Origin of the sequence: Senimuribacter intestinalis (genome assembly GCF_943192965.1) — a bacterium.
Classification (GTDB): domain Bacteria; phylum Bacillota; class Clostridia; order Peptostreptococcales; family Anaerovoracaceae; genus Senimuribacter; species Senimuribacter intestinalis.
Window position 1 is genome coordinate 57,672 of sequence record NZ_CALPCF010000009.1, and the last position, 57,671, is coordinate 115,342.

51 protein-coding genes and 1 tRNA gene (1 of these 52 only partly in view) are annotated in these 57,671 nt (G+C 44.5%); 14 read left to right on the top strand and 38 right to left on the bottom strand.

The genetic code is table 11. The features are described 5' to 3' along the window. Positions 1-347: 347 nt before the first annotated feature. The gene (locus NFR88_RS09240) at positions 348-581 is read left to right on the top strand and encodes a helix-turn-helix domain-containing protein (protein WP_160202346.1); all 234 of its coding nucleotides are present in this window, start codon (positions 348-350) and stop codon (positions 579-581) included. Positions 582-1,086: 505 nt separating this feature from the next. Here the strand turns inward: NFR88_RS09240 and kce are convergent. From kce to NFR88_RS09265, 5 genes are all read right to left on the bottom strand, one after another. After that, positions 1,087-1,917, bottom strand: a complete 831-nt coding sequence (gene kce / locus NFR88_RS09245; protein ID WP_160202345.1) for a 3-keto-5-aminohexanoate cleavage enzyme — start codon at positions 1,915-1,917, stop codon at positions 1,087-1,089. Between the two features lie 185 nt (positions 1,918-2,102). Then, positions 2,103-2,963 (bottom strand): RNase adapter RapZ, encoded by an 861-nt coding sequence (rapZ, locus tag NFR88_RS09250; protein ID WP_160202344.1) that lies wholly within the window; start codon positions 2,961-2,963, stop codon positions 2,103-2,105. Between the two features lie 15 nt (positions 2,964-2,978). Beyond that, the gene (locus tag NFR88_RS09255; protein WP_251615378.1) at positions 2,979-3,725 is read right to left on the bottom strand and encodes a PHP domain-containing protein; all 747 of its coding nucleotides are present in this window, start codon (positions 3,723-3,725) and stop codon (positions 2,979-2,981) included. Then, a complete protein-coding gene (murB, locus tag NFR88_RS09260) occupies positions 3,715-4,590 on the bottom strand; it encodes a UDP-N-acetylmuramate dehydrogenase (RefSeq protein WP_251615380.1) in 876 nt (291 codons plus the stop codon). Before murB ends, NFR88_RS09255 begins: the two co-directional genes overlap by 11 nt. Further along, positions 4,591-5,826 (bottom strand): AI-2E family transporter, encoded by a 1,236-nt coding sequence (locus NFR88_RS09265; protein WP_160202341.1) that lies wholly within the window; start codon positions 5,824-5,826, stop codon positions 4,591-4,593. It abuts the gene before it with no gap. A 217-nt stretch (positions 5,827-6,043) separates the two neighbouring features. Here NFR88_RS09265 and NFR88_RS09270 point away from each other — a divergent pair, with 217 nt between their 5' ends. Further along, a complete protein-coding gene (locus NFR88_RS09270; protein ID WP_160202340.1) occupies positions 6,044-6,283 on the top strand; it encodes a hypothetical protein in 240 nt (79 codons plus the stop codon). Positions 6,284-6,379: 96 nt separating this feature from the next. Here NFR88_RS09270 and NFR88_RS09275 read toward each other — a convergent pair whose 3' ends face one another. Continuing rightward, positions 6,380-7,024 carry a Fic family protein gene (locus NFR88_RS09275; protein WP_160202339.1) on the bottom strand — a complete coding sequence of 215 codons (645 nt, stop codon included), beginning with the start codon at positions 7,022-7,024 and terminating at the stop codon, positions 6,380-6,382. 61 nt (positions 7,025-7,085) lie between these two features. Here NFR88_RS09275 and NFR88_RS09280 point away from each other — a divergent pair, with 61 nt between their 5' ends. Then, entirely contained in the window at positions 7,086-7,685 is a 600-nt protein-coding gene (locus NFR88_RS09280) for a metallophosphoesterase family protein (protein ID WP_160202338.1), read from the top strand. Between the two features lie 15 nt (positions 7,686-7,700). Here NFR88_RS09280 and NFR88_RS09285 read toward each other — a convergent pair whose 3' ends face one another. Further along, positions 7,701-9,005: a D-serine ammonia-lyase gene (locus NFR88_RS09285; protein ID WP_160202337.1), complete on the bottom strand. Its 1,305-nt coding sequence runs from the start codon at positions 9,003-9,005 to the stop codon at positions 7,701-7,703. A gap of 334 nt (positions 9,006-9,339) precedes the next feature. Here NFR88_RS09285 and NFR88_RS09290 point away from each other — a divergent pair, with 334 nt between their 5' ends. Further along, positions 9,340-9,846, top strand: coding sequence for a hypothetical protein (locus NFR88_RS09290; RefSeq protein WP_160202336.1), 507 nt, complete (start codon positions 9,340-9,342; stop codon positions 9,844-9,846). Between the two features lie 61 nt (positions 9,847-9,907). Here the strand turns inward: NFR88_RS09290 and NFR88_RS09295 are convergent, their stop codons facing one another. After that, positions 9,908-11,989, bottom strand: coding sequence for a sigma-54 interaction domain-containing protein (locus tag NFR88_RS09295; protein ID WP_251615382.1), 2,082 nt, complete (start codon positions 11,987-11,989; stop codon positions 9,908-9,910). Positions 11,990-12,269: 280 nt separating this feature from the next. On the opposite strand from NFR88_RS09295, the gene NFR88_RS09300 reads away from it, so the two are divergent. Continuing rightward, positions 12,270-13,778, top strand: coding sequence for a Na+/H+ antiporter NhaC family protein (locus NFR88_RS09300; protein ID WP_160202334.1), 1,509 nt, complete (start codon positions 12,270-12,272; stop codon positions 13,776-13,778). 71 nt (positions 13,779-13,849) lie between these two features. Here NFR88_RS09300 and gap read toward each other — a convergent pair whose 3' ends face one another. The 4 genes from gap to NFR88_RS09320 all read right to left on the bottom strand — a co-directional run bounded on the left by gap (position 13,850) and on the right by NFR88_RS09320 (position 16,453). After that, positions 13,850-14,866, bottom strand: coding sequence for a type I glyceraldehyde-3-phosphate dehydrogenase (gene gap / locus NFR88_RS09305; protein WP_251615386.1), 1,017 nt, complete (start codon positions 14,864-14,866; stop codon positions 13,850-13,852). Positions 14,867-15,063: 197 nt separating this feature from the next. Further along, positions 15,064-15,702, bottom strand: a complete 639-nt coding sequence (pcp, locus tag NFR88_RS09310) for a pyroglutamyl-peptidase I (protein ID WP_161908105.1) — start codon at positions 15,700-15,702, stop codon at positions 15,064-15,066. Positions 15,703-15,951: 249 nt separating this feature from the next. Continuing rightward, on the bottom strand, positions 15,952-16,182 hold the full coding sequence (locus NFR88_RS09315) for a HipA N-terminal domain-containing protein (protein WP_161908106.1): 231 nt from the start codon (positions 16,180-16,182) through the stop codon (positions 15,952-15,954). Next, on the bottom strand, positions 16,169-16,453 hold the full coding sequence (locus tag NFR88_RS09320; protein ID WP_161908107.1) for a helix-turn-helix domain-containing protein: 285 nt from the start codon (positions 16,451-16,453) through the stop codon (positions 16,169-16,171). Before NFR88_RS09320 ends, NFR88_RS09315 begins: the two co-directional genes overlap by 14 nt. 216 nt (positions 16,454-16,669) lie before the next feature. Here NFR88_RS09320 and NFR88_RS09325 point away from each other — a divergent pair, with 216 nt between their 5' ends. Both NFR88_RS09325 and NFR88_RS09330 read left to right on the top strand, forming a co-directional pair. Further along, positions 16,670-17,434 (top strand): DUF2089 domain-containing protein, encoded by a 765-nt coding sequence (locus NFR88_RS09325; RefSeq protein ID WP_251615388.1) that lies wholly within the window; start codon positions 16,670-16,672, stop codon positions 17,432-17,434. 112 nt (positions 17,435-17,546) lie between these two features. Further along, positions 17,547-17,849, top strand: a complete 303-nt coding sequence (locus tag NFR88_RS09330) for a hypothetical protein (RefSeq protein WP_251615391.1) — start codon at positions 17,547-17,549, stop codon at positions 17,847-17,849. Positions 17,850-17,941: 92 nt separating this feature from the next. On the opposite strand, the gene NFR88_RS09335 is transcribed toward NFR88_RS09330, so the two are convergent. The 17 genes from NFR88_RS09335 to NFR88_RS09415 all read right to left on the bottom strand — a co-directional run bounded on the left by NFR88_RS09335 (position 17,942) and on the right by NFR88_RS09415 (position 44,307). Beyond that, a complete protein-coding gene (locus tag NFR88_RS09335; RefSeq protein WP_251615394.1) occupies positions 17,942-18,787 on the bottom strand; it encodes a GIY-YIG nuclease family protein in 846 nt (281 codons plus the stop codon). 63 nt (positions 18,788-18,850) lie between these two features. Continuing rightward, positions 18,851-20,776 carry a methionine--tRNA ligase gene (metG, locus tag NFR88_RS09340; RefSeq protein WP_251615398.1) on the bottom strand — a complete coding sequence of 642 codons (1,926 nt, stop codon included), beginning with the start codon at positions 20,774-20,776 and terminating at the stop codon, positions 18,851-18,853. A 128-nt stretch (positions 20,777-20,904) separates the two neighbouring features. Further along, the gene (locus tag NFR88_RS09345; protein ID WP_160202321.1) at positions 20,905-21,132 is read right to left on the bottom strand and encodes a hypothetical protein; all 228 of its coding nucleotides are present in this window, start codon (positions 21,130-21,132) and stop codon (positions 20,905-20,907) included. Between the two features lie 55 nt (positions 21,133-21,187). Further along, a complete protein-coding gene (locus tag NFR88_RS09350) occupies positions 21,188-21,802 on the bottom strand; it encodes a cytidylate kinase-like family protein (protein ID WP_251615413.1) in 615 nt (204 codons plus the stop codon). A gap of 65 nt (positions 21,803-21,867) precedes the next feature. Continuing rightward, on the bottom strand, positions 21,868-22,929 hold the full coding sequence (locus NFR88_RS09355) for a flavodoxin family protein (protein ID WP_243151072.1): 1,062 nt from the start codon (positions 22,927-22,929) through the stop codon (positions 21,868-21,870). A 25-nt stretch (positions 22,930-22,954) separates the two neighbouring features. Next, positions 22,955-23,938, bottom strand: a complete 984-nt coding sequence (locus NFR88_RS09360) for a lactate/malate family dehydrogenase (RefSeq protein WP_251615417.1) — start codon at positions 23,936-23,938, stop codon at positions 22,955-22,957. 16 nt (positions 23,939-23,954) lie between these two features. Further along, on the bottom strand, positions 23,955-28,724 hold the full coding sequence (locus tag NFR88_RS09365) for a hypothetical protein (protein WP_251615419.1): 4,770 nt from the start codon (positions 28,722-28,724) through the stop codon (positions 23,955-23,957). 621 nt (positions 28,725-29,345) lie between these two features. Next, a complete protein-coding gene (locus NFR88_RS09370) occupies positions 29,346-31,208 on the bottom strand; it encodes an ABC transporter ATP-binding protein (protein ID WP_251615422.1) in 1,863 nt (620 codons plus the stop codon). After that, positions 31,192-33,552, bottom strand: coding sequence for an ABC transporter ATP-binding protein (locus NFR88_RS09375; RefSeq protein ID WP_251615424.1), 2,361 nt, complete (start codon positions 33,550-33,552; stop codon positions 31,192-31,194). The genes NFR88_RS09370 and NFR88_RS09375 overlap by 17 nt, the downstream gene beginning before the upstream one ends. Beyond that, on the bottom strand, positions 33,549-34,028 hold the full coding sequence (locus NFR88_RS09380) for a MarR family winged helix-turn-helix transcriptional regulator (protein WP_160202315.1): 480 nt from the start codon (positions 34,026-34,028) through the stop codon (positions 33,549-33,551). The genes NFR88_RS09375 and NFR88_RS09380 overlap by 4 nt, the downstream gene beginning before the upstream one ends. A gap of 543 nt (positions 34,029-34,571) precedes the next feature. Further along, entirely contained in the window at positions 34,572-35,885 is a 1,314-nt protein-coding gene (locus NFR88_RS09385; RefSeq protein ID WP_251615425.1) for an aspartate kinase, read from the bottom strand. A 115-nt stretch (positions 35,886-36,000) separates the two neighbouring features. Continuing rightward, positions 36,001-36,501 carry an O-acetyl-ADP-ribose deacetylase gene (locus NFR88_RS09390; RefSeq protein ID WP_160202313.1) on the bottom strand — a complete coding sequence of 167 codons (501 nt, stop codon included), beginning with the start codon at positions 36,499-36,501 and terminating at the stop codon, positions 36,001-36,003. Next, entirely contained in the window at positions 36,498-37,175 is a 678-nt protein-coding gene (locus NFR88_RS09395; RefSeq protein WP_160202312.1) for a gamma-glutamyl-gamma-aminobutyrate hydrolase family protein, read from the bottom strand. The genes NFR88_RS09390 and NFR88_RS09395 overlap by 4 nt, the downstream gene beginning before the upstream one ends. A 95-nt stretch (positions 37,176-37,270) precedes the next feature. Next, positions 37,271-38,659 (bottom strand): NADPH-dependent glutamate synthase, encoded by a 1,389-nt coding sequence (gltA, locus tag NFR88_RS09400; RefSeq protein ID WP_251615429.1) that lies wholly within the window; start codon positions 38,657-38,659, stop codon positions 37,271-37,273. Continuing rightward, entirely contained in the window at positions 38,652-39,506 is an 855-nt protein-coding gene (locus NFR88_RS09405) for a sulfide/dihydroorotate dehydrogenase-like FAD/NAD-binding protein (protein WP_338547071.1), read from the bottom strand. The genes gltA and NFR88_RS09405 overlap by 8 nt, the downstream gene beginning before the upstream one ends. Before the next feature lie 17 nt (positions 39,507-39,523). After that, positions 39,524-43,030, bottom strand: a complete 3,507-nt coding sequence (nifJ, locus tag NFR88_RS09410) for a pyruvate:ferredoxin (flavodoxin) oxidoreductase (protein WP_251615472.1) — start codon at positions 43,028-43,030, stop codon at positions 39,524-39,526. A gap of 23 nt (positions 43,031-43,053) precedes the next feature. After that, complete coding sequence (locus tag NFR88_RS09415) at positions 43,054-44,307, bottom strand: 4Fe-4S dicluster domain-containing protein (protein WP_251615430.1); 1,254 nt, start codon at positions 44,305-44,307, stop codon at positions 43,054-43,056. A gap of 770 nt (positions 44,308-45,077) precedes the next feature. Here NFR88_RS09415 and NFR88_RS09420 point away from each other — a divergent pair. Continuing rightward, positions 45,078-46,217, top strand: a complete 1,140-nt coding sequence (locus tag NFR88_RS09420) for an aldo/keto reductase (RefSeq protein ID WP_251615432.1) — start codon at positions 45,078-45,080, stop codon at positions 46,215-46,217. Positions 46,218-46,273: 56 nt separating this feature from the next. Here the strand turns inward: NFR88_RS09420 and NFR88_RS09425 are convergent, their stop codons facing one another. After that, positions 46,274-47,494 carry an LCP family protein gene (locus NFR88_RS09425; RefSeq protein ID WP_251615434.1) on the bottom strand — a complete coding sequence of 407 codons (1,221 nt, stop codon included), beginning with the start codon at positions 47,492-47,494 and terminating at the stop codon, positions 46,274-46,276. A gap of 314 nt (positions 47,495-47,808) precedes the next feature. Here NFR88_RS09425 and NFR88_RS09430 point away from each other — a divergent pair, with 314 nt between their 5' ends. Continuing rightward, entirely contained in the window at positions 47,809-48,132 is a 324-nt protein-coding gene (locus NFR88_RS09430) for a zinc-binding metallopeptidase family protein (RefSeq protein ID WP_202620377.1), read from the top strand. Between the two features lie 104 nt (positions 48,133-48,236). Here the strand turns inward: NFR88_RS09430 and NFR88_RS09435 are convergent. Then, positions 48,237-48,313: transfer RNA gene (locus NFR88_RS09435), tRNA-Arg, on the bottom strand. A 167-nt stretch (positions 48,314-48,480) separates the two neighbouring features. Between NFR88_RS09435 and NFR88_RS09440 the strand changes: the two genes are divergently transcribed. The 3 genes from NFR88_RS09440 (at position 48,481) to NFR88_RS09450 (ending at position 50,762) form a co-directional block, all read left to right on the top strand. Next, entirely contained in the window at positions 48,481-49,224 is a 744-nt protein-coding gene (locus tag NFR88_RS09440) for a MerR family transcriptional regulator (protein WP_161908188.1), read from the top strand. 72 nt (positions 49,225-49,296) lie between these two features. Further along, positions 49,297-50,022, top strand: a complete 726-nt coding sequence (locus NFR88_RS09445; protein ID WP_251615445.1) for an ABC transporter ATP-binding protein — start codon at positions 49,297-49,299, stop codon at positions 50,020-50,022. Then, the gene (locus NFR88_RS09450; RefSeq protein ID WP_251615447.1) at positions 50,019-50,762 is read left to right on the top strand and encodes an ABC transporter permease; all 744 of its coding nucleotides are present in this window, start codon (positions 50,019-50,021) and stop codon (positions 50,760-50,762) included. The genes NFR88_RS09445 and NFR88_RS09450 overlap by 4 nt, the downstream gene beginning before the upstream one ends. Before the next feature lie 148 nt (positions 50,763-50,910). On the opposite strand, the gene NFR88_RS09455 is transcribed toward NFR88_RS09450, so the two are convergent. From NFR88_RS09455 to NFR88_RS09480, 6 genes are all read right to left on the bottom strand, one after another. Beyond that, on the bottom strand, positions 50,911-52,584 hold the full coding sequence (locus NFR88_RS09455; protein WP_251615451.1) for a recombinase family protein: 1,674 nt from the start codon (positions 52,582-52,584) through the stop codon (positions 50,911-50,913). A gap of 104 nt (positions 52,585-52,688) precedes the next feature. Next, complete coding sequence (locus NFR88_RS09460) at positions 52,689-52,955, bottom strand: hypothetical protein (RefSeq protein WP_166542817.1); 267 nt, start codon at positions 52,953-52,955, stop codon at positions 52,689-52,691. Positions 52,956-53,037: 82 nt separating this feature from the next. Then, on the bottom strand, positions 53,038-53,466 hold the full coding sequence (locus NFR88_RS09465; protein WP_166542816.1) for a sigma-70 family RNA polymerase sigma factor: 429 nt from the start codon (positions 53,464-53,466) through the stop codon (positions 53,038-53,040). Between the two features lie 93 nt (positions 53,467-53,559). Next, complete coding sequence (locus tag NFR88_RS09470; protein ID WP_251615453.1) at positions 53,560-54,069, bottom strand: sigma-70 family RNA polymerase sigma factor; 510 nt, start codon at positions 54,067-54,069, stop codon at positions 53,560-53,562. Positions 54,070-54,514: 445 nt separating this feature from the next. Beyond that, complete coding sequence (locus NFR88_RS09475; RefSeq protein ID WP_251615455.1) at positions 54,515-55,396, bottom strand: radical SAM protein; 882 nt, start codon at positions 55,394-55,396, stop codon at positions 54,515-54,517. A gap of 18 nt (positions 55,397-55,414) precedes the next feature. Further along, positions 55,415-56,314 carry a B12-binding domain-containing radical SAM protein gene (locus NFR88_RS09480; protein WP_251615458.1) on the bottom strand — a complete coding sequence of 300 codons (900 nt, stop codon included), beginning with the start codon at positions 56,312-56,314 and terminating at the stop codon, positions 55,415-55,417. Between the two features lie 150 nt (positions 56,315-56,464). Between NFR88_RS09480 and NFR88_RS09485 the strand changes: the two genes are divergently transcribed. Both NFR88_RS09485 and NFR88_RS09490 read left to right on the top strand, forming a co-directional pair. After that, complete coding sequence (locus NFR88_RS09485) at positions 56,465-56,794, top strand: winged helix-turn-helix transcriptional regulator (RefSeq protein WP_251615460.1); 330 nt, start codon at positions 56,465-56,467, stop codon at positions 56,792-56,794. A 49-nt stretch (positions 56,795-56,843) separates the two neighbouring features. Then, a complete protein-coding gene (locus NFR88_RS09490) occupies positions 56,844-57,647 on the top strand; it encodes a helix-turn-helix domain-containing protein (protein ID WP_251615463.1) in 804 nt (267 codons plus the stop codon). Position 57,648: 1 nt separating this feature from the next. Here NFR88_RS09490 and NFR88_RS09495 read toward each other — a convergent pair whose 3' ends face one another. Then, on the bottom strand, positions 57,649-57,671 hold the 3' end of the coding sequence (locus tag NFR88_RS09495) for a cupin domain-containing protein (protein ID WP_166542810.1). It continues 373 nt past the right edge of the window; the window shows 23 of its 396 coding nt (coding positions 374-396); its start codon lies off the right edge, out of view — the gene reads right to left on this strand; the stop codon is at positions 57,649-57,651.

The following is a 57,671-nucleotide window of genomic DNA, read 5'->3' on the forward strand; positions in this document are numbered from 1 at the left end:
TTTTAATCATTTTTACCAGCTGGAAAAGAATATTTGGTTGGAATTCAAATATGTCAGTGTCATATTCAGCTTATCAACCTTCGGGCCAACTTGGCTCGAAGCTGGAGCATGTAATCATTACATTTCAGAAAAATGAAATACCGCTCTTTGGAAGAGCGGTAGAAGTTGTAGGTTGGCAGTCCATTTTTATTGTAATCCTTTGTACACTGAAGCAACCGTTGGTTATGTGAGGAAAACCGTTGCATAGTTTTTAGGTCAATTTGACCTATTCCCCTTTTTACTATTGACATTACTTTACAACTTATGTCATACCAAAACCATCAAGAACGAAAGGAGGTAAATAGGATATGTCATTACAAACATTTGACCAAGTAGCCATGGGTATGCGGATCTGTCTCAGCAGAGAACATGCAGCACTTTCCAGAGAACAGTTAGCTGAATGTCTGGGTATTACGCCAAAATTTCTCGCTAACATTGAGCGCGGCAGCAGAGGACTCTCAATGCAAAAATTCATACTGCTGGTTCAAATCCTGAATGTTTCCGCTGATTATTTAATCTTCGGAAATAATGCTGAAGACTAGCTGATGTAAAGCTGTAAATCTATCAGTTGCCACGCACTGGTAGAAAGACTAAAGACATCGCGAAAGCGGTGTCTTTGTCTACTTCGTTCAATCTCTTCCTGCCTGCACTTCTGAAACAAAGATTCCCTTTGCAGAACTTTACCCTTTGCAGGCGCCAAAAAAGGAAAAAGTATTTATCGTTACAACTCAATTAACGCCTCCACGGCTATTTCGCATTAACTTTTGAACTGAGAAGTATTTCTGTCCAAGAAAATTTGATGAATTTCTTTCTAGTTTCTTTAAACGTTCACCAAATGTCTCACTTTCCATTCTGATTCACTGCGCCATACGAAAATTTTCCTTTTTTTGCACGGATAAAGGGCAAAATTCTGCAAAAGCAAAAAACACTTCGTTTGCTGAACTCCACCATCCTAGAAGTTAACATGACCAGCAGCCATATATATAAGCACAGCAAAAGCCGCCGGTATAATCCCCCAGCGGCTTTAAAGATCTTTGCTTAATATACTTATTTCAGTGGAGCAAGACCCAGAATTTCTCTTGCTTCAGCAGGTGTAGCAACTTCTCTGCCGAGCAGCTTAGCCAGTTCTACAACCTTAGCGACCATCTGTCCATTGGATTCAGCTAAAACGCCTTTTTCCATGTAAAGGTTATCTTCGAAACCTACACGAACGTGTCCGCCTAAGGAAATAGTAGCAGCAGCGATGTGCCAAGCGTTCTTGCCAAGACCTGTTGCAGTCCAGGTGGAACCTTCAGGAATGGATTCTACCATGTAAACCAGGTCTCTGATGGTAGCGCTCATCTGTACGCCCAGTACGAAGTCCCAGTGAATTGGCTTAGGCAGGAAACCCTTCTTGTGTGCAGTCTTCATAGCAATATCAATCATACCCTTGTCGAATACTTCACATTCAGGCTTAATGCCCCTTTCCTGCATGATCTTTGCAAAGTTGACAATTGTGTTGTCAGTGTTTACAAAGATTTCGTCTCCGCCGAAGTTGCAGGTACCACAGTCTAAAGTAGCCATTTCTGGAGTTGGAACTACCTCTGTGGACTGTAATCTTTCCAAATCGGTCATACCAACAGCACCGCCGGTGGAAGGCTGAATGATTGCGTCCGGACATTCTTTTCTGATTGCATCGATACATTCCTGGAATCTGCCCTTATCCTGAGTTGGTGTACCGTCATCCCATCTAACGTGCAGGTGGATTAAGGATGCGCCGGCATCATAAGCAGATTTTGCTTCTCTAACGATTTCTTCTACAGTGTAAGGAACGTTCGGATTCTGTTCCTTGGTTACTTCTGCGCCGCAAATGCAAGCACTGATAATTAATTTGTCCATTGGTCTTCTCCTTTATAAATATATTCTTCTTCACGCAAGATAATCTGCGCAATGCTCCTCTTCAAACTAGCATACATGTAGTATACCATAAATTCCACTTCCTGGGTAGGGGTGAAATTCAGAAATCCCTGCTCCTCTGCCCGATTCTGCGGCAGTGAGTCGACAATGAATCACCTGCCCATCGCTTACAAATCCCTATGCCGCAGCGTAACACGGTAACCTTTTTCACGAAAAACCTCCGCCATATGATTTGCCATGGTAACAGACCGGTGCTGACCGCCTGTGCAGCCGAAAGCAACGTTCAGATGGTACTTGCCTTCTTTTATATAGCATGGAATAACAGTGTCCATCATAACAGTAAGCTGCGCTGCAAAATCCTTTGCAATCTGCTGCTTCATCACATACTGAAAGACCTTTTTATTGTTGCCTGTCAACCGCTTCAAGCTTGGCACATAGTACGGGTTTGGAATAAACCGCATATCAAATACCAGATCTGTTTCAATCGGAATACCATGCTTATATCCAAAAGACGTCACGTTGACCGAAAAAGTGGTCTGCGGATTTTCACCAACGAAAATTCTTTCCATCTCGTTCTTAAACCCTGCTGTTTTCATATTGGTGGTATCGATGATGTAGTCAGCGCGTCTGCGAAGTTCCAAAAGCTGTTCTCGTTCCTTTTCGATGACTTCACGCGTGGTGGAACCTGCCGAAAGCGGATGGCTGCGCCGAGTCTCGTTATATCTCTTAATTAAGGTTTCATCGGAAGCTTCGATAAACAAAATCTTGCAGCTGACCGCAGGACTCTCCGACAAAAATTCCAGACACTGATTTAAATCACCAAAAAACTCGCCGCCTCGCACGTCAACCACGAAAGCCGCCTTTTCAATGCGCTGCCCCGAATAAGCAGCCAAATCAATAAAATTCTTCATCAGTGCAGGCGGCATATTATCCACACAGTAATAGCCCTGATCCTCAAACCAGTCTGCCGCATTGGTCTTCCCCGCACCTGAAAGACCCGTCACGATGACTACTTTCATCTTCTCCATGCAAAATTCTCCCTGTTACTTCACCAAAGCAATATTCACAATTCTTTCTATGTCAAGCCCAGCCTCAAGCGCTCGCTCCACACCGCCTGCAAAGCTTCCCACTCTGCCCGGGGTATGTGCATCACTGCTGATTACAAAGTTTGCCTCTGTCTTTGCCGCAATTCTGATTTCCTCCACAGTCAAATGGGTATGCCATGTGCTGATTTCCATCAGCGTATCGGTCTCAGCACAGGCTGCCGCAATCGCTGCAATATCAAACCTGCCCTTATCTCCTGGGTGGGTCAGAATCCGCATATCATTCTCATAAAGAGCCTTTAGGGTCATATCTGTATTCTTTGCAAGCAGTTTTCTACCGGTACGCTGACCCGCAAAACCATGGGAATCCAGCCAGTTTCCTATACAATAACCGTGAGGGATTCCATAGTGATAACCGCCGATGATAAAATCAAAATACTGCAATTCTTCAGTATTCACATCCAGATATGGCTCCCTTGCCACCACATTTGCTTCCACACCAAGATAAATGTCTATCTGCGGATAAATATTCCGCAGTCTGTCCACTTCCGCACGCATCACCGGAAAATCACTTCTCTTTACACCATAAGTTAAATGTCCCGGTCCATGATCTGTAATAGCAATCCCGGAAAGCCCTGCGGCAACTGCCGCTTTGACATTATCTTCGATGGACCCTTTACCGTGAGAAAAGGTAGTATGGGTGTGATAGTCAAAGATCATTTTGTATTGTCTGCCTTTAATCTCCAATAATTCTTACCTCCGGTTCCAGTTGAACACCAAATTGGTCGAAAACCGTATTCTGTACAAGATGCATCAGGTCGATGATATCCGTTGCCGTTGCACCGCCCTTGTTCACAATAAATCCGCTGTGAAGCTCAGACACCTGCGCACCACCTACAGAAATCCCCTTCAGTCCTGCATCCTGAATCAGCTTACCTGCAAAAAAGCCCTCCGGTCTTTTGAAAAAGCTTCCGGCGCTTGGATACTGCACCGGCTGCTTTTCGTTGCGCCGCCTGGTCAACTCCCGCATAGTATCCGAAATCTCTGCGGAATCTCCTTTAGACAGACGAAGCACTACCGAGACCGCCACCTCACCGGTCTCTTGTAAAATGCTATGGCGATAGGAAAAATCCATTTCCGCGCCGGACACCGTTCGCAAAATGCGACCGTCTCTGCTGACCAGATTCACACTTTCGACGATATCTTTCATCTCGCCACCGTAAGCACCTGCATTCATAAATACAGCGCCGCCAATGCTGCCCGGAATACCGCTTGCAAATTCAAAGCCAGTCAAAGACTCTGCCAGCGCAAACTTTGCCACAGAAGACATCAGTGCGCCGCAGCCGCAGACCAGCTTTTCCCCGGTTTCTCCATGAACCTTCACCTGATTAAAATTTTCACCCAGCTTCACCACTGTGCCAGCAAATCCGCTGTCCTTTACTAGCGTGTTAGAACCATTTCCAAGAATCAGATAAGGCTTCTGTTCTCTGTCAATCTCAGCAAGCACCTGCCTCAACTCATCTACAGACTCTACGATGATAAGTTCTGCAGCCTTTCCCCCTGCCTTAAAAGAAGTATACTCCTTCATCTCTATATTTTTTAATCTCTCCATCTATAATACGTCCTTCCTATTTATGTCATATTTGTTAAAGTCCTGATAATCCACTGTATCAGCTGGCATACTCTTGCGTATCAGCCGTTTTCTCAGATACTGGTTCAGATAGTAGAATACGATTGCACAAACCGGTACCCCCAGCACCATACCGACAAATCCAAAGAGCCCGCCGCCCATCAAAATGGCAAAAAGTACCCAGAAGCTGGCAAGACCAGTAGTTCCTCCCAGAATCTTCGGCCCCAGAATGTTTCCGTCAAACTGCTGCAGAGCCAAAATCAATAACAGGAAATACAGCGCCTGCATTGGACTGGAAAAGCAAATAATCACAGCTGACGGAACAGCACCGATAAACGGTCCAAAAAACGGAATAATATTGGTAACGCCCACAATAGTGCTGACCAGCACCGTATAAGGGAGTCCAAATATAGTCATCAGTATAAAACACAAAATCCCAATAATTAAAGAATCTATCAGCTTCCCGTTAATAAAGCCCCCAAAAGTCTTATTGCAGAAGTTCGCAAATTCCTGCAGCTCCTGCCCCTGCTTTCTGCTCATCGTTGCTGCAATCAGTTTCTTTGTCTGTGCCTTAAACTGCTCCTTGCTGTTAAGAAAATATACACAGATAATCACACCGATAAACATATCCATCAGAGTACGCACCGTTACGATGACTCCCTGAGAAATCTGGGTCATATATTCACCGATTCTTGGCAAAAACTCTGCCTCTGTCCAAGTCATAAAGGAATCTCTGGCCCTGCTTAAAATAGCCTCCGCCGTACCTGCAAGTTCCGGAAAGCGCTCCGCTGTAAAAGTATTCTCAATCCATAGAATCAAATCATTAAACTTATCCGGTGCCTCCTGCACCAGACCTACAATGCTGCGAATGGTCTCCGGCAGCACCATGGCAAAAAGTCCTCCAACCACACCGAAGAACACGAAAAGAGAAACCAGCGTTCCTACAACTCTGGCAAGACGAAATGCCGTTTTTTTCTCTCTGAATCTGCATGCCGAAACCCGGTACACTCTTCGCACCACCGCATTGTAAATCGGACAGAGCAAATATGCCACCACCAGACCAAAAATAAATGGGAATAATATGGAAGTGACCTCCGACCAGGCTTCTCTGATACTATCTAAATGTATAATACACTCAAACAGCACAATCAGTGCTGCACCAGAAGCAAAAATAGTAAGCCCCAGTTTTGCATAATGACTCTGAAAACGTTCTTTCAATGACTTACACCCCTATTTCTAATTCTCATTTTCATAAAACCTTTCGCCTATACTTCTATACTATTTTATACTACCACAAAACTCCTATCTTTACCATAATATCTCCCATAGAATATTCATAAATAGTTTTAAATTTTTATAAATTTCCCCTTGACAATTCCGCTTCAAGTTGTATAATTATTTTATCATTCAAATAAACATACGGAGGATATACACTATGCAAAAGAAACTTCATGCAGAATGTCCTACTTATCTTGAACTAGAACTGACAAACAACGAAATATCTATGATTAATGGCAAAGAACTGAATAAGGAAGGCGTCGAGCACGTCATCAACTATCTGGGACAAGAAGTAGATGTAAAGGCAGAAGACGTATTCGAAAAAGTCCAGATGCTAAATACCGTAAATGGTGTTGTTACTCTCAAACTTTATGACGGCATGGTAACTGCCGTATAACAACTTCATTTTATTCTACACTAAAAAGAACTGTTTTCCCGCCGGAAATCCGGCACCCCCAGGGAAACAGTTCTTTTGTTTATGTCTGCAAAAAATTTACAGCGGCGTTTCTTTACTTTCCGCCATCAGCCTGTTCAGTTTAAGGTTTTCCAAAATCCTTGATTCCCTGCCGAACCGCACATAATCCGCCAGAGCGCTGTTATACTCGCTCTCACTCAAGGTCAGAGGATACAAGTCCAGACCACAGTAAAGCAATTCATATTCCATCGCCGCACGGGCAATGAGTTCATTATACCTATCGAAAGGGTAGATTCTAATCAGCTCATTATGGACAAACACGGCAGCTTCCAGCCCGTTTACCACCGGGTGTGCATGAAGCCCGCGAAACAGCTTGGAAAGTTCTCCCTCGATTTCCTGCGGCAGTACCGGGTTATAGCTGAGGTGGGTCAAAATCGGTGTTCGTTTGCGAAACACCCCTTCCTCTCCTCCGGAAAACACACTGTAAAAACGCTGCAAAGTGCGCACGCAAAGTTCCTCTTCAATTCCTAAAACCCGTTCCATCTCCGTCAGCGCTTCCAGCAGATTGGTTACCAGCAGGTGCTCTTCCAGAGAGGCCTCCAGTACATATTCCCCTCCCGCAATTCGTGCCGCCTGCTCCATATCCATAGCACTTCCCGAAAGGCGCAGATTCATCAAAACCCATTGTATTCGCTTTTCATCTCTGTTCATATCTCGTTTCATACTATTATTTTAACACAAAAGTGCGCAGGTGTGTTATACTATATTTACGGAGGAACAATTTATGAAGATTTTTTTAACCAGCGACACCCACGGCTCTATCACAAAAGCCCAGGAAGTCCTTGCGAACCTTTCCGATATTGACCTGATTATCCACTGCGGCGACTACAAAGATGACGGCCAGTGGCTCAGCGAAGTGACTGGCATCCCCGCTGTCTGTGTCCACGGAAACAGCGACCGGTGCAATCCTTCCGATTTCACTACCGTTGACACCCCTTACGGCAAAATACTGGTCATCCATGGTCACATGCAGCTGGTAGAGTTTCGTCTTGACAACTTGCTCTATCAGGCAATGGAAAAGGACTGCACTGCAGCCTGCTACGGTCATACCCATATTGCCGCCTATGAAGAAGTGGATGGCATCCATCTGATTAATCCGGGCAGTCTAACAGACCCCAGAGACGGCAGCGGCGGCACCTTTGCTATCATTACCAGCACAGAAAATGACTTCTACGTGGACATCGTCCGCTACGACACGTTCATGGACTCTCACCGAAAAGCCGAACCTCCTGTCAATTCCGAGTCCAATTCCCAAAAGAAAAATGCGCCGAAAGTCAAAGGCGGCTTCCTGCGCAAATTACTCAACTATAGCGACCGGTTTTAAAGACACCAGTTCCAATTATTTTCCCATCGCATAATACGCCTGCATTTCTGCTTCCGGCACCATGCTTCCGCCGGTAGCCCAGAGAATATGTGTGGCGTTTTTTAGTTTGTCCTTTAAATTGTTTTTAATCAGATAGCCTTCCGCAGAAAGCACATGCCCCGGTCCTGTAAAAGACGCGCATGCCGACGGTTCAATCCACAAATCCTCAGAATCTGCCAGCTTTGCCAGATATGGGTAGAGCTTGTCATCTTCGATGGTATAGCAACCGTCCAAAAGAGTTTCCATAATACTGCCCACAAGTCTGGACGGTCTTCCTACAGCCAGTCCGTCTGCCGCCGTCTTTCCGTCAAGGCCTACATCTCCGACGGAAATCTCATCGTGAAGACCTGTCAGCATACCCAGTGTCATACATGGCGCATGGGTTGGTTCAGCAAAAAAAATATGAATATGTTCTCCAAAAAGCATTTTCAGTCCAAATGCCACACCACCCGGTGCGCCGCCAACGCCGCATGGAATATACACGAAAACCGGGTTATCTTCATCACAGGTAATCATCTGCCTCTTGAACTGATCTGCCAGTCTCTTTGCTGCTACTGAATACCCTAAAAATAAATCCGAAGAGCCTTCATCATCTACAAAATGACACATAGGATCTTTTGCTGCTTCTTTACGCCCTTCCGCAACTGCTTTCTGATAGTCATCTTGATATTCAATAACAGTAACTCCCTTCTGGCGCAGCAGTTCCTTTTTCCATGCTCTTGCATCAGCTGACATATGCACTGTCACCTTAAAACCCAGCTTTGCACTGATAATGCCGATAGATAGTCCCAGGTTCCCCGTAGAACCTACTGCTACACTGTATTCCCCGAAAACTTTCTTAAAGCGCTCTTGCGCAAGTACTGCGTAATCATCCCCGATAGAAAGCATACCTCGTTCTATGGCGATGGTTTCTGCAAATTTCAGCACCTCATAAATACCACCCCGTGCTTTGATGGAGCCAGAAACAGCCAGGTGACTGTCACACTTTAAAAACATTCTGCCCGGAATTTCCCGATTCATCTCCTCCTCAAAAACTTTCTTCATTCTTGTGATTTCCGTAAGAGGCGACTCAATGATACCGTCCGTATTTTCCGTTTCAGGAAAGGCCGTCTTAATATACGATGCAAAACGTGCAAGCCGTGCACCGGCATCCTCGATATCTGCTAAAGAAAAAGGCAACTCTTTCTCTCTTCCAGCTTTCTCATTAAGCCAGAAAATCTCATCACAATTTATCATATTCTGTATTATGGGATGTTCCACAATTAATTTGTCGATGTCCATTGTCCGCTCCTTTCTATACATACAAAGAGTCGCTACTATTATACACTATTTCTGGTATAAAAAAAAGTTTCAATTTCGGTACGATTTTCACTCTTTTGACCCATAATCGGCTCAATTTCAGCAAGTTTTTCCCGTACATTCTGCAAAATTCGACGTACGTCATTATTCTTCCAAATTTTCATGCCGCTACACATTGAAAAATACACATTCTTCATCCCTGCAAAAATTATGGATTTTTTCGAAAAGTCCTACTCTTTTTGGCACAGTTTATGCTATAATTAACAGTAATCAATATAATTTCTCTTTCCCTATATAAAAACATGGAGGTAAAAAAATGAGCAATACAGTTATGCTGAAAAGAGCCTTTAATCAGGCTGTCGCCACTGGCGCAGTTCGCTTTACCGACGCAGACACCGACCTTTTAGTCATCAAAACCTATATTCTGGACTATGCAAAGAAGAACAGTGTCGATATTTCCGCCGCAGAAGTTGAAAGTTTCATCAAGGACCAGCAGAAAAAGTTAAAAAGTCTCTCCACTAAAATCACCGGCGATGGTGTGCATGTAGATATAGAGCAGATTTCCGAAAACTACAAACCGCTGGAAATTTCCAAAGATGAGATGTTAAAAGAAGCATTTGCCCGCGCTGCTTCAAACCCAGCCATCGCATTTTATGACAAAAAACTTGATTTCACTATCATCAAAAATGGTATGGCAGAATTCGCAAAGGAATGCAATATCGAAGTCACTGAACAGGAAATCGTAGATTATATCAAAAAATCTTTCCACGAAATGAATGAAGCTGCAAAAGACTTTTCCTATGAATTTAATGCAATGAAATAGTTTTTCCCACACTAAAAAAGCTGCGTTTTCCTTCGGTCTCGCAGCTTTTTCATTTCTCCTATTATAATCCGTATTTTAATTTCTTTCTTGCGAGGGTGGTCTGGGGCAAACCCAGAAGTTCTGCCGCCCGTCTGGTGGTTCCCTCTTTTTTCAGAGCATACTCAATAATCTGCTTCTCCTGCTGATTCATCAGCTGATGAAAGTCCAGACTGTCGCTATATTCAAAGCTTTTCCTGATATTAATCATCATATCTCCATAAGCATTTTCATTGAGAATCTCATCCACATCTTCGGCTGTAATCACCACGTTCCTGCTGCTGATAATTAGGCGATGCATGACATTTTCCAGTTCCCGCACGTTGCCCGGCCAGTGATACTTATAAAGCTGACCTAAAGCCTCCGGCGACAGTTCCTTGTGGATTCTGTATTTTTTCGTCCAGCTGTCGGCAAAAGTCTGGGCAAGACACAGCACATCTTCCTTTCTTTCCCTCAAAGCAGGTACATCAATTTTACAAATATTCAGCCTGTAGTACAAATCTTCTCTGAAGGTTCCCTGCTCCACTAGGTCCTTTAAAGGCACATTATTGGCAACAATAACCCGCACATTGACAGAAATCTGTCTGGTACCGCCTACTTTGAAGAACTGATTTTCCTGGAGCACCCGAAGAAGCTTTGACTGCATGTTCATTGACAGGGTGCCGATTTCATCGAGGAATAAAATTCCTCCGTCAGCAAGCTCAAAATACCCCGTTTTTCCAGATGATGCTGCCCCGGTGAAAGCGCCCGCCTCATATCCAAAGAACTCAGACTCCGCTAGACCTTCTGCAATAGTGGCGCAGTTAATTTTCACACAGGGCTTTAAACAGCGATCGCTGTTCTGATGAATCAGAGAAAGAATCTTTTCCTTGCCGACGCCGGTTTCTCCCTGAATAATTACGTTGCAGTCGTACTTTGCCACATTCATGACTTCCTCAATCATACTTTTCGTCACCTTGCTTTGATAGACAAAATCATCCTCTTTGCCCGCTGCAATCCGCATGATGTTCTCCGCCTGACTTTTTGTCAGTATTTTCTTCCGATTCTTTTTCTCGTAAAGACGATTGATTTCCTCCAGCTGATTCCTGATTTTACGCACAATCCGCAAAGTAAACTGGGGATAATCCTTCAGATACTGGTCGAAAGCATACATGGTGGTCATCTTACCAAGAGACTCCGCCGCCAATTGGGCTGCGCCATAATGATTTTCTACCGATGTAAAATACACATCGCCAAAAGGCTTTATCATCAGTACCGCTAAGGTTTCTGCACCAAAAATATCTTCCGCTACGATAATCTGATCTACCTGATCCAAATTCGGTTCTTCTTTTCGCAGTGCTTCAAAGGACGCAACCGGCATTGCTAGATTCGTAAAGAAAACTTGCCCTACAAGGGGTTTCATCACATTTCTAATTTCTTTTTGCGAAAGTCCTTCCCTGCTTTCCTCATCCATCACCACCGTCACATGAGAATCTGCAATTCCCGCTTCTTTCAAAGCCGCCGCATACAGCAGTGTACCATAGACAGTTCTTCCGATAATGACCAATTTTTTGTTGGCATGCTCCAGCGCAATATTATACGCCCCAAAGAGACTGCCCGCCTCATCAATTGCCGCCAAGGTGTAGTCCGGACTTAGATCCCTATCTGCTACGTGAACGGGCGATGTCTCAAAGAGAATCGCATAACCACTACAAACAATCTGTCCATAGTTAAAATCTATCTCGTGAATTTCTTCAATATATACAGGAATGCTGCTCAACGAGGCGATACAGTAAATTCGGTCGCCTTCCACTGCACCTACCTCCGAAGTCAGATCTTCTGCAATCTCTTCCACCGTACCTATCAGCACACCGCCGGAACCAATAAAAGGATTATGCAGTTTGCCTCGCTTCTCCACTAAATCCAAAATCTTACTCCGAATTTTGTTTTCATCATATCCGCTGCTGGTACAAATCTGCTGAAAATTCCCCCATTCTAAGTGAATTCGTTCAAGAGAAACTCTCGCTTCCTTGCTTAAAAGCGTGCGGCTGTTGTCAACTTTCCATGCCGTCGCCGGCACGACACCTTTGGGTTCTAATACCCGATTTAAACCATAATTTCTGTCCATTCCTAACTCCTATTCCTTAACAATGCAAGGCTATCCTTTCTTAATCCTATGATAGAACCAGAAAAAAGTCAACCTTTTGAGTCATTTTTGGCGTGTAATTTTTATATTTTTCTCAAAAATGGTTCGTATGCGTGAACAAGACACAATTTTTCTATGTTCTTAAAGTCCTTTTCATACCTTGCAAATACTGTCTCATTGCGTAATTTTCAGACAACTTTCTACTCTTGGCACAGATATTGCTCTTTACATGGGTGGGATTTATTAAGTAAAGGAGAAAAAAATGAACGTTTTAAAAGCAATCTTCAAGTTCGTGCCAATTTTTATTCTGGCAGGACTGATGATGTCCGGACAGGACGCTTTGCTTGCTGCTACTATCGCTGCAGTTGCTGCGGTTGTTGTAGCTAAGCTGACAGAAAAAATTTCTTTTAAAGAATGTATGGACGCTGCTATGGACAGTGTAAAAAACATTATTGTGGCATTATTTATTCTGATGTTTGCCTATGCAATGGCCAGCGCCTTCATGTCAACAGGCGTAGGGGCTTCTGTTGTAAACATCGCTTTATCACTGGGTATCACAGCGAGAACTGTTGCGATTGTAGGGCTTTGCGTAACAGGCATACTCTCTGTTGCTACTGGCACATCTTGGGGCACCTTTGCAGCATGTGCTCCGATTTTCCTGTGGCTGGTGCATATCGTTGACCCTAACTGCATCGAAACCGGCAGCCTGCTTCTGACTACCTGTGCAATCGCAGGGGGCGCATGCTTTGGTGACAACATCGGTCTGATTTCCGATACTACCATCGTATCCTCCGGTATTCAGGGCGTAGAAGTTGTAGACAGAATCAGAAGTCAGGGCGTATGGTCTGTACTGTGTCTGGTTCTTGCTGCTATCGTATTCTTCATTGCCGCTACCGTAATGGGGCTTCCTAATCAGGCGGTAGAAGCCTCCAACGTACTGGACTCCGTTCCACAGAGCGCGCTGGATTATCTGGCTGAAGAAAAGCCTGAAGCGATTAATCTTCTGGATCAGGTACAAAACGGCGTAGCACTTTACATGATAGTTCCTCTCATTCTGGTAATTGGCCTTGCAATTTCAGGGCTGAACACATTCGGCTGTATCGGCACCGGTATCGTATCTGCCTACGTTCTTGGACTTTTCGCAGGCACTACTTCCTTCAACGGCGGCGGACTGCAGGACTATCTGAACATGTGTATGGACGGCTTTGCTGACGCAGGCAGCTGGGTAATCATCATGATGATGTGGGTTGCTGCATTCGGCGGCATCATGGGCAAGATGAAAGCCTTCGATCCGCTGGCAAACTTGATTGTAAGAGTTTCCCACAATGTAAGACAGCTAATGTTCTGCAACGGCTTGCTTTGCCTTACTGGTAATGCAATCCTGTCCGATGAGATGGCACAGATTGTAACGGTTGGTCCAATCATCAAAGGAATTACAGAAGAAAACGTAGAGGCTGAAACAGAAGAAGACATGTATAAGCTGAAACTGCGAAATGCTACTTTCGGTGACGCAATGGGTGTATTCGGCTCTCAGCTAATTCCATGGCACGTATACCTTGGATTCTATGTTGGTATCGCAGCAAACGTATATCCGCTGTTCCAATTCTCTAACACAGACTTCATCAAGTATAATTTTATGGCAATGATTGCTGTAGCTTCTATTCTGATTCTGACTGTCACCGGTCTGGATAGAGTGATTCCGCTCTTCGGACTGCCAAAAGAACCAAAAGTCAAACTCAGGAAAAAAACAGACAAAGAAAACATCGCGTAAATTCCAGTATAATCCCACCTAAAAGGCGCAGGCTCTCATCAAAGAAGCCTGCGCCTTTTCTTATCCGCATATTAAAGGAAATTTCTCAGATATTTCAGCGTTCTTATCATCTGAGACACGTAGCTGCATTCGTTATCATACCATGCAACCACACGAACCTCATAAATCTTGGTGCCGCATCTTTGAGCAAGGGTTTGTGTAGCGTCAAAGAGGGAACCGTAGTTCATGCCGATGATATCGCTGGATACCAACTCTTCCTCTGTATAGCCAAAAGACTCGCTGGCAGCAGCCTTCATGGCCGCATTAATGCCTTCTACCGTTACAGACTCTGTCTCGTCTTTCAGTGTAGCATCCAAAATAGTGATAGATCCGGAAGGCACTGGTACACGCTGTGCAGAGCCAATCAGCTTTCCATCAAGTTCTGGAATCACCAGACCGATAGCCTTTGCTGCACCGGTGCTATTAGGCACGATATTGACTGCACCAGCCCTTGCACGGCGAAAATCGCCTTTTCTGTGGGGTCCGTCCAAAAGCATCTGATCTCCGGTGTAAGCGTGAATGGTCGTCATAAAACCGGTACGAATTTCCCGGTAATCGTTAAGCGCCTTTGCCATAGGAGCCAGACAGTTGGTGGTGCAGGACGCTGCGGAAATGATATCATCTTCGGCAGTCAATGTTTCATGGTTAGTTCCGTAAACGATAGTCTTTAAATCGTTTCCAGCAGGAGCAGAGATTAGAACCTTCTTTGCACCAGCGCGAAGATGCGCCTCTGACTTTGCCTTAGAGCAGAAAAAGCCTGTGCATTCCAGCACGATATCTATACCCAGTTCTTTCCATGGCAGCTGCCCCGGATCTTTTTCAGAGAGAATCGTGATTTTCTTACCATCTACAGTGATAGAATTGTCATCGCAGGTCACAGTATGACCACGATAGCCTCCCTGCACACTATCATACTTCAGTAAATGTGCCAGCATCGCCGGTTCTGTCAGGTCGTTGATGGCTGTGACCTCCATAGTTTCATCTTCAAAAATCTGTCTGAATGCCAGCCTACCGATTCGTCCAAATCCATTAATTGCAATCTTTGTCATGTTTCACACCCTCCTCATTGTACTGCCCGTTTTTAACACCCGCATGTAATCCCCTGTCAGCAGGCAGTCTGTTAACTATAGTATAGCACAAACCCAACCAAAGTTAATCACAAAAATCAAGATGCGATGAATTATTTAAAAATTTTTAAAATTTTCTGCTGCAACTGCAGGATTGGAGCAGAAATCATCTATCGTTATCACTGCAGTGTTCCCATAGATACATGGCTTTCTTCTCCGCAGAGCGCCGCGGAAATGGCAGCCTGCAGTCCCTTAACCATGTCAGCAAGTTCCATCGACGGCATGTCAGGTCGTTCCGTCACCTGTTCAGGAATATATGGCACATGAATAAAGCCCGCCTTCATCTGGGGATAAAACTTGTCCGCTAAATATAATGCTTCATATAACAGAGTGTTGCAAACGTAACTTCCCGCAGAATAAGACAACTCTGCCTTAACACCAACAGCTCTAATCCGCTCAACCATAGCCTTCACTGGCAAAGTAGCAAAGTAAGCATTTGCTCCGTCTTCTCTAATGGGCACATCAACAGGCTGCTTTCCATCGTTATCAGCAATCCGTGCATCAATCAGGTTAATTCCAATTCGCTCTACCTCAATCGCATCAACGCCTCCCGCCTGCCCAATACACAGCACCATATCAGGGCGATGCAGTTTTACTTCCCCTGCAAAAACTTCTCTACCCCGGTCAAAGACTACCGGAATTTCTTTTTTTATTATCTGTGCTCGCACGATTTCATCGGGCAAAAGCCGTACTGCTTCCCAAGAAGGATTCATCACTTCTCCTCCAAAAGGTTCAAAACCCGTTATCAATAATTTCATCTGTTGTGACTCCTTTATTTTGTTGTACATGTCCGTCAAACAACTTATTGAAAATTTACGCAAACATAATTCACAAGTGCTTTCTATATCAATACATCCGTCAGTAGATAAGTTTAATCATTTCTATGAGAATATAAACTATAAAACTCTATCTTGGAAAGAATCTTTGCAGTTCCTTAGTAATCTCCTGCACATCCCTGGCAATCTTTTGTGCCTTTGATGAAGAAATGCATGCGCTTTCCTCTACTACTAAAACATCTTCCATGCCGGATTCTTTCCATTTCCATTGACGCAGGTAGCACGCTCACCGCCAAGACTGCTGCTGTAGGTCAAATCATATGCAGGGGATAATTTCCACACACCTTTTTTATCCAGCCAGTCATCTTCATATTGAAAGGCAGTCAAATTTCGTTCATATTTTGCCAAAGTACCGATTTTTCTTCCGTCAGGAAAAACAGACAGCACATTAATCTCTTTCATGAATAATCTCCTCAATGGATCTGTAGCGCCTCTGTGCGAACAGTTTCAAAAAATCCTCCTGATAATCCAGTGTCTCAGCGATTTTAATCAGAGACTCCATAGATATCTTTCCCTTATTCTCAAAGTGTTTTAAAGAGCCAAGACTGACCCCGGACTTTCTGGCAAGTTCCTCCTGAGTAAGCCCCGCCTCTTTCTTTCGCCGTCTGGCATTCTTAGCAATTTCCAGTTCTATCTCTCTGGGAGATTTTATTAAATCCAAAATCGTATTCATAGATAATATTTTAGCTAAAGACGCTGTTTTTGTCAAATTCAGATAATATGATAGCTGTTTTTAGGCACATATTGCAATTGATGCCTCTTCAAGGCTTCTCATTATTAAATAGTACACTATTTATTCTTCTTTTCATAAATAGACTTAAATATTTTTCAATCTACATTGACTTTTCATTCCATCTATAGTATTATAGCAATGAAAGGAGAAAGTCATATGGCAAAAATGATATCCCACTGTCCTGTATGCAGTACAAAACTAAATATTTCCACCTTAACTTGTAAAGGCTGCGGAATGGAGTTAAAAAATGATTTTGAATTAAATTCCTTCGACTCTTTAGACCCAGAGCAATATACTTTTCTCATTACATTTTTAAAGCACAGAGGTAATTTGAACGCAGTCCAAAAGGAACTGAATGTTTCTTATCCAACTGCAAAAAAACAATTAGACAATTTACTGGTATCACTAAATCTTTTCGATGACACAGCAGCAGATTCAACAGAAAATCAGGAGATAATAGATATGTCAACTTGGACAATTCCAGAAAACAGCAATAAAGCGTCCGATATTATTAAACAGAAACTGATGGAAAACGGCGGAAAAGCTACCGTATATACAGTCAACGGTGGTTCTCATGAGATTAGAGCTGCTTCCGATGGCCTTTCTTTCATCAGCAATAAAGTTAACATAAACCCGCCTTGGCAATATAAAGTATTTGATATAATCGTCGATTTGCTGGTTTCACAAGGAGGTACTGCTGAAAAAGGCAATGGAAGAAACTACAAACTCGGCGAAGGTAAATGCACCGAAAAAACAGTTGTTGGAGCCATCGGCTATCATTACTCAGGAAAAAGTTTCGGAGACTCTGTTTACGATCCAGTTTTTTTCTTAGCAGCCATCCTTGAATGGGCAGGCATCGCACACAATGGCCGCGGAGAACTCACTTTAACCGATAGTTACCGAAAGAAAATTAATCTGTAATTGTAGAGCTGATATAAAACATGAGCACCTTTAATAAGATTTTTATCTGAATTTTTTAAAGGTGCTCATAGCCGGTTCTAATATCTTTATTAATAACAGGAGGTAGAAGCATATGGATAGACTCGCCTTTCGATTTCATAATGAACTAATTGAAAAAATGCACATCGCCAAAAAAGAATGCCACTACAATCCAACAAGATTTAACCAAATGATATCAGAGATTGGCGGCGTAGAAACTGCAAAAAAGCTAATTGATAAAGCAATGCGCAAAGGCGACTGCTCCGATGGATTCAGAACCCTATATATTCTTAACCGTTTAGATTTGACGATGGAAGATTCCGTATGTAAGGAAGAATACCAAACTCTCTTTTCTAAAGAACTGATTGAATACTGTAGACATCTTTTAAATGGTTAATCAAAATCACCCTAGCCATCCACACATTTAGTGTATATGACTAGGGTGATTTTTTAGTTTAATAATCCTCAGCGTCATTAAGACACGTTTTATCAATTATCATTCATTCCAAATTCTTTAGATAGCAATTTATTTTTATAAAGCGCTTCACACTGCATTACGGATTCATTAGATGTCGACTTAGGCAAAACCTGCAAGATTGAAAATTGAAATTTGTGATAACGCTCAGGGGCCTTGCAAAGAAGTTCTTTGATTTTCTTGTTTCCCCCATCTCTTGTATCTATGTATGCTTTCCATCTGCCGAGAAGTCCATCATTTCCATAAGCGGACCCTACATATTGCTGTCCGGAAACCGTGTCCACAATTAAATAGACTGCTTTCACCGCTTCCAGTGCCGTATGCCAGGATTCATAAACCGGACGATTTTTAATAATCGTATTCAGCTGGTCAAAAGACAATATCAGATTCTCGTAGCCGCTGAATACTTCTGCCGCACGTGACTGAATTGCCACAATCGGTTTTTCCAAAGAACCGCTCTGATGCCATGCCAGTGTGCCTCTGCCCCAATCGATAATCAGCCGATCTTCATATTCCTGCAGCAAATCCACATGTTCCAGATTAAAATACCCATTTTCCCCTGTAAACCAATCGACATGAGGAAATCCTACAGGCATAACCTCCGGGGTTGCCGGTACAAATCCATCGACTTTGTACAATGCGTAGAATCTTGCCATCGTTCCCTCATCACCGATAAATACAGCCCAATAGTCAAAATCCTTTGCAAAATTCCGGCTTTGTGTTCTTGTATACTCCCAAATCATTCCTTTTTTATAGCAAGGTTTAAACTGATCACTTGTTAGTGAATGACGAATCACTTTTACTCTCTTGGGGTCAATTCCCACTTTTTGTAAAATGTCAGCAAAATTCAAGATTGCCATAAGTCACACCTCTTCAAAAAGGAAGATTCCCTCCATGGAAACCTCCCTTTGTCATTCCATCATTTAATCTACCACTACGCCGTCTTCAGCTATGGTAGTAACGATTTCACATCTTTCACCGTTTTCAGCGAACATAATCATGCCCTTTGACTCCAGACCGCGCAGTTTGCGTGGCTTCAGGTTGGCGACGATGATTACTTTCTTTCCGACCATATCTTCCGGCTTAAAGTCTTCTGCTACGCCGGAGATAATCTGGCGGCGTTCTGTTCCCATCTTAATCTGGAAGACCAGAAGCTTATCAGCCTTCGGGTGCTTCTCTGCCTTTTCGATAAGACCTACACGGAAATCAATCTTGTCAAAATCATCGTATTCGATTTCCGGCTTCAATTCCAGCGGAATATTCTCTTCTTCAGGCTCTGCACCAGCTTTCTGCATAGCATCCAGTTCCTCAAGTTCCTTTTCGATATCAAGTCTCGGGAAAATGGCTTCACCCTTCTTCACCTGTTCCTGATACATCATATCGAAAGTAAACGCGTCTTCCCAGACCACATCCGCATACCACAGACCCATCTGCTTTCTAATCTTGTCAGAGGTAGTATGCATAAACGGATGAATCAGAATGGAAATGATACGCAGAGACTCTGCCAGATTGTGCAGGCAGGTATCCAGTTCCGGCTTCTTTGCTTCGTCCTTTGCCAGAATCCACGGTGCTTTTTCGTCGATATATTTATTGGCACGTCTAACAAGAATCCAGATTTCTTCCAGCGCCATATTGAACGCGAACTTGTCCATCTGAGCTTCCACCTTGGAGGCCGCGCCAGTCGCGATTGCTTTCAGATCTTTGTCGATATCGTCTTCCGTGTTGCTTTCCGGCACGACGCCGCCACAATATTTTTCGATCATGGAAGCCGTTCTGGACACCAGATTTCCAAGGTCGTTAGCAAGGTCGTAGTTCATCCGTTTCAGCATCACTTCATTGGTGAACACGCCGTCCTGTCCAAAGGTATACTCGCGAAGCAGGAAATATTTCAGCGCGTCGATGCCATAACGGTCGATGAGCTTCACCGGGTCAACCACATTGCCCTTGGACTTGCTCATCTTGCCGCCTTCAAGAAGCAGCCAGCCGTGACCCAAAACCTGCTTTGGAACCGGCAAATCTAAAGACATCAGCATTGCGGGCCAGATAATGGAATGGAATCTAACAATTTCTTTTCCTACAAGGTGCACATCAGCCGGCCAGTATTTTTCGAAAAGTTCCGGATCGTCAGGATAGCCCAAGGCAGTGATATAGTTTGAAAGTGCATCCAGCCATACATAGATGACATGCTTTTCATCAATTGGTACCTGAATACCCCAGTCAAAGGTAGAGCGGGAAATGCAAAGGTCATCAAGCCCCTGTCTGATAAATCCCAGCATTTCGTTTCTTCTGGTTTCAGGTTCAAGGAAGTTGGTGTTTTCCAAAAGGTCAATCAGCTTGTCCTGATATTTGGAAAGTTTAAAGAAATAAGCTTCTTCCTTGGCTTTCTGCACAGGTCTTCCGCAGTCCGGACAGCAGCCGTCCACAAGCTGACTTTCTGTCCAGAAAGATTCGCACGGCGTGCAGTACAGACCTTCGTACTCGCCTTTATAGATATCGCCTTTTTCGTACATTTTATTAAAAATAGCCTGCACCCGCTTTACATGTCTGTCTTCAGTGGTTCTGATAAAGTCATCATAAGAAATTTCCATGGTCTTCCACAGCTCTTTAATGCCAGCAACTACACCATCCACGTATTCCTGCGGGCTAACGCCCTTTTCTTCTGCAATGGTCTGGATCTTCTGTCCATGCTCATCTGTTCCTGTAAGGAAACGCACGTCATAGCCTGACAGTCTCTTGAATCTTGCCATAGCGTCTGCCATAACTGTACAGTATGTGTGTCCTATATGAAGGTTGGAGCTTGGATAGTAAATCGGGGTCGTAATATAATAAGTTCCCTTTTTCTCAGTCATTTCTATTCATTCCTTTCGTCTCCTGCGCCGAATGGGGCGAGGCAGTTTCTATCTTTTAGGATACCACACAATGGTTGGGTTAGTCAAGAAAAGAGCATGCCACCATCTGACATGCTCCTTATCGCTTTTTATCCTTCTAAATCTTCTTCAGCCCAGTCATCTCTCGACCATTCTTCATCTGGCCAGTCTTCGTTCACAAAGATTTTCTTCATGATGTGGTCCATACCCACTACCAACGTAGTTCCTGCCACAAAGCCTACACCTAAAATTGCAAGGGCTACCTTTGCTGCTGCAGACGTGCCGCTTTTTCTTCCTTTATCCGCCTTATTCGGCTCCAGTTTATTTTTCTTGCTCATTTCATTTCCTCCGTGGTCAAAATTCTCGACTCATCCACTTGATTTTCACTTTAATTTATCTATATGTTCTCTTATTAACGTATTCCACAATTAAGCTTGCAGCCTCTTCTTCTGAAATATAACTGCTGTTGATTGCCAAATTATAGTTGGAGAACTGCCCCCATTTCTGGCAGGTATGGTAGTTATAGTAGTTTGCACGAGCTTTGTCATAAGTATGCACTGTCTCCTTTGCATCGGCGGCATCAATGCCATAAACATTGATGCAACGGCGAATTCTGTCTTCCAGTTCCGCATAAACAAAGATATTCGTCACCCCTGGCATATCCTTGAGAATGTAATCAGCACACCTTCCGACGATGACGCCTTCACCCTCCTCGCCAATCTGATTAATCACATCAAATTGGGTGATAAAAAGCTTTTCGTTAACGGAAACTGCCTCGCTCATCATGCCCTCACCGAAGTTCATTGCTGAAGAAAGGCTATACGAGAAGCTGCTCTTTGCACGAAGCTCCGCGGTCTCCACAATTTCTCTGGATAATCCACTCTTTTCTACCGCCATATCGATAATCTCCTTATCGTAAAATGGCACGCCCAGTTTCTCCGCAACAAGTCTTCCGATAATGCGCCCACCGCTTCCGTACTCTCTGCTGATTGTAACTAGTTTCTTCATAAAAAACACCCTTTCTGTTCTCTATCCTATCCCTTTGGATACTTCTATTATACCGCAAAAGTGTTCTAAAGTGAAGAATAAATTCTCTCCGCGAAGGCTGCGGCTTTTTCTTCCAGATTTTCCACTTTTAGAATGCTTCCCGGATTATTAGCAGTTTCTACCAGAGCAAAATTTCCCGGTAAAATAAAGTTCTTGTTGAAATTCATCGCACCAATCACCTGCTCCGCCACAATATCTCCGCCGCTGTAGCCGGATATCACTAGAGCAAAGACTCTTTTCTTTGAGAAGTCGTGGGTGCGGAACACAGAGGTCAGCCGGTTAATAAAGGCTGTCAGGTTAGCGCTGACCGCATCATTGTAATTAGGGCAAACCATCACCAGCGTATCGCATTTAATGATAGCAGGATAAACCTTTTCTACCATGACGCCACCATAAAAGCAGTCGTCCTTTTCGCCAAAATGCAGACAGGTCTCGTATTTACAGCCGCGGCAGTCAAGGAGCTGACCGTTTCGCAGAGAAATCTCCTCCACCTCTACATCGTCGTCAAAATATCTGCGTACCTTTTCCCAAAGAAGCAGACTGTTGGACGTCTTCCTGCTGCTAGCGTGAACCATCAACACTTTTTGCGTCTTTTCCCCATGAATTTCGAAAGAAAGAAGCCGCTGCACCAGTTTTTTCACCTGCCCGGCATAAGCCTCCGCCAAATCCGTATGATTCACTTTGCTGATAATCTGAAAATTGTATAAGGATCCGGTTGCTTCCACCAGAGGTTTGCCAGGGAAAGTACAGCCTGCCATGTTTGCAGAAAATACCAGACGCCGGGCGAGACTTTTGGTAAAAAGCTCTCCGCTGCCGTCCACAATTACTCCTGCACAAGCCCCTGCAAGGCAGTCCGGCACTTTGCGGAAATACTCCAGCATACGATAGTATTCCAAATTGATACCGGCTTCAGAAAGGCAGACAGCAAAGAGCAGTCTCCTGCCTCTGAGGTCGGTTCTTTCTAAATCGTCAGCGGTCAGAAGATATTCCGCCTTGACATTTTTAAGTGCTTCCGAAAGCACCTGATCCATCCGACTTTCCCTTTTAAATTCTTTGCAAAACGGTTTAATCACTGTTAGCAAATTCAATCGCCTCTTTTCCTTTTCACATACGTCATTTTAAAGTCAACAGATGCCTATATGCCTTATTAATCCGTTCATACAGCGCCTCCGGCAAAGGTAAATCCTCGTAGACAGGACCGTCTGCCTCCATGCGGTTTTTAATGCCGAGAAAAGCGCCGGTATTCTCATCTCCCAGATATAGAGAGCTGTAGTGCCACGCTCCCCGCAAAGTCAGCAGAATAGAGATGGCCGCAGATGAGATAGCAGGCGCGATATACGGCTTAAAGCCTAGCTCCCGAACCGCTACATTGGCATTCACCGTCAGCGCAGTCAGCTCCTTTGACAGTTCATCGTCGTAATGCACAATGCTGTCTGCAATCACCAAATCTTCTCCGTGAGGTCCGAAAGCGCGCCCCTCTTCTCGATAATGCGCCAGCCTTTGGTCTTTTCCAGCAAAATATAAAGCTCTTGCATTCATGACCCCCAAGCCGTAGCCCTGGATCTGGGAAGGCACAAGACCGCTGGAAGTAAGAAATGTCTTGCAAAGTGGATCTACGGGGTCTGATACCACCGCCACCAGTCCTTTGAAACGGGTGTCAGCCGCCATTTTTCCGTAGCGACTGATTAGTTCCTTATTTGCTTCAAGCTGTGCCATGCGCACATCGCCTTGACTTCCCAGCGGCGGCACACCTTTGCTTGCACAGAAAACAAACACATCACAGTCAAAGAGCTGTTCTTCGGCTACAGGCGTAACCTGCGGCAGCGATCCTGCCTCCTCAAAAGGATAGGAAATCTGATTCATTTCCATCTCAAGGCGCTGCAGGTTTTCCGCTGAAAGGTCGCAAATACCGATGGACGAAATCACATCACCACCCAGCAGCTTCAGCCCCAGAAGAACTGTTCTTCCCACGTCGCCGAGAGCCAGAACGTTAACCCGGTGCTTCTTCCCAGGCCTGACCGGTGCGCAGCCGCCTCGCTGCAAGCTGACAGGGTTCTTCACCCCCGCTTCCTTACATAAATCTTCAATTCGTTTCATATTCTTCCGTTCCTTTTTATCCTTTCAGCCGCATACGAATCAGCTTTTCAATATCGTTTTCCACATAAGCAGACGGCGCCAGATTTTCATCGTAGCTGATGCCATTTCCAATGTCCGGACGTCGCGGATAGGTGATAACCTCGCCCAGACGTTTCAGCGTCAGCTTTCTTTCAAAGGTGGCCTGATACTCCTGCTCCAATACCTTCAAAATGTCTCTGGCATTTTCCAGACAGGTCATGGAATAATCGAAGACCGCCTCTGTTCCGGCCTTGATAAAGGTAGGCATAGTGTACGGCAAAATCAGATTAATAGATGAATCTGCGTCTTTTGCCATGCTGTCGCCGCCGATAAACGGATAACTGTCCCTCTCGTTAATCCAAACCTGTAGGCTCGGCAGGAAATATGCACTCTCTGCCTTTCTGTTTCTCACCGCCATTAAATCTCTGCCATTTCCGGTCATAACACCCACAATAATTTCCTTTACCTCTACCTGATTCTGTTTCAAAATCGGGTCTAAAATATTCATGCGGTAACCTTTGTGCAAAAGATCATCAATCAGGATAATCGGGCGATTAAAAGACTTGATTGTCTTCGCTTGATTGTCAAGTGCCGCATAATGCTTCATCTCCGCAATATTGAAATGGCTCAAATCGCTGTCAAAATATTTTTCCGTGTGCAGCGCCTTTGTTACTGTATTCGGCACCACCACATCCGCCAGCGCCTTTCCAAAAGGCACCGACATGTACGGACCACGCTGCCTGTTTTTCGCAGGTTCCACTGGCACGCCGTTGAGCTTAGCAACCTTTCCGATAATCTTGTTGTGCACCGCGCTGGTATTAAAGGAAAGCACCAGCTGTCCGTGATAAATCCCCGTCAGCACCCGAAGCATTTTGTTGTGCGCCTCGTCAAGAGCATGCAGTACCTTAGGATTTTTGTTCAGCGGATTCTTAATTACAGTTTCAACGTCACGGAACACCACAATCGGCGAGCGCATGTCTACCGCATAAATCGGCGTCTGGCTGCCAGCTTCTGCAATATTGATAAAGCCTTGCCTGCGCAGCGCCTCAATAACCCGTGGATTATATCCTGCTTCGTCAGCCGGATGATATACCACATATGCAAAGTCTCGCGCCAAAAGCTCCGTTAGAATTTCTGTAATAAGAATCTGATTTACATTGGAAATCGCCCTTCCCTTCCCTACAAAGAGAGCGCCGATAACTGCAATACCGCCGGTGGCTTTATCTCTGATGTGGGAAGCGATAGCAGGATCACCAAACTCCGCAAGAAGCTGGCTGGTTTCCACCCTGTGGGCAGCTGCAAATGCCGCCATCTTCTTCTGTCTCACACCGTTTTCAATATAAAGCGTACGCACGCCTTGCCGCGACAAATATGTCTTGATTCGTTCCATATCATAGCCGCGGGAAATTAAATCCTCTCTGATTCTATCAAGACTATCCACATCTCTGTGCTCGTAGCTGCTGATCGTAATCTCCTTTGCCTGCAGCACATGTTTATATGCAGGCTCTCTAAGATAGAGATTTCTGTCGTAAATATAATTTTGCGCCACCGTATCAATCAGGTTGGAAATATCCCTGTTGAGGTCAATATTCTCTCTAATTCTGGTGGAACTGATATCTTCGTAGTATTTTTTCAGCCGCAGGTAAACCACCTCACCAGTAATCGGATAGCCCTTTTCTTCCTCTGCACCCTCCTTCTGCTCACCTGATTCTCTGGCAAAAGCGATGTGATTCAGGGTGTGAATAGAATCAGTCTCCGGCGGCGCTTTGTAGCAGGAAGCGTTCTTAATCACGTCAGTACCTACTGCAATATAAAGTTCCTTTCCGCAGAAAGTATCCTTCAGCACCTTGATATCCTGCGGATTTGCGATATTAACCGGAATATCCTCCGGGAACACATAGATATCCGCCTCGTCAGCCACTGACATATTCATGATTTTTCTTCTCTGCAGTCTCGGCTGAGTGTTCTTCGACCATGAAAACTCATCAAGAGCCATATACACTGTAAATCCCATATCACGAATCGTAGTGGCGACAGCCTTGTGTCCCAAGCTGAATGGGTCGAAGGTGCCCGGAAAAAATGCCACCTTGCGACTTTGCTGAAAATCAAAATTCCCCGTTTCAATCTGATTTTGACCGATATATCTGTAAATGTGATTCAAAACCGCCGCATTATTATAAAAGTCCAATGGGTCTTCCGTCTTTTCAGAAAGCAGCACTGCCAGTTTCTTATAACACTGACAGAAAAGCTCGTTCTTTTCAGCAAGACTCAGCACTTCACTGCCAAAAACTCTGGTGCCAAGAATCCAGAAAGCCTCCTCCGAACAGACATGATTATAGCTGGCATAAGCTTTCACCAGCAGATTGAGAAGTCTGAAACGGCGTTTCTCAGAGGTATTACCTTTCTCATAAAAATTCTCTTTATAAACAGAATAGTGCTCCAACATTACTCCAAGAGTGTTTACCACAGAAGATGCCGTCATTTCATTTCCAGTTTCCAGAATCTTTTGGAGCTCATCGATGGACTCATCCAGTTCCTTTGGCGGCAAATAGAGCATGATAACACCCAGGTAATCCGGAATGTATTTAGAAAACTGATAATCGCCCAGTTCCAACCCGTTAAACAGTTCTACGGTCAACTCATTTCTCTGCTCCGGCGGCATTTTTGCAATCATATGAAGCAATCCCTCTCCGGCAGCACGGCGCACCGTCACAGTCTCGCTGACTTTTACCAAATTGGAAAGATGCGTCGCTACATGAAGCAGTTTTCCTCTGTCACCGCTGCCTATGGCGTGTTTCAGCATAAAACCAATATTTGCCACCTTTTGAATCCACGGTGTGCCCGTCTTCAAGTCGTCAAGAAACATGGCTGCAAGCTGCTTATCAAAGTCCTCGTCTTTTGGCAGTTTCATCAGCATTCGCAGGTCAGTGTCATAACGCTCTTCCGTATAGGCGTCAAAATAACAGCGTGCCGCAGAAAGAACGCCGATATCCACGCTCCTGGAAAACCTTCCAAAACTGCCTTTTAGAAAGCTGCTCATAACGGCAACAAAGCTTTCTGTACACAAACTGCGGTCAATCACTGCCGCCGCATCAAGAAGCACCATGGCGGTGCTTTCCGTATGATTTTCCGTATCCTGGTAAAATTTTTCCAGAATGTCAAAATATTTATGCCTGCAAGACGGCTTGCAGTGGTTCACCGTAGCTCTGACGAAGCTGTCCAACGTGTTGGAAATCCACTTCTTATGCTGATCCGTCAGCTTATATGAAGGGTTTAAAATCTTCGTCAGATACTGTTCCCAAAGGGTCAGATTGCTGACAAGGAGGTCCGGCAAGGTGATATCAGTCGGCACTTCTTTCTTGTACTCTTCGCTAAAGCCTGCGACCATGCAGCCCATAATTTCTGCTGCCCGGCTTCTGATGTCGCTTTCCTTATGAGAAAGCAGTTCATAGAGAAATTTCAGTGTTAAAAGCTTTTGCTTTTCCGTCATATAGGTGGAGTACTCCCCCAAAATACTGATATAGGTTCGCAAATTCTTCCACTGCTGCTCACTTCTAGCAGCTTCTATGAGGCTGGCAAACTCGCTGTCCTGGTGGAAGCGACTCATCAGCCTGATGTTATGTCCGATGGCAGAAAACTTCAGTTGGTTGACAATCTCTTCTCCCTCCAAAAGAACAATTTCGCGCACCTTCGGATGCGGCGCTTCTTTCGGCTCTGTCGCAAAATCCTCTGGAAGTTCTGTGTGCACTCCGTTTTCTTCCATATAATTCTCAAAGTCTTTCAGTTTGTCGTAAACCTTTTGGTAGCGAAGCTTTTTCGCATCGTCCACGTTATCCAGCTTGCCCAAAATCACGTCATAAGCCTCTGCTAAACTGTAAAAATGCACTACTTCTGCACCCTTTTCATCTCGGCTGCTCTTCACGCGGAAGTCCGCATAAATCAAAAGCAACGACTCTACAGACAGGTTTTCAAGCTCCAAATCCCAAGTAGAGTGATTGGCTGCAATATGGCCAATGGTCGGCATTTGAAAACGGTTATAACACAAATCGGTATAGTAATAATGAAGGTAAGGGATTCTCTTTTCCTCACTTTTGCGACAGCCGTATTTTCCGATATCGTGCCCTGCTGCCGCGCCGGAAATCAGCGCCAAATCCACAGGCACCCCAGCCTTTGCAAGCTGTCTTGCTGCAAACATGGCGACGTAATGAACCCCGCTGATATGCCCAAGGGTGTTAAAAGGCGTAATATCAATACCGATACGCATAAACTCATAAACGTATTTACTTTTTACCAACTTGTGCATGTGGATATATTCCTGGGTATAACCCTTTTCCTCCACCTCGCTGTCTGTGAGAAACTGCATATCCTTGGTCGGGTCGAAAGGAAGATGCTCCCGCTCAAAGCTATATACGCTGCGAAGAATCTGCAAAAGCCAGCTTCTTCCATCGTGGTAAAAAGCTGCGCCGTCAGGTTCTCCCATCTCCGGAAATAGCTGGGCAAGAAGATAGCTGTAGCAGTGGCGCAGCCATCCTTCCTCCGGTTCCTCCGAAAGCTGCGGAATAATCTTTTTTACGGCAGCCAAAACATCTTGCGCATTGCATCGTTTATTTGCGATTCCAATTGCTGCCAGGTCTGCCGCCATGTGCTTCCACCGCTGTTTCTGCAGATTCTGCTCCATCTCTTTTCGGGAAACTCCGATTTCTTTTAAAAATGCTTTGTCCGTCAAATTCCGGCACAATGTTTCGTGGATTAAAACTTCCGTTTTCATAAGCCTTCCCCCTGGATTTGCACATATTATTTCTTATTATATCACGTTATTCAAACCGAGAAAATCCATTTTCACATCTGTACGCCTATTTTTCCAAAAAAGCAGCTGAAGCATTTTTTGCTTTTGCAGAACTTTACCCTTTATTCATGAAAAAAAAGGAAAACCCTTTGCTAGGCTAATGTGCATCAGAACAAAATACATGTTCCTCAGAGTTTTTTTAAGAAAATGACGAAATAATTATCGATTTCTCTTGAAAAAAACGCTCAATCCTTTGTGAATTAGTGTGAAGTACTCATGTAGACGTTATTTTACTTATAACTTTCCTTTTTTTGCGCCTACAAAGGGTGAAGTTCTGCAAAGTGAAATTTTCCTTTGGACCCGATGAGAAAACGATTGAGAAAATCAAAAAGCGCTCTAAATTATCGTGTGGGCACAACAAGAAAAAGAACCCTTCATGAATTAAGTAAGCCAGTTGCTCCTACAAAATTTCTTTCAAATTTCGTTTCTTCTGTACACCGCTTCCAATTCTTTCACAAAATGCTGTCATTTCTTATGCGCATACGAAAACAGAGACTCTATTCTTTCAATAAAGTCTCTGATCTGTTTTTCTAAAATATCCCTTTATCCTAGTTCCTCAAACTGGGAGTTATACAAATCAGCATAGAAACCGCCGGCTGCCAGCAGCTGGTCGTGATTTCCCTGCTCAATGATGTCGCCTTCCTTCATGACGAGAATCAAATCTGCATTGCGAATGGTAGATAATCTGTGCGCGATAATAAAGCTGGTTCTGCCTTCCATCAGATTATCCATAGCGCTCTGAATTCGCTCCTCAGTACGAGTGTCCACAGAAGACGTCGCTTCGTCTAAAATCAGCACCCTGTTATCTGCCAAAATGGCTCTGGCAATGGTAAGCAGCTGTTTTTGTCCCTGTGAAACGTTGGAGGCGTCTTCATTAAGTTCCATTTCGTAGCCGCCCGGCAGTGTTCTGATAAAGTGATCCGCATGGGCAGCCTTTGCCGCAGCAATAACCTCTTCATCCGTCGCGTCCAGTCTGCCATAGCGAATATTCTCCATAATCGTCCCTTTAAACAACCAGGTATCCTGCAGCACCATACCAAAATAATCACGCAGATTGTGTCTGTTGAACGCTCTGATATCGTGTCCATCCAAGAAAATGGAACCCTCCTGTACATCATAAAACCGCATAAGCAGCTTTACGATGGTAGTCTTGCCCGCACCGGTCGGTCCCACAATGGCAATTTTCTGTCCTGGCTTTACATCAGCGCTGAAATCCTTGATGATAATCTGCTGCGGGTCGTAGCCGAAACGCACGTGATCAAAGCGCACCGCGCCCTGCGGATCTTTCAGCTGCACCGGATTTTCAACAGTCTGCTCTTCCTCTTCTTCTGCGAGAAACTCAAAGACACGCTCGGATGCTGCCGTCATAGACTGCACCTGATTGATGACCTGAGCGATCTGCTGAATCGGCTGCGTGAAATTCTTTACATACTGAATAAATGCCTGAATATCTCCAATTCCGATGGTGCCCTTGATAGCCAGAAGTCCTCCGGAAATCGCAACACCGGCATAGCCCATATTGCCTACAAACATCATCAGTGGGTGCATGAGTCCTGAAAGAAACTGCGATTTCCAAGCAGATTCGTAAAGTACATCGTTAGTCTCGTCGAATACCGTAATGGTTTCGTCTTCCTTATTAAACGCCTTAATAACCAAATGACCCGCAAAAGTTTCTTCCACCTGTCCATTGATATTGCCCAGATACTTCTGCTGGGTGCGGAAGTGTTTCTGTGAATACTTTACTACCACCGACATCAGGATTGCTGAAATCGGCAGAATCACCAGCGCAATCAAAGTCATCAGCGGTGAAATAGATAGCATCATGACCAGTACACCAATCAGCGTTGCAGTCGATGTAATAATTTGGGTAATGCTCTGATTCAACCCCTGTCCTAATGTGTCCACATCATTGGTAATGCGGGACAGCACCTCACCGTAGGTTCTGCTTTCAAAATATTTCATCGGCATGCGGTTAATCTTTTCAGAAATCTCCCTTCTCATGCGGTAACAGATTTTCTGGGTAATGCCGCTCATAATGAAGCCCTGCACAAAGGTAAACACCGAACTTGCGGCATAAAGCCCCAAGGTAATCAAAAGGATCTGCAGGATTTTGTCAAAATCAATACCCCCAGTACCTCCGATTTTCCTCATCAGTCCCTCTGCAAGTTCGGTGGTAGCGCGTCCCATGACCTTTGGTCCCAGCACGTTGAACACCGTTGAAGCCGCAGCAAAGAGCATAACCACCAGCACGGCAAACTTATATCTGCCGATATATGCGAGGAGCTTTTGAAAGGAGCCTTTGAAGTCTTTCGCTTTCTCGCCGCCCATCATAGCACCCATCGGTCCGTGTCCGCCAGGTCCTCTGCGCCTAGGCTTAAACTCCCTTGTATCATTCTTCACTGTCATTCACCTCCCCCTCTGTAGTCTTCGGCAGCTGTGCACTCTGGGATAGACCTCCCAGTTCCTTTTCCGAAAGCTGAGAACTTGCAATCTGCCTGTAAACCTCACAGTTTCTCATCAATTCCTCGTGGGTTCCCTTGCCCACAATTTCTCCATCGTCTAATACCAATATCTGATCTGCATGAAGTATGGTGCTGATACGCTGCGCAACCACAATCTCCGTCGCATTTTTAACTCTGTCAGCCAGCGCTTTGCGAAGCTTTGCATCAGTTTTCATATCCAGAGCAGAAAAGCTGTCGTCAAAGACGAAAACCTTTGGATTCTTTGCAATGGCTCTTGCAATAGCAAGACGCTGCTTCTGTCCACCGGACACGTTGCTGCCGCCCTGGGCGATATAGCTGTCAAATCCCTCTTCTTTCTCTGCGATAAAATCCGCTGCCTGCGCGATTTCTGCTGCCGCTTTGATTTCTTCATCAGTAGCCGAAACCTTGCCAAAGCGAAGGTTAGAAGCAATGGTTCCAGAAAACAGAACCCCCTTCTGCGGTACAAAACCAATTTCCTCACGCAGTTCGTGCAAAGCCAGTTCCCTAATATCTACACCGTCTAAGGTAATTTCTCCTTCCGTCACATCATAAAATCTTGGAATCAGATTTACCAACGTCGATTTTCCAGCGCCGGTACTTCCAATCATAGCTGTCACCTTGCCCGGCTCCGCTTTGAAACTAATATGATGCAGCACGTCTTCCTCTGCGCCCGGATAACGGAAGCTGACATTCTTAAATTCCAGCACGCCTTTGTGCTCTTTCAAAGCCTTCGGTTCTTCCGGATCCCCAATAGAGGATTTTGTCTGAAGCACTTCATCGATACGTTCTGCAGCAACGCCAGCTCTTGGCAGCATAATGGACATCATAGTCAACATGAGGAAAGACATGACAATCAGCATGGAGTAAGTAATAAATGCTGTCATATTTCCCACCTGCAAATCTCCACTGTCGATTCTCTGTGCGCTGACCCACATAATCAGAATGACCAGACAGTTCATAATTAACATCATGCCCGGCATCATAAAAGTCATCACCCGGTTGGTAAATAGCTGCGTTTTCTTCAGATTCTCATTGGCAACATCAAAACGCTCTTCTTCGGTCTTTTCTCTGCCAAAGGCTCGAATAACTGAAAGACCTGTCAAAATCTCTCTGGAAACCAGATTCAGATTGTCGACCAGTATCTGCATGAGTTTGAACCTCGGCATTGCAATAGAAACAAGCAGAAGCACAAATCCCATAATTACAAGGACAGCCATCGCGATAATCCATCCCATGCCTGCACCGGTTTTTGCCACCTTATAAATGCCGCCTATGCCCAAAATCGGCGCATAAAGCACCATTCGAAGCATCATAGTCGTTACCATCTGAATTTGCTGTACGTCGTTAGTACTTCTGGTAATTAGCGATGCAGTAGAAAATTTATCAATTTCTCCATTGGAAAATCCGACTACATTCTTAAATACCTTGCCACGCAGGTCTCTGCCGACTCCTGCGCCGATTCTTGCAGCCAGATAGGAAGTGCAGACCGCTGCCGCCAGCATAAGCGCTGCCATGAAAAACATGCGAAACCCTGCACGCCAAAGATAGTCAGTCTGTACTTTCTCCATGTCGATACCTGCTGCCTCATTGCAGGAGGCAGCATAAGCAATCCCCATAGACTTTAGAGTATCTTCGCCTACAGAGGTAATCATTTCCTCCATAGAGGTTCTGGCATTTCTGATGGCTGCCTCGTCCATCTGTCCTTCTGCAATCATACGCTCCATCAGAGGACGCATGTCAACATAAGTCGACACATTCCCTTCTTCATCTTCCGCCTGAAAGCTGTCAATATCGGTGCCCATGAGAGTTTCAATCTCTTCGATAGACATATCGTCTATTTTCGATTCCAATTCTGCCATCTGTGGATTCTGAGAAACCGCCTCTTTGATAGTATCTTTAAAGTCGCCTTCGCGCATGTGACCCAACTGATAAGTCAGCGCTACAGCAGTTATCAGCTTCTCGTCGACTTCTTCTAGAACCTTTTCATCCTCTGCATTCAGTCTGTAATCGGCACCGTCCTCTACATAAATCTCATTCCACAGTACCGCTTCCTCTTCTTCCATAAAAACTTGCGCTTCACGAAATTCCTCAGCAGTGATTCTCTCTGGGGCGATATGCTCCACTCCCTTTCCTGTAATACCAGTATCTATAATATCTGCTGTGTACTGCGGCAGCGCCAGATCACAATAGGCCTGCACCGTAAGCAGCAGCACAATCAGAAGCACAGATTTCCAGTACGGAATTATGTTCCTAAAAATTCTCTTCATTCACTTTCCCCCTTCTTTTCATTATACTTTCGTTTTTCTATTTCTATTTTGGAAGTTTCCACAAACTTCTGCAGGTAGTCGTTAAGTTTTTGCATGGTGTCTGCCCCCAAATTGCCAAACACTGCATCAGAGAATTCTTCCATAATGCAGTCTGCTTCTGCAATGCGCGCGATTCCTTTCTCCGTCACCTTAACAAAAGTATTACGCCGGTCTTTCTTATCCACATCACGCAGCACCAGTTCTTTTTCCTCCAGCACACGCAATGCTCTGGAAATAGCCGGCGGCGGCAGATGCATTTCTTTCACAATCAAAGAGACTTTCACCCCCCCTTGGTCGACTCCGCTGCACCTTTGACAGTGCTGTATCATCTTCAGCACACCAAGTTCCCCGTGACTGATGCCCGGCAGCATGCTGGAAAGATTCAATTTCCGAAAAGAATGCATGATATCAAAAAAATTTTTCTGTTCCTCTCTCATGATTGGTCTCCTGTTCTAAACTTACCGCAAGAAATAGTTAACACCGTTAATAATTTTAATACGTCAAATATTTTAGCACGCAACTTTATTTCTGTCAACAGGATTTTTGCACGTGAAATACCCCCTGCAGATACGTTGAAACTACGAAGTTGTGCAAATCCATGCTTTTATTCGCCGAATGCACAACTACGCTACTGCAAAGTTGTGTAAATCCGATAAAGATTAATTTTTTTGCACAACTATCTCGTTAAAATTCTACTTGTCCGCAATTTTCTCTCACCCGAATTGTGCATTCATAATAAAATAGTTTGATTTTACTCAACTTCCTGCCGGAATTATATGATCTAAAAGAATAAGGTTGTGCAAAAACCTGTGTTCAGAAGCAAGATACACAACCCATCATGACAACAGTTGTGCATAAGACAAAAGATAAGCCGGATTTGCACAACCGGGCACAACACGAGGTTTTGACAACAAAAAACAAGGCGCCCCGTCCTTTCAGCTGACGGTTTTGCGCCCTGCAGTTTTCTAAATCGTTATTCGTTATACAAATGCCTGATAGATGGCACGGATTGCCGTATCAAAGTCACGATTCTGTACTCCAACGATAATGTTCATTTCGCTGGAACCCTGATCGATCATTCTAATGTTAACCTCCGTTTCGGCAAGGGCTGTAAACAATGCCGCCGAAACGCCGCTTCTGCTGCTCATGCCGTGGCCCACTGTAGCAATGAGGGCGATATCCTCAAAAGTTTCCATGTGGTCAGGACTCAGCTGTTTTTCAAAAGCTTCCAGAAGTTCATCGAGTCGTCCGTCCAGACTTTTGTTGGAGACTACGACAGAAATAGTATCAATCCCGCTCGGCAAATGCTCAAAGTTGATATCCATATCCTCCAAGATTGCCAGGATTCTTCTGACAAAGCCTCGTTCACTGCTGAGCATATTTTTGTAAATCGCAATAACGGTAAAATCTTTACTGCCCGCAATGCCTGTTACAACATTTGTATTGCTTTCATCGTGCTCTGCCGTAATAATGGTTCCTGGATCCTCCGGCAAATTCGTATTTCTAATGTTAATTGGAATATTTGCAATTCTTGCTGGATAAATCGCGTCTTCATGCAACACCGACGCTCCCATATAAGAGAGTTCCCGCAGTTCTTTATAAGAAATCTTATGAATCGGCTTCGGATTTTTTACAATTCTCGGATCCGCCATCAGAAAACCAGATACATCCGTCCAGTTTTCATAAATATCCGCATCCACTGCTCTTGCCACCAGAGAACCTGTAATATCAGAACCTCCTCTGGAGAAAGTCCGCACCTTGCCGTCCTCTGCATTACTGCCATAAAATCCAGGAAGTACAGCCCTCTCATGTTTTGCAAGCTCTTTGCGAAGCGCTTCATCGGTCGCTTCCTGCATCAGTCTGCCTTTATTATCAAATAAAATAAGCCCTTCAGCATCAACAAAATCATACCCTAAAAAAGCTGCAATCAGTACAGCATTTAAATACTCACCACGACTTGCAATATAGTCAGAAGAGCAGCCCTTTTTCAGATTCTCTTTAATGATATCAAAGTGCCCCTGCAGGTCAACGTTAACATTCAAATTCAGCTGAACCGCCATAAATCTGTCCGTAATAACCTGAAAAACCTGTTCATAAGGCAGGTTATGTTCCATATGAGTCTTGCACAGATACAAAAGATCTGTAATTTTATTGTCTCCATCAAAACGTTTTCCCGGTGCAGATACAACGATGTACTTGCGGTCAGGGTCTGCTTCGATGATTTGCTTCGTCTTCATCAGCTGGATTCCGTCAGCAACTGAAGAACCGCCAAATTTCGCTACTTTTATTCCCATCTTCTACATTTTCCTCCATAATCAACAATCTTCTCTATTATATTATAACAGGAGATGTCTTGCAACGATTTTTTGTATCTTGTCCACAAAAAATCATTACTTTTGTGTTGCTTTTTCATAACAGTTCTCTGTAAATTTCCTCCGTTCTTGCGTCAAAGCACACCATCAGCACTTCTTCAATTCCGCTGCCCGAATGTGTTTTCAGGTAATTCTGTACCGTTTTCACCGCAATTTCTGCTGCCTCCACCTTTGGATAACCATAAACACCAGTGCTGATTGCAGGAAAGGCGATGGACCTTATCCCCAGTCGCTCCGCTTCCTCAAGACTACGCAAGTAGCAGCTTTCCAGTTTTTCTGCCTCGCCGTGGGCGCCTCCGCGATAAACAGGTCCCACCGTGTGAATTACATACTTTGCCGGCAGATTATATCCCTTCGTCACCTTTGCATCACCCGTTTCACAGCCGTGAAGAGACCGGCACTCTGCAAGAAGCTCAGGTCCTGCCGCTCTATGGATGGCGCCGTCTACTCCTCCGCCGCCAAGAAGGGCATTGTTTGCCGCATTGACAATGGCATCTACAGGTAACGTTGTAATACTGTCCGTGGTAATTCTAATCATAATTCCTCTTCCTTCCTCAGCCAAGCTTTGAGCAGTTTTTCTCCGTCTGCTCTGCTTTCCTTATCTCCATATAGGTACATCTTTTCCGGGTGCCACTGCACGCCCAGTACCTTCCCTCTGTTTTCTTCCATTTCGACAGCCTCCACCACTGTATCTTCTCCATCATTCCAGAAAGAAGCTACCTGTAAACCACTACCTATACGTCCTGCCCCCTGATGATGACGTGTATTGACAAAAGAATTCTCACCAAAGAGTCCATGCATACACGTACCTTGAACATGGATCACGCTGTGATAAAGCTCCGGCTCCCTCCTCTTGTGAGCCTCTGCGCATGGCAAATCCTGTATCAGCGTGCCTCCAAAGTATACGTTTAGAAACTGCATGCCTCTGCAAATCCCCAGCACCGGCATCTCTTTCTCCATAGCAAGATCCATCAGTGTAAGCTGCGCGCTGTCCAGTTCATCGTTGATGTCGTTGGAACCTTGGTCTTCTTCTCCCCAAAGCTTCGGATTCATATCCTGCCTGCTCCCTGGCAGCACCAGAGCGTCTGCTTCTGCCAATTCCTCCTCCGACAGTGATAAAAAAGGTTCTGCACCAAGTCTTTTAAATGCGTCTATATAGTCTTTGTACTCCTCTATAGCCGTCTTTGCGGCTGCAATCATAATCTTTTTCATAGAGTTTATTTTAGCAGAGTCCGCCGTAAAAATCCAGTAGCAACGCTATTAAAAAACGAAGCATGTTCCCATGCTCCGTTTTCTCTAAAGTCCATTTATTTACTCAAATACTCATCAATCCCTGCCGCTGCAGTTTTTCCTGCGCCCATAGCTTTGATTACCGTAGCTGCGCCGGTTACTGCGTCGCCGCCTGCGAAAATGCCGGGACGATTTGTTGCAGCAGCGCTGTCAGCGCCAATACCTCCACGGTCGTTTGCCGCCAGCTCCTCCGTGGTATCCAAAATCAGCGTGTTCAGCTTTGTGCCGATGGACATGATAACCATATCTATCGGAATCACATGATTTGAACCTTCCACTGTAACCGGTCTGCGTCGTCCGGAAGCATCCGGCTCGCCTAGTTCCATGGTGACGCATTCAATGCCTGTTACATGACCTTTTTCATCGCCTTTGATAGCAACCGGATTGGTCAGCAGCTTAAATACAATCCCCTCTTCCATAGCGTGATGTACTTCTTCCGCTCTTGCCGGAAGCTCATCCATGCTGCGGCGATAAATAATATAGACCTCGCTTGCACCCATGCGCTTTGCACATCTTGCGGCATCCATAGCCACGTTACCGCCGCCGACTACGGCAATCTTATCAACCTTCTGAATCGGTGTATCATATTCAGGCAGGTATGCCTTCATCAGATTGATACGGGTCAGATACTCGTTGGCAGAGCATACACCCAGCAGGTTTTCACCAGGAATCTTCATAAAGGATGGAAGACCTGCGCCAGTTCCGATAAACACAGATTCAAAGCCTTCTTCCTTCATCAACTCGTCGACAGTGATAGCGCGGCCAACGATAGCATTGGTAACAAACTTCACACCTTTTGCGGAAAGCTTTGCAACCTCAGCCGCTACAATCTCCTTCGGCAGACGGAACTGCGGAATGCCGTAAACCAGCACGCCGCCGGTCTTGTGCAAACTCTCGTAAACAGTTACTTCATAGCCTTTGTTGATCAAATCTCCCGCACATGCAAGTCCTGCAGGACCCGCACCGATGACAGCCACCTTGTGACCATTGCTTTCAGCAGGTTTGATTTCTTCATCGCCGTAGTTTGCAGCATGCCAGTCGGCGGCAAAGCGCTCCAAACGACCGATGGCAACCGGCTCGCCCTTGGTACCGTGAACGCACTTACCCTCGCACTGATTTTCCTGCGGACATACCCGGCCGCAAATTGCAGGCAGTGAACTGGTTTCACTGATAATCTGATAAGCTTCCTCAAATTCGCCTTCGGCGATTTTGGCAATAAAGTCAGGAATTTTAACCATGACCGGGCAACCGCTCATGCAAGGTTTTTTACGGCACTTAAGGCAGCGCATAGCCTCGCTTATAGCCATCTCCTCCGTATAGCCGCTGGACACCTCTAGAAAGTTCTTGTTGCGAACATCAGGCGCCTGTTCCGGCATTGGACATTTTTCTCTTGTTAAATTAATCATGGTAACGAACACCTCCTGTCAAGCGACAAACGTGAGCACGGTCAGTTGCTTCCTGCTCCGCATAGTATGCGTTTCTCTGAATCAATTCGTCCCAGTCAACAAGACTTCCGTCAAATTCCGGTCCGTCTACGCAGACAAATTTATCCTCGCCGCCGATGTTAGCGCGGCAGCCTCCGCACATGCCGGTTCCATCAATCATATATGCAGTCAAAGACGCTACAGACGGAATGTTGTGTTCTTCCGCCAGCTTGCAAACTAACTTCATCATAATCGGCGGCCCCACTGCAACGATTTCGTCGTACTGATTTCCCTCTTCAATGAGGGCTTTCAGCTTGTCGGTGGTAAAAGCCTTTTCGCCGTAAGAACCGTCATCTGTCACCATGAACAGGCGGTCCGTCCCTGCGCGAAATTCCTCCTCTAAAATTACCAAATCTTTATTTTTAAATCCGGCAATCATATCGACTTCAATGCCGTGGTCATGCATACCCGTTGCCAACGGATATGCCAAAGCGTTTCCTGTGCCGCCGCCAACCACGCAGACCTTTTTCAATCCATCCATATGGGTCGGTTTTCCAAGAGGTCCTACAATATCTGCAAAACAGTCGCCCACTTCCAGCTGATCCATCAGCATAGTTGTTCTGCCCACTGCCGCATAAATGAGGTCGATAGTGCCATCCTTTTCGTTATGTCCTGCCATGGTGAGCGGAATTCTCTCACCATATTCATCAGTTCTCAAAATGATGAACTGTCCCGGTCTTGCCTTTCTTGCCACCAGCGGAGCGTAGATGACCAGCCAGGTAATATTGTCATTGAGCTTTCTCTTGCTCACTACTTCAAACATTTTCATCGGGTGATCCTCCTCTCCTAATTATCAAAGCTCTTTTTCTGGTTCTGCAGATGTGCGTATCTGTCCATCGCCATTTCCTCTGCTTTAGCAAAGAGCTGCTCTGCTCTTTCAGGGAACTTCAGCTGCAGGGAGTTGTAACGAACTTCTCCCATGATAAAGTCTCTGTAGCTTTCGCTAGGTGCCGGACTGTCAATGGACAGCGGGTTCTTTCCTTCTGCTGCTAGGTCCGGATTGAATCTGAGCAGATTCCAGTAGCCTGCGCGAACCGCGTTTTTCATTTCCAGCATTGCCTTGTTCATGCCGGCTTTCAGCCCCTGGTTGATACAAGGTGCGTAAGCGATAATCAGGGAAGGCCCGTCATAGCTTTCGGCTTCTCTGATTGCACGCAGGGTTTGCTCCGGATTTGCACCCATTGCAACCTGTGCTACATATACATAGCCGTAAGCCATAGCAATCTGGGCTAAATCCTTTTTCTTTACCGCTTTACCAGAGGCTGCAAATTTTGCAACAGCGCCGATTGGCGTAGCCTTGGAGGACTGTCCGCCGGTGTTGGAGTAAACTTCTGTGTCAAAGACCATAACGTTTACATTTTCACCGGAGGCCAATACGTGGTCAAGACCGCCATAGCCGATATCGTACGCCCAGCCATCACCGCCGAAAATCCACATGGACGGTTTGATGAGCATATCTTTATTTTCTAATACGTATTTTGCGTCAACGTTTTCATCTGCAACTTTCGTACAGGCCTCTTCCAGAATTTTTCCAGTTTCTTCCGCTGCCTTAGCATCGTCCATAGAAGCAAGCCATGCCTTTGCAGGAATACCTACTGTATCCACAAGCCGCTCTACTGCTGACTTCATTTCACCGCGGCGCGCCTGCATAGACATTGCCATACCCAGACCGAACTCCGCATTATCTTCAAAGAGCGAATTTGCCCACGCAGGTCCTCTGCCCTCTTTGTTTACAGTGTACGGTGTGCTCGGTGCGCTGCAGCCCCAAATAGAGGAACAACCCGTCGCATTGGCGATATACATTCTGTCACCAAAGAGCTGCGTTACCAGCTTTGCATAAGGAGACTCGCCGCAGCCCGGACATGCGCCGGAGAACTCAAGAAGCGGCTGTTTGAACTGGGAACCCTTTACGGTATTAACGCCAAACGGTACTTCCTTTTCAGTCACCTCACTGAACAAATAATTGTATTTTTCCTGCGCTGCAGAAACCACTTCGTCCTCTGCCGGTACGATTTCCAGCGCCTTCTTTCTGGCAGGGCAAACCTGAGCACAGGATCCGCAGCCGGTGCAGTCCAGTGCGGAAATACCCAGGGTAAAGAACTTACCAGAAACGCCCTTCATAGCAAGATAATCTCCGTTTACCGAATCGATTTCTGTTTCGTCCAGTACAAACGGTCTGATGACGCCGTGTGGGCATACGTAGGAGCACCAGTTGCACTGCATGCAGTTTTCCTTGTTCCATACAGGAACATCCGTGGCAATGCCTCTCTTCTCAAAGGCTGCCGTTCCTGCCGGAATACAGCCGCTAGCTGTCGTCAGGAAAGTTGATACCGGAACGTTATCGCCGGTCAAAGTATTGGTCGGTACCAGAATATCGTTGAGGTAATCGGTGTGCGCCTGATCGCGGCCGCAAAGCTTTGGAACCGGTGCATCATCAGGAGCGTCAGCCCAGCTTTCTGGGACTTCTACTTTATGGACATTGGCAACACCGGCATCAACTGCCGCCATGTTCATCGCAACAATTTTTTCGCCTTTTTTGCCGTAGGTATTTTTGATTGCAGCTTTCATATAGCCTACTGCTTCCTCAATTGGAATAATATCAGCCAACTTAAAGAATGCAGCCTGCAGTACCGTATTGGTTCTTCTTGCGCCGAGACCGATTTCCTTTGCGATAGAAACAGCGTCGCAGGTATAGAATTTGATGTTGTTACGGGCGATATATCTCTTTACTGTCGCAGGCAAGTGGGTATCCAATTCCTCATCGCTCCATACGCAGTTGAGAAGGAAGTAACCGCCCGGCTTTACGTCCTGCACCATCTCATAGCGGTTCAGATATGCCGCATTATGGCAGGCAACAAAGTCAGCCTGTTTTACATAATAAGAAGATTTAATCGGTTCATCGCCAAAACGCAGGTGAGAAATGGTCACACCGCCAGACTTCTTGGAGTCATACTGGAAGTATGCCTGTACCTTCTTATCCGTGTGGTCGCCGATGATTTTTACGGAGTTCTTATTCGCGCCAACTGTTCCGTCTGCACCCAGACCCCAGAATTTGCAAGCCTTTGTTCCCTTTGGCGCAACGTCAGGATTTTCACTGACAGCAAGAGATAATCCGGTCACATCATCAGTGATGGAAATGGTGAATTCCTTCTTCGGCTCATCTGCCCAAAGATTTTCGTAAACCGCCAGAATATCACCCGGTTGCGTGTCCTTCGAGCCAAGACCGTAACGCCCGCCTGTTACCAGACATTCCTCAAAGCGACTGCCCCGCAGTGCGGAAATTATATCAAGATATAAAGGCTCGCCTACGCCGCCCGGCTCTTTGGTTCTATCCAGTACAGCAATTTTCTTCACCGTTTCAGGCATCACGTTTAACAGATATTTGGTAGAAAACGGTCTGTAAAGATGAACTTCTATAATACCGACCTTCTTACCCTTTGCAAGGAGATAGTCCACAACTTCTTCCGCAGCGTCGCATACAGAGCCCATAGCTACGATGATTTCTTCTGCATCAGGCGCACCGTAATAGTTAAACGGTTTATAGTTTGTGCCGATTTTAGCATTGACTTTTTCCATATAGGTATTGACAATATCCGCAGTTTCCAGATATGCCGTGTTGCACGCTTCTCTGTGCTGGAAAAAAGTTTCCGGCTGCTCCGCTGAACCCATGCTGTGTGGGTGCGCAGGGTGAATAGAACGTGCCTTGAAAGCCTTTACTGCGTCCCAGTCCACCATTTCTTTTAAATCCTCATAGTCCCAGATTTCAATTTTCTGGTTTTCGTGAGAGGTTCTGAAACCATCAAAGAAGTGGAGCATTGGCAGCTTTCCTGCTATGGTTGAAAGATGCGCTACTGCAGCAAGATCCATAGCCTGCTGCACGGAATTTGACGCCAGCATAGCAAAACCAGTCTGGCGACAGCCCATCACGTCGGAATGGTCCCCGAAGATGGAAAGGGCGTGAGTTGCCAGTGCTCTTGCAGCCACATGAAATACCGTCGGCGTCTGCTCTCCGGCTAGTTTATACATATTTGGAATCATCAAAAGTAGACCCTGAGAGGCAGTGAAGGTGGATGTATAAGCACCGGCTGTAATAGAGCCATGCACTGCCCCGGCTGCGCCGCCTTCTGATTCCATTTCAATGATTTTTACTTTTTCTCCAAAGATATTGGTTCTATCCTGAGAAACCCATTCGTCCATACTCTCTGCCATCGGAGATGATGGTGTGATTGGATAAATGGCTGCTACCTCAGAAAAAGCATATGCCACGTGTGCTGCAGCAGTGTTTCCGTCCATGGTCTTTAATTTTCTCACCGTAATCACTCTCCTTTCCTCATAGCAAGAGCTGCTTCCTGTAAATAGCTGTACTCTGGCACTTCCCGCTCCTTAATAATACCTCTGGCGCAGATATACTGACAGACCTGACAGTTTTCGCAGATTTCTGAATCGACCACTGCATGCGCTTCTTCCATATAAATCGCACCGTTTGGACAATTTGCCGCACAGTCGCTGCAGCCGACACATGCGCTGCTGCAGACAGAAGCTTTGTCCTCGTAATCTGCGGTGGATACACACGGTACCATCTTTGCGCCTTTGTACGGCACCATGACAATCAACTTCATCGGACATGCGTAAGTACAATCTTTACATCCCACACATTTGTCAGGATCTACCTGCGCACTTCCGTCTACGACTTTGATTGCGCCATAGCGACAGACTTTCGTGCAGTCCCCCTGTCCTGTGCAGCCGGTAGTGCAAATACCGAGGTCTTTCGCGTCCAGTTTAGCCGCTTCAGCGCAGGTTGCTGCTCCCGCTGCCTGGTATGCCTTCTCGTTCCTACTGCCGTTACATCTGACAAAAGCAACCTTTTCCTTTAATTTTGTTAAATCATGCAGGGTATCCACGATGATTTTTTTCTTGCACTTCACTGTACATGCCACACAGCCGACACACTTGTCATAGTCAATGACTGCATGGTTATCGACAATTTCCACTGCGCCCTCCGGACAAGCACGAACACAGTCCCCACAGCCGATGCAGCCATATCCACAGATTTCCCTGACTCTGTCATCATCCTCATCCCGATTGGAACACGGAATAAAGTTGGTCGCCTCTCTTGGAATCATGCGGATAAGCCCCTGTACACAAGCGCCTTCAGCCGCACATGCACCGCAACCGTTACACTTTTCAGGGTCGATGATAACATCTCCGTCAACCAGCTTCATAGCGCCGAATCTACAAGTCTTTGTACAGTCTCCGCAGCCGATGCAGCCATATCGGCATTCGCCCCGCAAAAATCCTTCGGCAACCGCCTCGCGGCAGGTTTTTCCTGAAAAGCGCTTTTTCCCTGCGGAATCACCACTGCAGGCAACGAAAGCAATTTCATCCTTTGCCGCTTTACGTTCTCTTCCCGTCACTTCTGCAATGGCATTCACAGCTTCCTGCGTGCAGGCAGGACAAAGAGCTACGCTCGATCCGTCTGCAATGCTTTCTGCACAAGCCCTGCAGGTTTCCTTGCCGCAACCGCCACAGCAGTCAGCGCCTGGCAGAAGTGCTAAGATTTTAGCAATCATAATAGAATCCTCCTTTTACACAAAATCGTTATTTTACACGAAATATTCTGTATACAACTTTTTTTCATATTACATTTATCATATTTTCAAGTCAATACAAAATGCCTGTTGCTATTGAAAATCCAATGTTCTTTTTGAAGTACATGCATCACAAAAAAACAAAAAACGCCAATTTTCAACGCTTTCGTACTGTTAGGTGCTAAAGTGCTTTAATTGGTTAAACTGTGTGATTTTAGGACGGTTTTTGGATGATTTTCCAAATTTAACGCCGTAAGGCGCAATACAGTTTTCCCATCCATTTTGCGCGCAACCCTATGAAATTTTTATATCTAGTCACCTTCATTACCGCGCCATATTTAAGTTCGTTTTTCCTTCTTATGGCGTCGAAGGGTTGAAATACGCCATGTTCTATAGACTTTTAACAAAGAATGGCGGCGGCACGCCATAAACGGATAAAATCTACTAAATAGCGGCGCTGTGCCGCCAGGTTCATTTTGAATTAATGGAAACATGGCGCAATCTCCAAAGCAGATAATCATATGCACCTGTCATTTTTCTGCAATGCTTTATAAGTTCTGGATTTGCCCGCCATTAGTCTGTAAAAACACGATAAATATGGCACTTTTTATCACCTTAACGCCAGACTTTCAACAAACAAGACAAAATGTGGCGCCCATTTCCCTTCCATGTATAACACGCTTCGGATAGCCCATTGAACTGAGACACCAATTCCTGTATAATATCTATTATATTGAAACAAGGAGGCTCCTATGAACTACACAGATTTTCACGGGAAACAGATTTCCCGCCTTGGCTTTGGCATGATGCGCCTGCCTATGCACAAAGACGGCACCATCGACTACGAAAAAGGGCAGAAAATGATTGATATAGCGTTGGCGAAAGGTATCACCTATATCGATACTGCTTATAAATATCACGACGGCGAGTCGGAAAACTTTGTCGGCGAAGCGTTGTCCAGGCACCCGAGAGACAGCTACTGCCTGGCGGACAAAATGCCTTGCTGGCTTTGCGAAACCGCAGATGATCTGCGCAAAATCTTTGAGGATCAGCTGCGCAAATGCAAGACTGACTACTTTGATTTTTATCTGATTCACAGCCTCGGTGAAGGCGACCTTGAAGCTGTAGAAAAACTGCAGGTCGTTGACTACTTATCAAAGGAAAAGGCTGCAGGCCGCATTCATCATCTGGGAGCGTCCTTTCACTGTGGGCCTGATTTTCTCCATGAAACTCTGACAAAATATGGAGACAACCTGGAATTTATTCAGCTGCAGCTCAATTATTTTGACTGGGAAAACGGAAACGCAAAAGATGTCTATAAGGTTGCCCGGGAGTTTGATAAACCAATTGTAGTTATGGAGCCGATTCGCGGCGGCATGTTGGCAAATCCGCTCAGCGAAAAAGCCTGTCAGATTTTAAACAGCACAGGCACTGGCGCAAGCTATGCGTCTTACGCCCTGCGCTTTGTCAATGAGCTGCCAGGCGTTCTTTGCACCCTGTCCGGTATGTCCGAACTTTCTCAGCTTGAGGAAAACATCGAAATCTTCCAAGGACCTACTTTGAGTGAAGCTGAAAAGCAGGCAGTCGACGATGCAGTAAAAGTCCTTCAGGCAGACATTCTGGTTCCTTGTACTGGCTGCAACTACTGCTATGAATGTCCGCAGGAAATCAAGATTCCGGATATTTTCAAACTGTACAATGAAGCAGCAAGCAAGGGTTTTCACTATATTTGGGGTTCCTTATCAGGTCAGTACAATGCGATCACGCCAAACAGAAAAGACTGCATCGGCTGTGGAAACTGCGAGTCCCACTGTCCGCAGAAAATCAAGATTATCGAGAAATTAAAAGAAATCGATAACAAATATAAGGAGCTAGCTGAAATCGGCGAGTAATTAAAAGACACTGCATTTCCCTTTTGGGAATACAGTGTCTTTTGGTTTGATGTGATTTAATACAGCTCCGTGTCATAGCTGATGTCCTGATTAATCTGCTGACAGGTATCTGACAGCTGGTAATCCTCCTGTCCAAAAGCTCGTTTGTGCAGCCACTTTACGTTAGACTCCAAGGTCATCGGCACCACATAGGAAATGCCTCTAAGCAGGTCAGCCCAGTATTCATTCGGCCAGCTGACGCTCTTGCCAAAATGATATCTCGGCGCCTGAATTACCGCTGTATACATCTGCGTCTGACTCATATTGGTTCTGATATTTGGAAATACCGTGTCAGACAGTTCTTTTAACTTCCATGGGTGGGTCAAAGCCTTTTTCATAACTCCTGCAACCACAGCTTTGTAGCGTCTGCTTCTGCCTGCATCACCCCCGCTGGTCTTTCTGATTCTGCAGTAGGTCGTTGCCTGTACACCATCTAGCGTCTGTTTGCCTGTTTCCGTTATTTCGTGATAATCTCGTCCGACATTTTCTGCCGTATCCGGTCCCCAATGGTTCATATCGTTGATTTCGTTTTCCTTGACGTTGACGGTAATACCACCCAGACAATCCACTGCGTCTGCCACAGCTTTCCAGTTAAAGATGACAAACTCGTCAATATTCAAATCCAAACTCTGATTCAATGAGGCGCAAGTATTTACACCACCCGCATAGTGATGAGCATGGGTAATCTTGTCCAAAATAGATGTGCCATCCATATATTCCATTCTCAGGTAAGAATCACGCATGACAGAAATCAGTTTTATCTCTCCAGTAGACTTTTTAATACTCATGATGATGATAGCATCAGTTCTGCTGCCGTCATAACCCTCATCAGCTCTGGAATCTACGCCCAGAATTGCAATATTCCTATATCCGCTCAAATCGTCTTCTACCTGCGGATCAATAGCAAAAGCACTTTTCTCCGTTTCCACCTTATCAAAATTTCCCGTCAAAGCGTAGAATAGCCCGGTAAAAGCCAACAAAAATACCATGAACAGCATGATAAGATTTCGGATAAGCTTCCCCGGTCTAAATCTATATTTTTTCTTTTTCTTCTGTTTTTGTTTGCCTTTCGTTGATGCGCAGGCACCAGTACCAGCAGATTTGGCAATGCTGCCTGCCCTGCTTTTAGTCTGGGACTTTCCGCTTTTACGCCTTTGCGCTTCCCGGGCATAACGTTCTTCTTCCTTAGCATATTCCGGGTCTGATAACTGCCGTATCAGTTCCTTGCTGTATTTCATGCCCTCATAATTTTCAGTTTTCTTATTTCGATCGCTTCTCAAAATTCTATTTCCCCTCTTAGTGTGATTAACATCGTACTTTCGATTATACAAGGTTTTTAGTAAAATTTCAACAAATAGTCCATGATGAAAGTCTAACGATTTTCCTACAAAAAAGTTCTAATTATCTGCCCCTTTCAATTCCCATCATTACGTTTGCTTATGTGCTTACTAAAATTTTTTTGTTAGTTATTTGTGTATTTTTATGAACGGACACTGGTACTGCGTTCTGTAGATGATTTTCGAATCACAAGACATCGCAAGTGTCTTGAGCGTTGGCAGAGATTGAGATGATTTCTGAGGTGCTACCGCTAGTATGCGATCCTGTTATGACAAACGAGATAGTAGGCTATATGAAAGAACTTTCAATTCCAGAGCTGACTCCTGTTCCCGACACATCAGCCATTGCTTCTGAAGATTTTGCGACCATCGCTGAGAAAGTTCCCAACGTATTCATGTATCTTTTGGCTGGATATATGGACGAGCGAGGAGATGTCCCTGCACATAATCCCAGGCTTCAGTTCAATGAAAACGTCTGCCCAATCGGCTCTGCATATTTAACGCAATGCACAGTCCGGTGGCTAAAAGAACATCAATAAATCAAACGAAGACGACCTTGCTTTCCTTTTCGGTCTTGATCCCCTTCCATAACATCTGTTACCAAAAAACAAAAATACCCATCCGATGATGGGTATTTCCGTTTTGGTGCGCCATAAGGGACTCGAACCCCTAACCTTCGCATTCGTAGTGCGCTACTCTATCCAATTGAGCTAATAGCGCACGAACAACTTGTTCGTACCTACTTATTATAGTTCAATTCATCGAATTTGTAAAGAAGTTTTTTTGTTTCAATTATGATTTATCTATGTTAAAATAAATCCCTACACTATACCACCAGACTTTTTTTCTGTGATATAGTGGTTGAGAGAGAACGGAGGTGAGAAACTGTGACCACATACAAAACTGCGGAAGTTGCCGCAATCATCGGAATACATCCAAATACAGTACGATTATACGAAAAACTGAAGCTGATACCTAAGCCAGAACGGCTGCCAAATGGGTATCGCATATTTACAGAATTTCATATAAAGCAATGCAAACTGATACGCCTTGCATTTCAAGTAGAGGTATTGCAGAACGGGTTAAGAAAAAACATTGCACAAATGCTTACTATATCAGCAGCAGGAGATTTTGATACAGCTATTACGCTTACGAAAAACTACTTAGGACAAATCGGGAGAGAACGCCGGAACGCGGAAGAAGCCATTGAAATTGTAAAGCAAATTTTATCCGGAGATATTGAGAAAAATTCGCAGTATCAGAAGCGAAAAGAGGTATCAGAACTGCTCGATATTTCTATGGACACGCTCCGAAACTGGGAAATGAACGGCTTACTTACAGTAAAAAGAAAAGATAACGGGTATCGAATCTATACCGATGAGGATATACAGCGGCTAAAGATCATTCGCACATTAAGATGTGCAAATTACTCCTTAGAGGCAATCCTTCGTTTGTTGCAGCAGCTATCCCAAAATCCAGATGCTGATATTCGAGCCACCTTGAATACACCGAAACAGACTGATGATATTATTTCTGTCTGCGACAGACTAATTGTCTCACTGTCAGTAGCAGAAAAAAATGCTATTGCGATTTTGGATATGCTGTACGATATGAAAATTGAATTTTCATAAACCCTACACTTTACCACCAATGTTTTCATTGGTGGTATTCTTATTTCACAAGAAACAAAAGGAGGTCTTATTATGCAGACTGTAATCAATGTAGAGCGATTATCAAAATCCTACGGCAACCTGCTTGCAGTAAACAAAATCAGTTTGTCCGTAAAGCGTGGAACCGTTTACGGACTTCTTGGCGCAAACGGTGCAGGAAAAAGCACAACAATCGAATGTATCTTAGGTACAAAAAATGCCGACAGCGGAACAATATCAGTCTTGGGGTATAACCCTAAAATGGACAGGCATCGCCTATTTCAAAATGTAGGCGTTCAGTTTCAAGAGGGCGATTATCAGCCGGAAATAAAAGTCTCAGAGCTATGTGAAGAAACTGCTTGTCTTTATGACGCTCCTGCCGACTGGAAAAAGCTTTGTGAACAATTTGGAATAGCAGGTAAAATTGGAAATATGTTAAAGAGCTTGTCCGGCGGGGAGCGTCAGCGCTTATTCATCGTACTCGCCTTAATCCCAAACCCGGAACTGGTATTTCTTGATGAATTGACTACAGGGCTTGACGCAAAAGCCCGGCGTGATGTCTGGAAAATATTATCTGAATTAAAAAGCAAGGGGTTGACTATCTTTTTAACTTCCCATTTCATGGACGAAGTGGAAGCCCTATGTGATGAAATTTGCATTTTGAGAAACGGCAAAATCATATTTTTCGGAACCGTTGAGCAGGCAAAAAAAGTCAGTAAATGCGAGAACTTTGAAGACGCTTATCTTAGGCTTTCCGGTGAGGAGGTAGAAAAAGAATGAAATCATTTGGAACACTTTTAAAAATTGAATTGAAACTAAACATCAGAAACATGAATATGGTTATTTTCGCTGTTATTGTGCCACTGATTGTCTTAGGTTTGCTTGGCCTCATTTACGGAACAAAACCCGCCGCAGACGGAGCGCCATACACTTTTATGGAACAGTCTTTCAGCGCACTAAGCTGTATCTCCATTTGTGCGGGTGGGCTAATGGGTCTGCCCCTTGTCGTATCAGAATATCGGGAACGAAAAATCTTGAAGCGTTATCAAGTCACCCCTATCAGCCCAGCAAAATTACTTTTGGTAGTATTTTTGATTTATATTATCTATTGCATCGTTTCAATACTCACCCTGTTCCTTGCCGCCATGCTGTTTTGGAAAATAAGAATACATGGGGCTTTGCTGTTATTCTTGGGAAGCTGGCTTTTGACTATGGTATCGACTTTAAGTATCGGATTGTTAGTTGGTGGAATTGCCAAAAATATGAAAAGCGCAAGCGTAATTGCCTGTATCTTATATTTCCCCATGCTGATTTTTTCAGGTACAACGCTTCCCTTCGAGGTTATGCCCATTACCATGCAAAAAATTATCAGTATCTTTCCATTGACACAGGGTATTCAGTTAATGAAAAACGCATTTCTTGGGTCACCGATTGAAAATGCTATATTCCCGGTTGTTATTATGAGTATTACCGCATTAATCTGTTTTGCTATTTCCATAAAATATTTTAAATGGGAATAAACATCTTCTTTGGCTTTACTTCAGTGCATTTGAGCTGTCCCGTTTTGTACGCTACGCTAAAAAAAGAAACTGCACTTCCTACCCTTCACATAAGGAAGTGAAGGGTACAAGGGCATCTCTGTATCAAATTACGGTATAGTCTTCGTGGCTATGCCGTTTTTTCTTCTTTGGAACGCTTCTGTTTCAAGCGTTCCTGGAACATTTCTTCATATTCTTCAGCGGATGGGGCGTTGATAATACCGACTCCATTATAGTGAATATCAATAGGATACACTGTCTTTCCGTCTATGACCTCTTTCTTGGATACCATGATGTAGTCTATAAATTCATTGACGACGGCAGGCGTAAGTTCCTTGATTTCGGTATACCTCTTGACCTTTTCCACAAAGGCTGATACATTTGCAGTTTTGTCATCCTGCATTTCAATATCCAATTTTAATTGGGTAAGTAATTCTTTCAGCATTTTCTGTTCGGCTTCATAACTTGCCGACATTGTTGCAAAACGCTCATCGCTCAGTTTTCCCGATACATTATCTTCATAAATCCGCTGAAACAATACGTCAAGTTCAGCAATACGCTTTTCACATTTGGCTAATTCACGCCGCTTCTTGGCAATTTCTTTCCGCTGTTCTTCGCTTGATTTGTCAAGCTGCTCCTGCACAAACTGTTTTTCAAACGCCTGCACATAGAACAGCACACGCCGCAAACTTTCAAGCACTAAGGCATGGACAACCTTTTCACGAATATAATGTGCCGTACAGTTTGCAGTATTCTTGCGGTAGTTAGAACAGAAAAAGTATGCCTGCTCTCGGCTGTAATTGTTCGTCACGCTATAATACAGTTTTTCCCCGCAGTCGGCACAATAGAGTAATCCTGAAAAAATGCTGACTTCGCCTGTACGGTTTGGTCTGCGCTTGTGGCTTCTAAGCTCCTGTACAAGTTCCCATGTTTCGCTGTCAATAATGGCTTCATGGGTATTTTCAAATACTTTCCATTCCTCTTTCGGTCTGTGAATCTTGGTCTTATCTTTAAAAGAGCGTGTCGTAGAACGGAAATTAACCGTATGTCCGCAGTATTCAAGCCGTTCCAGAATATCCGCAACTGTCCTTGCCGCCCATTTATGTGGAACAGCAGGAAGTACAGATGTCTTTCGCCCTTGTGCCTGCCAATGCTCTGTTGGCGTTGAAATACCCTCCGAAAAAAGGATATTTGCTATCTGCGTCGGTCCGTATCCCTCAACGCATAGGCGAAATATTTTGCGTACAACCTCTGCGGCTTCTTCGTCAATCAACCAATGGGCAGGATTGGCTTCGTTCTTCTTGTAACCGTAGGGGATAACCGTTGTAAGAGGTTTCCCCGACATGCCTTTGTTCTGGAATACCGCCCGTACTTTCTTTGAAGTATTCTTGGCATGCATCTCATTGAACCAGTCCTGCACAGGGAGAAAATCACTCAATCCGTCCTTTGTGTCAATATTGTCCATAATGGCAATATAGCGGATGCCCAGACGGACAAAATCTTCTTCCAATAGCTGACCGACAACAAGGCGGTTTCTGCCAAGCCTTGAATGGTCTTTGACAATAATCGTTCCAATTTCTCCCGCCTCGGCAAGCTCCATCAGTTCCATAAAAGACGGTCTTGTGAAGCTGACACCAGAATATCCGTCATCTACGAAAAATTGGGGATTCTGAAATCCGTTATCCTTTGCGTACTTGCTGACAATTGATTTTTGATTAGTAATGCTGTTGCTCTCCCCTTGCAGCATATCGTCACGGCTAAGCCTGCAATAGAGGGCAGTAATTTTTTCTGACTGTCTGTTCAAAATAAACTCCTTTCCGACAGTCGGATATGATGTTTGTAGTGATGCTATTCTACCATATCTGCCGTCTTACTTCAACGCTTTAAAGTGCGAATTAAAAAATATTTTCATACCTCTGTACCTAATATCCGATTAACTTTGGTTATCATATCTTCCCTTTGTTCTTTATTGAAGTGAGAACAGACAACATAATAAATACCATCTATCTCCTTTACAAAATCCAAATCTTTTGGTTTTGAAATTTGCCCAAAGAAAGAAAGGCGTTTCTCTTTCGGCAAATCAGCAAGCATATCGTAAATGTTGTTGATTGCTTCTCGAATAGCGGTATCTTCGGTAAATTGCTCCTTTGTTCTTTTGTCTATATAGTTGTCCATATGCAATAATCCTCCCATGAAGAATAGAGTGAGAAAAAATATCCCTCACCCTATAGTCCTTGAAAAAGTTAAAATTTGCCCTCTATTGCTTAAAATCTTTTAGCTTTTTCCGTAGATGCTGCATCCTTGCATAGATAGCCCCTGCGGTTAAATGCACAAGTGGGGCAATCTCCTTTGTGGAATAGCCCTGCATTTTCAGCAGGACGATTTGTAATGTGCGTCTGTCCACCGTGATTAAGGCAAGGTACAGATTTTCGCTTTCAATCTCGTCCAGTAAATCAGAAACAGACCTTACTTCCGCCTGCTTCTCCCTGTCTGCTATACCCTCAAGGTATTCTCCGAAATCGCTCGCCCATCGGTAAAACCGCCTGTTGGAATTAAAATCTGCCCTGTCATCTGTGCGGATTTGCTCAATGACCGCGTCATCAATGCCACACTCACGTAAAATCTTTTCTTCGGCTTCTTTCCAGATGCGCCATTTTCTCTCCTCTCGTCCGTGGTTGTATGTCATCTTTATTTCCTCCAATCAAAACTGATTGAGAGGGCAGGCAAAAGCCCCCTCATTTTCCCAAAGGAAAAAACAAGGGGGCTGAACGCCTTAAATTTAAACCTCCATTATCTTTCTCAGTTTCGCAAGGATTTTAGTTTTGCGTTTATTGACAACGCTCTGTGTTATGCCTAACCGCACTCCAACTTCCCGCTCAGGAAGTTCTTCAAAGAAGATTGCTTTTACCAATGCCTGCTCACCATCCGACAATAAGGGCAGGGCGGCTTTCAGCCTGTCCACCATTACCGCATGGACAACGATTTCCGCAACGTCCACCGCTTCATCAACAATGAAATCAAGCACATTCCCCTCACTGTCCGTAAATCCCTCCAATGAAAGCAACTTGTGGTTCGCGTCCAGTTTTTTCAGATAACGCCAACGTTCTTTATCCCGATAAAAATCTGTGTACTGTTCTCGCACAACCTCAAGCAAACAACCCTGCACGGGGATAAATAGCTTGTCCATGTAACTTTGGTCGGTTTGCCTGCGGCGGCAGAAATCTTGATAGGACAGTTCCACATAGCCGCCATTCTCTTTGATATATACTTTTCTTGGTGTATACTTCACCGTAAGTACCTCCCATCTGAATTTTTGAAATGCTAAAATCCAGATAGAGAGGGCGGCGAACGACAGCCCACACAAGAACTAGCCCTGCGGAACATTCCGATAAAAAACGACAAAAGAAAAACCGCAAAGGCACTGTGACCTCTACGGTTATAGGATATATATATTCCGTTAAGCGGAGATTCTACTTCTGGTTTTATGGTGAGAAGTAGCGTTGTATGGGCAGAAACTTTTTTAACTGGCTTTCCGACAATCCCCGATATGCTATGTATGAATAAACTCTGCAGTACATGAGTAGATAGAATACTGCCCGAAAAAAGAACATAAAAAATCCCTCCAAACTTTAAAACAGGTCTGGAGGGCTAAACTATTCTCGTTTGGGCGTGAAGATACAGCCCACCAAAACGCTGTTTTTTTATTCGGTGGGCTATAACTTAAAATACAAGCCTTATCCCAAAGACTTCAAATTATTTCTATATTCCTGCATCTCCCTTTCGTCTGTGTTATCTATAACAAATTGCAGTTCGTTTGTTACCTTTTCACGGTCATAGGGAAGATACGCCGTTACGGGCGTGAAATTAGATACCGTGTTCGCAAACAGGTGTGTGCGTATATTTAGGTTATTGATTAGGATTTGCAATTCACGGATACGCTCTTTTTCTTCGGCAGGTACAAACAAGCCCTGCTGTGCCATCTGGTAAAGCTCTGTATCTGGAAAAAGTGTGAGAGAGTCCACGGAAATAAAATACGGATTAAGCTGACTGAACAGCTCTGCACTATTCCTTGCATTTTGGTATCCGCCGCCTTTTCCCGCAAGCCCTGTCATATAAACAAAGTAGTATTCAATGCCTGCTTCGTCCAATTTCCTGCATTGCTCCAGAATATCCGCCGAGGTATATCCTTTATTGGCAAGGGCAAGCGTTTCATCATCGCCGCTTTCCACACCGATGCTCAGTCCGTTAATACCCATCGCTCTTAATTTTCTAAGCTGCCATACCTCTTTGTTTTTAATATCACGGATGCTCGCAAACATAGCCATTGTCTGACACTTAATCAGATAGTCCCTTACCGTCAATGCCCGTAGTTTAAGATTTTTATAGCTCATTGCGAACGGGTTAGCTCCCGTCCAGAAAATCCTTCGGGCGTTTGGCTGATAGCTTTTTATCTCCGCTAAATCTTCCTCAAATTCCTCAATGGGCGACATTCGGAAGCACTCATTTTTATACAGGCTACAAAACTTGCATTTGTTATAGGTGCAGCCAGAGGTAGCCTGTATGATGACCGAATGAGCTTCATACGGTGGTCGCCAAGTTCTGCCTGTAAAGTGCATGATTGCCCCTCCTTTGACTTACAGATGATGAACGCTTTTTCTATACCGCTGTAATTCTTCTTCGCTGACATTTCCTATGATTTCATCGAGAAACGCCAACAGTTTTTTCTTGTCTTTCGGCAGTTGCCCATGAAATTGGTACGCATTGGAATCTCCCATTGCCGCAAAAATGGTCGGTATCTGCAAATTTTCAATGAGCGTCCGTACCTCTTTGTATTTTTCAAGTTCGCCTTCCTCTTGCCAGTTTCCACGCTGTATTTCAGCATAAAGTTCAGAATCGGGATAAATCGTAAGCATATTTGCTCCGATAAGCGTAGGGTGTATCTGATTGCATATATCAGCCGTCAATTTTGCTCCGATTTCTCCACGACCTGCTCCAGAAATGCTCACCAAGTAAAAGAAACTGTAATGAATGCCTGCTGCATCTAATCTCTGGCATTGCTCTATAATGTCCGCCGAGGTATATCCCTTGTTCATAAACCGCAGGGCTTCGTCATCGCCTGTTTCTATTCCTATTGTCAGACCGTCATATCCCATAGCCCGCAGTTTGGCAAGTTCCTCATCGGTTTTAGGGGTAACATCTGTAATCCTCGCAAACGAGCCGATAGATGTAACTGACGGGAGATATTTGCGGATTAGCTCTGCAATCGCAGTTAATTTGTCATAAGACAAAACAAAGGGGTTAGCTCCCGTCAAAAATACTCGGCAGGTACGCCCGCTGTTCCAACCTTTTGTTGCTCTTTTAACCTCCCGTAAATCACTCTCAATATCCTCCAGAGGGGACATTCTGAATTTGAACGGCAAATCATTATACAAGGTACAAAACTTGCATTTATGATGCGTACAGCCTGCCGTTACCTCTAACAAAAGTGATGCCGCTTCATACGGCGGTCGCCAAATTGTTCCTGTGTAGTGCATAAACACATCTCCTTTTCTGTAGTCTATACTAATTATACTTGCGTACAATGATTTTACAAGTACTGTACTTTTTTATAGTACCTATATTGAAACGGTACATTGATTTTTGAGAAAAGGTGTGTTATACTATTTCAGAAAGGAGTGGCAGGAATGAAAAAAAGTACATTGGCTGTTGAACGCTGCAAAACAGTTTCTACCATACAAAAAATCTTGGGCGGTAAATGGAAAATTGAAATCATCTATTACATCGCCTTTCGGGATATACACCGCTTTGGAGAGCTTCGCAGACATATCGGTGACATTACGGAATCAAGCCTGACAAAGCAGCTTCGGGAACTGGAAGCCGACGGCTTTATTACCCGTTATGACTATAAAGAAGTACCTCCCCGTGTGGAGTATAACCTTACTGACTTAGGCAAGAGTTTCATTCCCGTTTTTGAACACATGAAACAATGGGGAGATGAAAACCTCGGCGAGTAAATAACGCACATTATCTGGCAGGCACATAAATAGTTAGGAAGTAATACTTATGGCAACAAATAGCATACGCTACATATATAATTCTAATATGGGCATGGAATTGATTTTCTGTGAAAATTCAACAATATCCTATCCCACTCATAACCATGTTTCCGTGCTTACAATCGGCATTGTGTTAGATGGCTCTATTGTGCTTACTGCGAATAATAATGTAAAGGTTTATGAAAAAAATCAGACCTTTATCATCTGCCCATATATGCCGCATAGCATTTCAACACATAGCAGCTATACTTTGCTAAGTTTATGTATTGATAAAAATATTGCCGCACACTATTCCGCCGATAAAATAAGGCATAACATAATGGCTCTGTTAATGAATGCTTTAAATACAGAAAGAATCAATCAGTACCAGACATTACAATTATTGGACTGCTTAAACTCGTTTGCCGCCTATACAGATTGGCACTCTGAAAGCCAAAATCCATTTATCAATAACCTAAAAAAGCAGTTGGAATTATACCCCGAAGCCAAAGTTAGTATTGAAGAAATGGCTCAAAACGCATTTATCAGTAAATACCATTTCATCCGAAGTTTTAAGGCAGAAGTGGGACTTACACCGCATCAGTTTCAACTTCAAAACCGCATTCGCAAGGCACAACGATTGATGCACAATGCTGAAACAATAACAGAAGTGGCTTTGACCACAGGTTTTTGCGACCAAAGCCACTTCATAAAACAATTTGAAAAGCAGGTAGGCTTACCACCGCTAACTTATAAATTATCTTCCCAAACAATCTTAAAGGATACCTCTATACCATTTGGCAATATTGAGGAAATTAAAACTGGGAAATGAGTTAGCACAATGCAGGCATAAATT

Excerpts from the sequence above, each read along its gene's own strand:
- NFR88_RS09240 (WP_160202346.1), top strand. The coding sequence starts at position 348 with ATGTCATTACAAACATTTGACCAAGTAGCCATGGGTATGCGGATCTGT.
- kce (WP_160202345.1), bottom strand. The coding sequence starts at position 1,917 with ATGGACAAATTAATTATCAGTGCTTGCATTTGCGGCGCAGAAGTAACC.
- rapZ (WP_160202344.1), bottom strand. The coding sequence starts at position 2,963 with ATGGAGAAGATGAAAGTAGTCATCGTGACGGGTCTTTCAGGTGCGGGG.
- murB (WP_251615380.1), bottom strand. The coding sequence starts at position 4,590 with ATGGAGAGATTAAAAAATATAGAGATGAAGGAGTATACTTCTTTTAAG.
- NFR88_RS09270 (WP_160202340.1), top strand. The coding sequence starts at position 6,044 with ATGCAAAAGAAACTTCATGCAGAATGTCCTACTTATCTTGAACTAGAA.
- NFR88_RS09275 (WP_160202339.1), bottom strand. The coding sequence starts at position 7,024 with ATGAAACGAGATATGAACAGAGATGAAAAGCGAATACAATGGGTTTTG.
- NFR88_RS09280 (WP_160202338.1), top strand. The coding sequence starts at position 7,086 with ATGAAGATTTTTTTAACCAGCGACACCCACGGCTCTATCACAAAAGCC.
- NFR88_RS09285 (WP_160202337.1), bottom strand. The coding sequence starts at position 9,005 with ATGGACATCGACAAATTAATTGTGGAACATCCCATAATACAGAATATG.
- NFR88_RS09290 (WP_160202336.1), top strand. The coding sequence starts at position 9,340 with ATGAGCAATACAGTTATGCTGAAAAGAGCCTTTAATCAGGCTGTCGCC.
- NFR88_RS09295 (WP_251615382.1), bottom strand. The coding sequence starts at position 11,989 with ATGGACAGAAATTATGGTTTAAATCGGGTATTAGAACCCAAAGGTGTC.
- NFR88_RS09300 (WP_160202334.1), top strand. The coding sequence starts at position 12,270 with ATGAACGTTTTAAAAGCAATCTTCAAGTTCGTGCCAATTTTTATTCTG.
- gap (WP_251615386.1), bottom strand. The coding sequence starts at position 14,866 with ATGACAAAGATTGCAATTAATGGATTTGGACGAATCGGTAGGCTGGCA.
- pcp (WP_161908105.1), bottom strand. The coding sequence starts at position 15,702 with ATGAAATTATTGATAACGGGTTTTGAACCTTTTGGAGGAGAAGTGATG.
- NFR88_RS09315 (WP_161908106.1), bottom strand. The coding sequence starts at position 16,182 with ATGAAAGAGATTAATGTGCTGTCTGTTTTTCCTGACGGAAGAAAAATC.
- NFR88_RS09320 (WP_161908107.1), bottom strand. The coding sequence starts at position 16,453 with ATGAATACGATTTTGGATTTAATAAAATCTCCCAGAGAGATAGAACTG.
- NFR88_RS09325 (WP_251615388.1), top strand. The coding sequence starts at position 16,670 with ATGGCAAAAATGATATCCCACTGTCCTGTATGCAGTACAAAACTAAAT.
- NFR88_RS09330 (WP_251615391.1), top strand. The coding sequence starts at position 17,547 with ATGGATAGACTCGCCTTTCGATTTCATAATGAACTAATTGAAAAAATG.
- NFR88_RS09335 (WP_251615394.1), bottom strand. The coding sequence starts at position 18,787 with ATGGCAATCTTGAATTTTGCTGACATTTTACAAAAAGTGGGAATTGAC.
- metG (WP_251615398.1), bottom strand. The coding sequence starts at position 20,776 with ATGACTGAGAAAAAGGGAACTTATTATATTACGACCCCGATTTACTAT.
- NFR88_RS09345 (WP_160202321.1), bottom strand. The coding sequence starts at position 21,132 with ATGAGCAAGAAAAATAAACTGGAGCCGAATAAGGCGGATAAAGGAAGA.
- NFR88_RS09350 (WP_251615413.1), bottom strand. The coding sequence starts at position 21,802 with ATGAAGAAACTAGTTACAATCAGCAGAGAGTACGGAAGCGGTGGGCGC.
- NFR88_RS09360 (WP_251615417.1), bottom strand. The coding sequence starts at position 23,938 with ATGAAACGAATTGAAGATTTATGTAAGGAAGCGGGGGTGAAGAACCCT.
- NFR88_RS09365 (WP_251615419.1), bottom strand. The coding sequence starts at position 28,724 with ATGAAAACGGAAGTTTTAATCCACGAAACATTGTGCCGGAATTTGACG.
- NFR88_RS09370 (WP_251615422.1), bottom strand. The coding sequence starts at position 31,208 with ATGACAGTGAAGAATGATACAAGGGAGTTTAAGCCTAGGCGCAGAGGA.
- NFR88_RS09375 (WP_251615424.1), bottom strand. The coding sequence starts at position 33,552 with ATGAAGAGAATTTTTAGGAACATAATTCCGTACTGGAAATCTGTGCTT.
- NFR88_RS09380 (WP_160202315.1), bottom strand. The coding sequence starts at position 34,028 with ATGAGAGAGGAACAGAAAAATTTTTTTGATATCATGCATTCTTTTCGG.
- NFR88_RS09385 (WP_251615425.1), bottom strand. The coding sequence starts at position 35,885 with ATGGGAATAAAAGTAGCGAAATTTGGCGGTTCTTCAGTTGCTGACGGA.
- NFR88_RS09390 (WP_160202313.1), bottom strand. The coding sequence starts at position 36,501 with ATGATTAGAATTACCACGGACAGTATTACAACGTTACCTGTAGATGCC.
- NFR88_RS09395 (WP_160202312.1), bottom strand. The coding sequence starts at position 37,175 with ATGAAAAAGATTATGATTGCAGCCGCAAAGACGGCTATAGAGGAGTAC.
- gltA (WP_251615429.1), bottom strand. The coding sequence starts at position 38,659 with ATGATTAATTTAACAAGAGAAAAATGTCCAATGCCGGAACAGGCGCCT.
- NFR88_RS09405 (WP_338547071.1), bottom strand. The coding sequence starts at position 39,506 with ATGAAAATGTTTGAAGTAGTGAGCAAGAGAAAGCTCAATGACAATATT.
- nifJ (WP_251615472.1), bottom strand. The coding sequence starts at position 43,030 with ATGGACGGAAACACTGCTGCAGCACACGTGGCATATGCTTTTTCTGAG.
- NFR88_RS09415 (WP_251615430.1), bottom strand. The coding sequence starts at position 44,307 with ATGATTGCTAAAATCTTAGCACTTCTGCCAGGCGCTGACTGCTGTGGC.
- NFR88_RS09420 (WP_251615432.1), top strand. The coding sequence starts at position 45,078 with ATGAACTACACAGATTTTCACGGGAAACAGATTTCCCGCCTTGGCTTT.
- NFR88_RS09425 (WP_251615434.1), bottom strand. The coding sequence starts at position 47,494 with ATGAAATACAGCAAGGAACTGATACGGCAGTTATCAGACCCGGAATAT.
- NFR88_RS09445 (WP_251615445.1), top strand. The coding sequence starts at position 49,297 with ATGCAGACTGTAATCAATGTAGAGCGATTATCAAAATCCTACGGCAAC.
- NFR88_RS09450 (WP_251615447.1), top strand. The coding sequence starts at position 50,019 with ATGAAATCATTTGGAACACTTTTAAAAATTGAATTGAAACTAAACATC.
- NFR88_RS09460 (WP_166542817.1), bottom strand. The coding sequence starts at position 52,955 with ATGGACAACTATATAGACAAAAGAACAAAGGAGCAATTTACCGAAGAT.
- NFR88_RS09465 (WP_166542816.1), bottom strand. The coding sequence starts at position 53,466 with ATGACATACAACCACGGACGAGAGGAGAGAAAATGGCGCATCTGGAAA.
- NFR88_RS09475 (WP_251615455.1), bottom strand. The coding sequence starts at position 55,396 with ATGCACTTTACAGGCAGAACTTGGCGACCACCGTATGAAGCTCATTCG.
- NFR88_RS09480 (WP_251615458.1), bottom strand. The coding sequence starts at position 56,314 with ATGCACTACACAGGAACAATTTGGCGACCGCCGTATGAAGCGGCATCA.
- NFR88_RS09485 (WP_251615460.1), top strand. The coding sequence starts at position 56,465 with ATGAAAAAAAGTACATTGGCTGTTGAACGCTGCAAAACAGTTTCTACC.
- NFR88_RS09490 (WP_251615463.1), top strand. The coding sequence starts at position 56,844 with ATGGCAACAAATAGCATACGCTACATATATAATTCTAATATGGGCATG.